The following is a 52,929-nucleotide window of genomic DNA, read 5'->3' as shown; positions in this document are numbered from 1 at the left end:
AGTCCGATGCATACAGCTACAATGTGAGAGGAAGGGCCTAAACGCGGTAGAGACGCAGTGGAGGGAACAACTATGTCTGAAGTGCAATATACATGTCCAAAGTGTGGAAAAGACGCTTCATTTGAAACGGAAGGCGCTCGTCATTATGTGCTTGACGATGACACTCCTAGGCCTCCCACCTATGCAGTGGACTGCCCGCATTGCGAAGAAATGAATATGATTACAGTTCAAAACAATGAATAAAGATCCAGCAAAAGGAACAGCCAGACCCCCAACCGAAGATGAAAGATTCTATCGGCAATGGGGGTATGAAACTATAAAGTCCAATATATCAACTGCTAACGATGTACTGAGACTTCTCATAACCTTAAATACAGCCCTGCTGGGTGGTAGCGCGGCATTCTTACATGACTCAAGCATCGGGCCTGTCGCAAGAACAATTCTACTAACTTTTTTCTTTACCGCATTAACCATTGCCCTTCTGGGCATCTACCCCAAAGAGAAAAAAATTGATATAAGAATACCAGAGGAAGTAAAAACACACAAAAAAGACACATTAAACAGGAAAATAACCTTCTTGAAACTGGCTTCCAGCTTTACTTTATTAGGCCTACTAACGGCAATAATTTCTGTGGCAGGCATACAAATATGCCCATAAAGCCATTAGTGCTATAAAAACCATTAAAAATCGAGGTGGAAATGACAAAAATTATTGGCAACCATGACGGCAAAGGCGGTCGAAACGACACTTACGATATTGGAAACAGAAAAAATGTAAGGCGCCCTGATGCTGTCAGAGAAGTTAAAAGAGGTATGCACCCTGATGCTCATGTTGTGAAAATAAATGGCCGAGAGTATGTGCGTGACAATCCCGACACCTCCAAAAAGGACAATGTAAACCGAAAAAAGTAAGCCTTGTTTTGTCAGGAAAACGCCCCCGACCCCTGAAAAGACTGGATTGTGACGCGACTTGCCGTCCATGGCGGCGACCTGGATGGGCAACAGGCCGCGTAGCGTAGGCGTCACACCCTGAGCATAGCCCGCCTTTGGCGGGCTGCTGTGCGATATACACGGTTCGGCGTGTACGAGATCGCTGTCACGCCTTCACGGATCTACAGGCTGCACACCATCCCGCTATCCTCGATGTCCTCGACGCGCGCCGGACCGAGCCCATCAACTCGGGTCAGACCATCAATGGCCTCGTACGGCCGTGCGTCGATGATGTCCTCTGCCCTGGCCGGCCCGACCTGGGGCAGCTCGTCCAGCCGGCTGACGACCGCCTCATTGATGTTGATGCACCGAGGGCCGGAGTCCGTGCTGGTCGTTTCATCCAGATCAACGATGCCGACATCGCCAACACCGATATAGACAGGGGCATGGTCCGAGACAACGTCGCGGGCCTGCTCATGCGTGAGATTTAGTAGCTCAGGGAACCGCACGATGCCGCTGCCGGTAAAGTCGAGAGCATCCTGGTCGAACCACAGGTTGTCGTAGAGATTCGCATACTCGCCGTCAGTCGAGCTGAGCGTCGTCGCACCTGACGTGATTGCCGGGGACGCACCCTCGTCGCGCAGCAACCGCCATGCTTCATGACCCGGCTCGAGGTTGAAATCGCCGGCAATGATACGAGCCGAATCAGGGTAGACCTCCCTCATCCAGTCCCAGATTTCGGCGAGCTTCCGAACCTCCGGCGTTCGATCTGCGCGACTATCCCCGTAGAGGATGTGCACCGCCGCTATTGCTACGGTATCGCCCGTCTCGACATCGCGGAACTCGGCCAGGTACGGCTCGCGAGCGAACTCGTCGCCGGGGTCCATATAGACGATGGCGCCCTGAGTGTACTCCACTTCGCTGTCGCGCCAGAGGTAGCTGTAGCTCTCCTGGTACGATGAGCGGCCCACTTCATGCGAGGTCATCGACGACCAGCTCTCTCCCGTCTGGGCCTCGAGCTCGCTCTCAAGCTGCGATACAGCAGCCTCGTCCATAACCTCTGTCAGAGCCCAGAGATCCCCGCCCTTTGCTATATGAGCGACATCATCTAGCCTCTTGCCGTTATCCCATCCAAGGTGCTCGAGGTTCCAGGTTCCGATCGTCATGTTCGCCGCGGCTGTCGCCGGCAGGCCCAGCGCGATGGCAATCGCTGTGGCAGTAATTCCCCTGTTCATTGATCCCTCATGGCCGGTTGATGGCGTAGCCATGGTAGCGAGAAGCAAGGTAGGACGCGACATGCCGTCCTGCAAGCATGGTCTCGAGGCATCCGTCGGCATCAGGATTGTTTGAGGCGGGTGCCAAGATTGCTATGGGCCTCTCCCGAGGTCTGGCCCGACCCAATATAAGCTGAGAATCTGTAAAACACCACGCACTTCACTACCAGCATCAATTCTTCCCTCTGACATCAAAGCGGCCTATACATACACTTCTTTCACATATTTTCTCAGCGATCTTGCTTCAAAAATTTGAGGTTCAATTTCAGCTTCAACCCTTGGCTCCCAAATCGCTCTAACCTCAAACTGACCAGAATAATCTGGCCCCTTCATCAGAGCTGGATCAAGACCATAGTCAACCCCATTCCATTCCTCCCTCCTGAGCCCATATTTACATGGGAAAACTCCCCTAAATCTAACAGGAACCACCGTTCCAAGAGAAGCAGTAATCCTCTTAAAAAAGTTTCTGACATTTACCACTTCATAGCACTTCTCAGCCCCATCAAATTCCGACATAACATCTTTTGAGCACCTACTACTTAAACAGAAAACAAAAAGGTCTGGAGACGACACTTTATTGACCAGACTAACATCTTCAAACGCTAGAGTTGCTCCCGCACCAACAGAAATAGCCCCCATAAGATCTCTTCCTGATGGGCCGCCTTCTATGGTGTGCTTTCCATCATAGTTTTTAAACAACTCCTTAACCCCCTCCTCCTCATCGCGTATTCCATCAAGGTGTTCCTGTCGCCGGAAGTCATAAAGAGTTCCAATCTTTATACTTCCGTAATCCATGATTTCCTGGAAATATTTTTCAGACAAATATTTATACATGGAAGAACCTTGATGAGAAAATATGTACCCAGCTTATACTAATCGCGCCCTCGCCAAAACTATCGATGTCGGGATAGTTGCTCACGGGGTCGTCTCCTCTTCGGGGTTTTCTGGTTCGGGCATCTCGAGGCGCAGGTCGAGCCAGCGGCCGTCGGGGATGTCGGTAGGGTCGCCGGGCACGATCGATGCCGTATTGATGTCGAACTGACGATTGAACGTGCGCACCGTCAGCACCCCAGCCTCGGCGTCCCACGACGTCTGCGCCATGATCAGGTGCTGGCCTGTGCCGGGGTCCTGCGGCAGTTCGATCTGCCAGCCATCGGTTGCCAGTCCGAGCGAGCCGGTCACGCGGTACACACCTGTTTCGATATGCTCGGCCGAGACACCCTGGGCCTCGGCATTCGCCATGCCAGCGCCGGCGTCCGCAAATCCAGCCCCCCGGGATGTGGATGGTAGGTTGGCGAGGCGGAATATCGGGCTAGCTTCTTTAATGAAACCATTAGAATCGATAGTTGTGTTCTTCTGGGTCCAGTATGCATCCCAGTCGTCACGCCAGCCATCCGCCGAATATGACCGGGATAACGTGAGACCGCCGACGGTCTGAACATAGACCAAATCCACATTCTCAGAGTTAAAGCGCCGCACCTCTACTGTGCCTACAGAACCAGGGCGGTTAGACACATTGACACCTGCTCGATACAGGCCAGATGCAACAGACCTCGGGTCCATCTCCATGTCTGACAGAGGGTAATCGGGCAATGCGATAGACCCCAAACCATATTCCCGCATCTCGACGAGAGCCGCGCCACCGAAATTGATGGCGTCTCTGAACGCCTGCACATCCCCCACAGGCGCACTCGACAGGGTGCTCAGTAGCGCTAAATCGCCCAGCGTTCCGGACTGTCCGACATCAATTCCTCCCGTCAGGATCTTGACGAGATCACGCGCGCGCTGCTCCAGAGTCACAAACTGCTCGAGCAGCGCCTGACGCGCTGCATCTGCCTGTTCTTCGGTAGCCATTTATCGTTCCTCGCATGAAAAAGCCGCCTCGAGGGCGGCTTGGTAGTCTGTGTAAGCGCGGTGCATGTCCGCTGGTGTGTCGGCGTGCCGGATGCGCGTCTTGGCGCGGATACGGGCGGCCTCTCGCGCTGACTCCGATTCGCACCACCCGCTCCGGGCGGCGGTCACGCTGTCGATGACGGATTGCAGCGAGCAGCCCAGGGCGTCTGCCTCGGCCGCGAGGATCGGGCCGCCCCCGGATAGGGCCTCCTGCCATTTGGCCTCGCGCCGGGCGGCGATCAATGGAGGGACGCCGGGTGCGGCTCGGTCCACGGCGTCGAGGTAGTGCGCCTCGGCGGCGTCGCGGTCGGCGTGACGACGAATAGAGAGCTTACCCAACGGTCACCTCCAGCGTTTCGTCGAGATGATGCGGATGCGACAGTGCGATGCGATATGTGCCGGGCACGTCGAACTCGACCTCGTCATCACCATCCGCGATCAGTTCCTGCCCCATCGCGCCAATGACAGCGCCTGCCGGCAGCCCGGTGAAGTGCACGACCAGGTCGTCGACGCTGTGCTGCGGGTCGAATACAGAGCGGGCCACGGCTACGCGTTGCTCAGGGTCGATGTAATGCGTGTCATCTGAAACGCTCTCATCGACTTCTACCCACGACTCGCCGTCGTCGCACTGCATATCTGCCTGATTCTCACCGCACTGGCAGGTCGAAAGAATCTCCGGCGATCCTTCTTGATAGATAGCGATAGTGATCTCGCGTATGCGATCTGTCATTTGCGCACTGCCTTGAGTCCAATATATCGATTCATAATAAAGTGACGGGTGCCACTCGTAACGCCGCCTTTAACCTCAAGGCGAAATGTCTGGTTGCCGTTTAATGGCCCAGTGAGCCACGGAAACGAGCAAATCCCAAGGCTAGCTTTATCAAGAACACCGCTCGCTATAATACTGCCGTTTCGAGTAAGTCGATATTGCAAATTAGAGAGTAGATCATAAACTTTGTCGCTGTCTGCTTGGGCATTATCTCTCGCTTCCCATAACCAGTGAAACATCACCTCGACTCGGGCGCCCTGAGGGTTGACAGTCGCGGTCTGGAGAGTGCCCCAAGTGCTCATGGGAACGAGCCCCCTTGCCGCTGTGAATCGCGATACTGGGATGATGACCGCCTGGTCAGCGATCTTTACTGTACTGACCGCCAGGTCGTTAATGCGAGCCCGACCAATTGATGCGAACGCAAGCTTTGCCCAACCGATAGACGCATTCTGAATATCGCCGTTAGTTATATTGACGTTCTGGATATTCGCCCAGTCGACATTCAGGTTATCGACATCGATATACTGAGCCTTGAGTCGGCCTTGGTTATCGACGATGAAATTGCCGCTCGAGTCAGTGAGTTTGCCGAACGTCAGCGACGCGATCAGTGCTTCGCGCAGCAGCAGTTGCCCGTTGTCATAGATAAACCCGAGATCGGCGTTGTCGGGATCATCCGGATCGGCAATGTAGAGTCGGTCGGCCATGAAGCCAAGCACGGCCTCTCGTCCATCATTGCCAAGGACCATCCCGGCGATCCGGTCATTCGCTTGCACCTTGAGCGACCACATTGCATTGATGCGGTTTGCCTGCTCGTCGATGTCGGCTTGCGCTTGTTGCTCCACCCCGGCAATATCTTCGCCGAGCTGAACCTGCACGGTATCGATGCGCTCCGCCATTGCGGCGTCAGAACGCGATGCTGTGACGTTGGTGAAAACTGGATTGCCCTGCGTCGTGTTGCGTGCAGAGACGACGATGCGGCCCGACGTGGCACCCGCCGGCACGGTCATTTGTGTCGGCTTGGTAGTCGCCCACTCACCGTCCGGGTGTGTTGATATATCGACAACCTGAACTGTGTCCCACGAAACTAGCGAGCCGTCGGCGGAATGCCACTGGACCGATAGACGCAAATCACCGTCGGGGCTCAGTCGAGACGAATAGTCCATCTTGACGGTATAAATATCGCCAGGGGCTGCGGGCCGGAAGGGCCCTGTCACATGACGATTCGTCCCCGATGTATGATTCTGGAACTGCGCGAAATAGCTCGCCGGGGCGTTAGCGAATACCGGACTCGTCCCGCTTGATGCATCAACAATGTTGGCGTGGCTGGTGTTATTCCACAGCGACCCATCACCGGTGCTGAAAGAGCCATCGGCAATCAACGATTGATTATCAAGTTCGGCCCGCATCTCAGACCGAACAGTGCTCAACCCGTCGGCTGTAGCTGCCTCGATGTTCTCGAAACGCTGAACGAGATAGTTCTCGCCCTCGCTGAAATTCAGCGACACAACATCATCAACGCGGCCATTTACTCCGCCAACGCTGCCCTCGACGGTCTCGAACCTGTCGATCAATGCAGACGACGACGAGAGATCCAGGTTAATGACATCGTCAACGCGGCCGTCGACGTTGCTCACGTTGCCCTCGACCGACTGGAATCGCTGAATCAGTGCAGAGTCTGTAGCGAGATCCAGATTCCGAATGTCCTGTATCGAGCCCTGCGCATTGCTGACGTCCCCTTCAATAGTCTCAAAGCGACTGATCAGCGCTGTGGCAGACGACAAATTGAGCTGGCGGATGTCCTTGGCGACGGCATGCGCGGCGGCGACACCCGTATCCGGGTCATTGACCGTACCCTCGAGGGTGCTAAACCGCTCGATCAGCGCGGAATCTGGCGAGATGTCGAGGTTCTGGATGTCCTGAATCGAGCCTTGGACGTTGCTGACACTGCCCTCGATAGTCTCGAATCGGCTGACCAACGCTGTAGACGACGACAGATTCATCTGCCGAATGTCACGCGCAGCCGCATGCGCCGCCGCCACGCCTGTATCAGGGTCGTTGACCGTGCCCTCGATGGTTTCGAATCGACCAATCAGCGCTGACGATGGCGAGATGTCGAGGTTTACGACGTCCTGTACGGCGCCGGACACATCGCCGACGCTGCCCTCTATGCTCTCAAACCGGTTGATGATCGCCGTATTCTGGCCGAGGTTGAGGTCGATAATGTCCTGCGCGAGGCCGCTTGCATTGCCCGCCTCGCCCTCGAGCTCGTTCAGTCGGGTGATCAGCGCAGAATCGGCCGAGATGTCGAGGTTCTCGACGTTCGTCACGCGCCCGTTTACGTCATCGACACTCCCTTCGATCTGGCCGAACCGCGTCAGCAGGGCAGAGCCGGGCGACAGCGTGAGATTAACGATGTCGTTGATCCGACCGTCGGCGTCCTCGAATTCACCCTCCAGCAATTCCTGACGCTGGAGCAGCACGCCGTCCTTGCTGATGCGATTGATCGTCTCGACTGACTGGGATGCACTGCCGACGGCATTCTGCACCGATGACACCGACGACGTGACAGCCTCGAGAATGCCGTTCAGCTCGTCGATCCGCTGCGTCTCGATGATCGACGCCTCGGCATCGTCGGTGCGTTCCTCGAGCGTAGAGACGTCCAGGGCCAGATTGTTGACAGCACCCTCATTCGATTCCGCCAGCGTCTCGACGCTGGTGATCCGGTCAACGGCATCACCGATGTTGGTTTCGATGTCGCCGACGCTGTCCTCGATCGTTCCGAGCCGCCCCTCGGCATCTGTCAGATCATCGCGAATCTGGTCAGCTCGCCCGTCGAGGCGACCGACCTCGGTTGTCAGGTCGCTGCGAATCTGATCGGCGCGGCCCTGCACATCGGCAATCGCGCCCGAGTTTGTGCTGATCTGGTCGAGCTCGGAGCGCAATTCATCATCGACCTCGGTCCGGCCAATCTCGCCGCTGATATTGCTGATGACAGCGGCCGGGTCGTTTTTCGTCGTCGCCTCGACAACCGCAAACTCGGACACCCGGGACGCGGTCCACTGCCGGACGTAGTAGTAGTACGTCGTGTCCGGCATCAGGTCGGTATCGACCAGGGTCGTGCCGATGCTCAGACGCTGCGCGCTGGTCTCGACATCACCCAGGGCGAGCGGTGCCGACGAGCGGAAAAACTCGAACTGAGCGCCGCTGTACAGCCCTTCGGGGATCAGGGCCAGCGAGAACGTCCCACGTCGCACCTCGATAGTCGCCGGCGTCTGTACGGCTTGGCCGGTCACGGTCAGCGTCGCGGTCTGCGACCACACCGATGCCATCGACCCATTCGTGGCCCGGAGCTGGATCTCGTAGTCCTCCAGCTCATCGACATCGCGGAGCGTCAGATTGCCGGATGCGGTAAACGGCCCGACGTGCTCCCAGGCATCCTCGCCGACGATGCGATAGCGCGCCTCGACGCGCAGATTCGGCAGCCCGACCTGGGTGTTGAACGCATACGCTACCCGGATCAGCGTCGTAAACGAGCCGTCGTTGTTGCGGTGCGTCGCCGTCTCGTCGCCGCGCACTGACGTGATCTGCGGGATCGGCGGACGGATACGGTCGGGCGGAATCGGGTTGGTGATGCCCGGGTCAAAAATCGGTGCCGAGCTGTAGTCGTAGATGTCCGGGGCGGCATTGACGAGTGTCAGGTCGGCGCCGAAGTCTTGATTCGGCTGGATTTTCGAGACCTTGGCATCGATAGACTCTTGGCCCATCACGCCGTAGATCACCAGGTCGCCCGGCTCAACGTCGATGCTATCGACGGTCGTAAACGTATCGGTCTCGCCGATTTCGGCGCCGGTGACCTGCGTCGCGATCAGTTTGGCACGGCCCTGGGCGTCATCGACCCCGCGCACGGACACGCCATAGGCCCGCTGCTCGGTGTACTCCAGACGCTCGTCGAGCACGATGGTCGTGCCGCTGACGGATTTCACCCGGGCGCTACCCAGGCCGACGAGAATGGCGTCGTACTGGTACAGCACGCGGTTGCCGCGAACGATCGCCAGGTTCTCCCAGTCCATGGACGCCTGGAACGTCTCGGGTCGCAGAATCGCTTGGCGCAGGTGGTAATTGCCGTGGTGCCAGGCCTCGTCAGCGGACGCCACGCCCTGGAGCTGGAAATCCTCGAAGCGCGTGGCGTTGGTCTCGTCGTACCCGTCCCGGTAGACGATGCGCTCGGCGTCGGACCAGGTGTTCGGATCCACGTATTTGACGCGGATGGCGTGCGGCAGGTCTTTGTATTGAATGCTCGAGCTGAACCCGCTGGCGTTGCGCGGCGTGATGGCCTGCACGATCGGCGTATTCGGGTCGTCGAACACGATGCCGAACCGGCCGTCACGGAACGCGAACGAGCCCTGGCCACCGGCGGCAATCGAGCGCGCGCGGTCCAGCACGGTCTCGTCGCCGTCGTGAACGTGATGGTACTCGAGCCCCTGGCTGTCGCAGAACGCCGCCCAGTTGGCGATGTCCTCGAGGTGCAGGCGCTCGTCGCTGATCGGGTTGCCCACCTGCTGCCCGGTCATTGAGTCGATGTAGGCCCAGCCGGGGTTGTTGGTGGCCTCCATCACCCAGGCCGAGCCGTTCCACACACGGAGCACGGCCTGAGTGCGGATGCGGAGCTGATCAATCACGCCGTTGAGCTGGTCCGTGGCGCGGATGCGCAGGGCCAGCAGCACATGGTTGCCAGTGTACGCCGGACCTTCTTGCACCGAGCGCAGCACGGCCCAGGTGCTGTCGGTCTGCGGGGAGTTGTCGTCACGCAGGTACGTGGCCACGCGGGTCAGCTCGACATCGTACTGCCCGGCCGGCACGTTCCAGCGGCGATTGACCCGCTTCGTCTCCTTGGTATGGTCTTTGATGACCCAGTTGTCGTCGAGCGTCGTCCACGTCGACGTCCCACTCTCGCGATAGCGGATCGAGTAGCGGACGCGGCAGCCGCGCGTATCGCCTGTGTCAGTGGTCACCCACAATCCCATCGGGAACGTGAGATCCATACTGATTTCGCGCGTGTTCGGCGCCGTGGTACGCACCACGGGCGGCACGTCGTCGGGCACCCACTGGTGCTCAATGACGTCACCGGTCTGGTTGAGCGCGACGCCGACCTGTTCCTCGGCAATGTCCGGGGACATCAGGCTGAGCTGGTCGGGTGTGCCGATCTCCCACTCGACATCTTCATACTCGTCGAGATTGGTCTCGCCGATCGTGATCGCATCACCGACGCTGGCGTTCTTGAGCACGCTATGACCAGCGCCCACGCGGTTGCCGGCGATCTCCAGCGGCCCATAGCCCAGCACCAGCAGCATGCGCATGTACTGGTCGTTGCCAGCGATCTCAGTCACCGGGTTGGCAGCCAGCTTCGGATACCAGCGCGGGTTGCCGTAGACGCGCGGCACGACGCCATATTTGTCGATCTGGTTGCGGGTGCCGGTGATCGATTTGCGCACCGTCGCACTGCCAGGGTTGTTCTGGCTCGGCATCTCCGGCGGGATCAGCGCGTTGACGGCCAAAGAGCCAGCCATGGTGACGGCGGCGGACACCGCAGCCGATGTAGCGGCGTAGGCCGTGCCGGTAGCAGCAGAGCCCTGAACAAACCCTGCCGCGCTAGCAGCCGCGCCGCCGGTATATGCCGCCACTACAGCAACGGCCACCATCGCCAGGGCGCGCCCGATACCATCATCCTCGGGGGTGGCGGTAATCAGCACCTGCGCATCGGCGGGCAGCGGATCTGACCAGCGCTCGCGCGGAATCACCACGCCGTCGATCTGCGCCCGCACGCTCTCCGGCACATCACCCAGCACAGTGGACAGACTGGTGCCGTCAGGAATTTCGGCGGTGTAGAGGTCAGAGCGAACCGGGCTCGGGCGGGCGACAATCGTGGTCATAGCGGTAAAATCCCTCGATTCGGTCTTGCGAATAAATGCCGCGGTAACGCTCGATGCAGGCGTCTTTATGTCGGGTGGCGTGCAGCATCCAGCCGTCGCCGATGACGAGCCCGATGTGGTTGGGGCGGCCGTCGACGTTGAACATCACCACGTCGTAGGGCTCGGGGTCGGCGACCTCACGCCAATCAGCCCGGCCAGCGACCATCAGGCGCGACGTGTCGTCGGTCAGCGTGTCGGCGTAGCCGGTGTGCAGCGGAAGCTCGATGCCGAGGTGGTCGGCGTAGACGCGGCGCACAATGCCCCAGCAGTCGTAGCGCGGGCCCCGGCCGCCGGGGGCGAACGGCAGGCCGATGTACTCGCTGACGTCGATCACCGGAACAGCCCCGGCGCGGTACCGGGGTTGAGGATGTCCTGCGTCGCCGGCTCGTTGAGGATGTCGAACGCGTGCGAGATCTGAAGCGACGCGGTCTCGACGTTGATGTCGGCGCTCATCAGGTACATGCCCGGGATGTGCATCTCGCGGGTGACGGTGCCGCCCTTCCAGCGCACGGCCTGGATGTCGACGCCGGCCAGGCCCTGAATCCGGCGCAAAATCTCAGCGAGACGACGGTCCACATTGCTGACCTTCACCGTGGCCACGGCTTCCCGGTCCTCCTCCTCTGGGGGTGGTGTGAACTCGAAGGGGAATCCCATGTACTCATGGCCGTCGTAGGTGATGGCCTCGGTGTTGTTCGCGATCCGCTCCGGCGTCGACAGACTGGGATGGGTGAACGTCAACAGAGCGAAAACCGCCGCATCGGTGTTCTGCGCGAACATGTCACGCAGCCCCTCGGCGCTGATCTGACGGATAGACATAGGGGCTCCAGAAACAAGAAGCCCCGCTCGAGGCGGGGCATGGATAGGTGTTCAGATCGGGGTCATCTTGTTGCAGGGAGCACAGTGATGACAGATGATCGGTTCGGACTGGGCGCTTGAAACATCCCGAAGACCACAAGGAAGACAAGCCATGAATCGAGTTTTACTGGGAGCCGGACGTTTGCGGCTTCATCGCTTGGGCTGGATTGCAGCAGGGCTGCTTATCAGCGGTTTCGCCGTGGCAGCAGATCGGCAAGTCTCCGATGAGGCCCGGGAGACTGTGGACGGACTGATTGCACAGGTAGAGGAACGTCTGTCCATTGCTCCCGATGTGGCCATGGCCAAATGGAACTCCGAGGCGCCGATCAACGTGCCAGAGCGTGAGGCACAGATTCTTAAACGAGTGGTGGTAGAGGCGCAGCGCCAGGGAGTTGACCAACAATTGGCGCGCGCCTTCTTCCAAGACCAATTCGATGCTAGCAAGGCGGTCCAGAATCAGCTGCATCAGCAGTGGCAGAAGGAATCGCAACCACCCTTCGATAGTCCGCCGAGCCTGGCCAATGACATCCGCCCTCAGCTGGATACTTTGACTCCTCAATTGATCCAGTCCCTATACGAATTCCAGGCGTTTGAAAGCGAATCAGCAGCACAGCAGTATCTCGAGGAAAGTGCAGCCAGAGCTGTGGCGAATAACGAGTATGCCGAAGCCCTGGAGATAGCGCTGTCGTCTCTGCGCGATGAGTAGCTCTCATCGAGATGGCGCCACACGCCCTACGGCTGGATTTCGAGGGTCATGGAGAGATCCCATTTCTTCCCGTTGCCTACGGGAGTGAGCTCATACGGCGGGTCGCCGACGATGAGCACCGATACCGTGGTACCGAGCCGGGGCTGGGGCCAGTCGAACGGGAGCGCCCCGGCGCCGATGTCGTTCTCGAAGAACGCCTCGAACGTATCCGCTTGCTCTCGGGTGATCAGGCCATAGGTCACCGAAATGGTGCGGGGCGCTGCGGTGGAGCGCCGTCGCGTCTTCGCCGGCCCCACCTCGGGCTGGGAACGGATGACCTGGCTCTGGGGTTGCTCGCTATAGCCCGGGGAGTCCGGGCAGTCGGGTAGCGTGGCGGGCCATGTGGGCATCTGTTGCTCCTATTTTGACTGGCGACGCGCGCCGTAATTGTTTCGCATTGTTCGATCTAGCGAGCCGTCCGCGAATCGTTGGTCCATCCTCTGGTCAACTGCGCGATTGACCCACAAGTGGAGCTCCCGGCGACCATCTCCTCCACGTCGCTCCTCGCGGCGCCCTACCTGCATCGCTTCGCCGCTTTCGTTGTGGATATGAACTGACAGATCCCCACTAGCCATCGGCATAGCCCGGCCGCCAACATAGCCGCCGTTGGCATAGCCCTTCTTGTTCAGCCGCTCGAGCATGGGACGGACACCGGGTTGTTTCACCACTTCTCGGCGAACAACGAACTCTTCGCCATGGACAACGCCCTTCGGTTGGTACTTGCCGCCAGGGCCTGTCCATCCACCTCCGGCGAAGCCCATGAAGCTGCCCGCACTGGACGATCCGTATGAGCCGGCAAAAGCATTGCCGCCACCGCCGCCGAAGTTGAATAGGCCTCCGAGGTCGATCCCATCGAGCGCGCCGGAAATCGCGTCCTCGGCAGGCTCAGTGATGGATCGACGAATGATGATGCGCTGAATGTCCTCGAAGATCCCCTGGAGGACGCCGCGAAAGTTCTCGCCTTCAATGGCGGCATCCTCGAACGCCGAGGTGAATGTCAGGCCCAAGTCACGGGCAGCACCACTGGTCTCTTCGACCTCCTTGGCCAGGCCACCGGTGTCTACTCTCTCCATGAATCCGCCGGTGATATTGCGAGACCGCTCAGTGTTCAGCCGCTGCCAAGCCTCGAGGTAGCGATCGATGCCAATCTCGCCCTTCATCAAACCTGTCTGCAACAGGAGCTGCGACTGTAGAAAGTCGCGCTGGGCTGCCGTGGCAGGGAACAGGCGATCCTCGAGGGTGGCCAGGGAGCTGGCGAATTGTTTCTCTCGCTCGGCAGCTTCCTTGGCAGCCTGAGATTGCCGGGTAACCGACTCGGTATTGCTGTCGGTCGCACTTTCTGTCTCGAACAACCAGCCGGTCAATGGCTTGTAGATCCGGCTGCCGCGCTCGGCCAGCGCAGCATCTCGTTTTTGTTCTATCTTAGCGATGTCCGCTTCAGCGTCCGCGACAGCACGGATGCCTCGAACTCTCTCACCAACCTCCCCGCCTTCGAACCCCAAGAAGCCAGATCCGGAACTTTCAGAACGGAGCGTCGCCAGCTCTTCCCGGGCTCGAGCCGCCTTCAGTGTGGCTTGGTCCAGCTCAGCATTAAGCGAGGCCAGGGATTTCCCGAGATCGTCCTGAGACATATCAGCAAGCTCGCCGCGAAAGCTCGCCAGTTGATCCTCGGTCAGGCCAATCTTGTCTTGCGTCAGACCTAGCTCATCACGGTAGGTGTATAGCGCGCCAGCCGCCAGCAAGGCTGCACCAGCTGGTCCGCCAATGAGTGCCAGGCTCGCTCGCAGCGCCCGCCCCGCTGCTGCTGTGGCAGCAATGCGGCCCTGGGTGATCACCAGTGCCTGATTGAGACGACCGCTTGCCCCGACGGCCATCGCAAAACCTGTCGCAATATTGCGGCCAGCCGCAAGCCCCAACGGGCCAATCTTGGAGAGAGGATCCCGCAAGCGCACAGCGAGATAAACGCTACCCAGCGTCGTGACGGTCTGACCGATGCCCTCGAGTACTTCGTCAGCCCCACCCACCTGATCAATGAACTCTGTCAGGCTACGCACATTGCTCGCCAATCCCGGGCCAAGGTCAGCAATTAATGTATTCGACAGCCCCTGGGCAACGCCCTGCAGTTGATCCATGGCCTCGGCGGCTTCAACAGCGCGCCGAACTTCAATGTCATCCATGGCCACGCCCAGGGCATCAGCCATGTCGGCCGCTTCGCGAAGCCCCTGAGCACCGTTGGCCAGCAAGGGCTGAAGGCGCACCATCTCGTCAGCGAGGCTTTCAAAGTAGAACGCACGCTGGCTGGGATCCTCGACCTGGTTGATAGCCTCGGCAATGCGGAGTATCTGCTGGTCCGGGCTCAGTGATTGCAGCTCGCGAATGTTGAGATTGAGATTCTCGAACAGATCGGCGGCCTCGCCACCGCCAGTGGCTGCGAAATCGCCCACCTTGTCGCTGACGTCCTTGAAGATGTCGCCGACCTTGTCGGCTTCGAGACCTACTTGCTTGCCTGCAAACTGCCACTGCTGGAGCGTCCGAGTGCTGACCTGCAGGGATTGCGCCAACGCATCCGTGTCACGCACCATCGCCGCTTGCTGGGCCAGGTTGTTGGCGGCGAACGCACCGGCCAGGGCGGCTCCAATACCAAGCGCATTCTGTTTGAGGAACTCTAGCTCACGAGCCGTCTCGCGCGTCTCGTTGCCATAGGTGCGGGCGCGTTTGGAACCTGTCTCGAAGTCCTGATTCAACCGGCGCAACTCAGACGAGGTCGCCCGCACGGCCCTGACACCACCCTTGGAATCCCCGGTGATAATCAGCCCGGTCCTGAAGTTCTTGGCCATGGCTACCCTCTATTCGGGCACAAAGAAGGCCCGCCGAAGCGAGCCTGTAAAATGAAAGTTCCGCGCAGTGACGGAATTATGTAGTGGCGACTACATGTCTATCTTGGTAGTTATCCAGCGCATGTCGTCCTTGGAATACCAGATCTTTGCGTAGTACTCGCTACGGATCATAGCGCCAAAACCATTCTCGGCATCCAAATATCCCCACACCTCATAGGAGCACTCTCCCGAGTCAGACTTAGCCACCAGAACTTTGCTGTCATTCCTGCTCGGCCAGTTTGCCGTAGATGGTGCTTTCAGCCTCCCTTCTATAGACTCCTTGATAGCTGTATAAGCCGAATCCCGGCTACCACATTCCCGGTCTTGAGGTGAAGCGACAAACTGCCTTGCGAAGATAGCCCCTACCGCAATACAAGCTGCCAAGATGATGAAACCCTTCATCCCAGCGCCTCCGCCCAGTGGCGCTCACTGACGATAGCAATCTGTCCTCCATCGTCCCGGAGCATCACGGCCTTCTCGATCTTGCGACCGTAGGTCGTGTTCGCCCAGTCAGTACTGCCCACATTGCCTATCACCAGATAGGATGTCTTTTTGGTCACGCTGGGCTTCGGCATACCTCCTCGGTCAGCGATTTCCCTCTCGCATTCCTTTCTGCTGCCGGTTGCAAAAGCCCCGGTCAAGCAAAAATGCGCACCTTCGAATTCAATCTCAGGTTCTGGCGAATTCAATGGCAGCGTGGAAGCCCGACTGGCCACCGCACCATCCGTCGACCCACCGCCGGTAAAGTCCAGCAAAAGCTCTATCAGGTCACGTTCTTCTTCCGCGTCAAGCTGACCATCCTCTAGCGCATCAGAAAGCCGCTGAAAAATGACGTTGAACGGCCAAACAGCGAGCGACTCGGGGCGCTCATCAAACCACTTGAGGAGAAACTCCGCTTCGGTTTGATTTAGAGCGCCATCAGCCAGAACACCACGCGCGATACCTGTCAGCTCGTTAGCATCGCGCGTGGTGTTACGGGCGAGGTTCATTCGCCGCGTGACGGGTTGTGCGTTTTCGTCCAGGCCCGCGTTATTCATATTGTCCCCTGCGTCGTTGTGTGACGTTAAAAACGTATCACTCAGAACGTCAGGAATGAATAGCCGGAGTTGGGAGCGTGTTCACACTAAGCCCACGCTGATTGACCTAACGCACCAGCACGACATCAATGGCAATCACCGAACTGAGGCGGGCTGGGAATAAAGCGCTTTACGAATTCAGCACTTCCAGCGCCCCGGTCTCCATCTGCTGGATCTGCTCGAGCATCTCGTCCTGGGCGCCGTAGTCCAGCCGGGCGTAGCGCGGGTGGCCGTATAGCGCTTGATAGTCCAGGCCATACATGAAGACACCACCCATGCCGGCGACGACGCGCCACTGGGTACTCAGTCCCATGAACAGCTCCAGGGCAGACCAGTGCTCGGCCCAGACCTCGCAGCGAGTCTCGTCGGGCGGGTCCTCCGGGGGCGCGATGCCGAACGCCTCAGCGTCAGCGGCCCGGGCATCTTCCACCTGACCGGCGCCCGCCCACCACCGGCCGGCGGCCTTCAGTTTTTTGTGGCCGCGGCCGCCCTGCCCTCTTGCGCCTTGTACCAGCTCAGAACCAGGGCCTTGCGGGCATAGGTCTTGCTCATTACGTCGTCCACCAGCTCCTGGCAATGCGGCAGCGGTTTGCCGTCTGCCGTCTCGGCGCCCGCCAGCTCCAGGAGATCGTCCTCCACGACTTGCTCATCGGTGAGCTCGCCGGCCTGGAGCTGCTCGACCCGCCCCTTGTAGTCGTCGAACGAGTGGAGGCGCCAGCGCGCCTGCAGGGCCTCGGGCTCTTCCAAGCCCGGAGTGGGGATCTCGACATCAACCCAGATGTCGGGAATGTCCTGGAGCACAAATGTCATAGCGTCGGGTCCTTGATCGAATCGTGCGCCTGGCACGCCGCTCGCTGGCGGCGTGGGCGGGTTACTTGTAGGTCAGGGTGAAGTCGTTGTCATCGGAGCCGGTGGGCAAGAACCGCAGACCCAGGTCGTAATGCATGATGCCCTGGCTGTCGGTGGGCGAGATTGACGATAGCTGCACCTGGTTGCCCTTGAGCTCGATGGTGCCACCAGAGGCATCCTTGTGGGTCAGATTAACCGGCACCAGGGTCACGCCGTTGTGGCTTTCCACCGCGGCGAAATAGTCCTTGGTGGCCAGGTCCGGCGCTTCGATATTGGTAGAGCCTGTGGACTCTCCACCGGTGATTTCCACGCTCTCGCAGTTGACCAGATTGCGGTACTCCACCGTGTTGCCCATGCTGAACGACAGTGAGGACATGCAGGCGTTGTGGCCATCGATACTGGCCGTGGTGTTCTGTTTGTTGATTGGCAGCTCCTTGGCCTGCACGGCTTGGACTGCCATCGATGCATCCGCTGCAGCTTCGGGCTTCCGGTATAGGCCGGTGAGGTCGAACTGGATATAGGGCAGCCCCTGGCTGTCGGCCGTTAGCGACCAGGTGCCACGAATTCCGTTGGTGTGCTGCATCTGGCCGTCTTCCATCCACCACATCTCGAGGCTCTCCTCGTCCTCACTGACGGGCTGGTAGACCACGCTGGTGTCGGCGGTAATGTCCTCGCTCAGCCGGCTGGCTCGCAGCAACGGGCTATAGGCCGGAGGCTCGCCGGGCGTCCCGGAACCGGCGTACGGCACACGGACCTGCCGCTCCACATAGGGCCCGGTGTTCACCTGCTCGAAGGCGCCGAGACCGTTGCGCATGCGCTCGCGCGCCGCGGTGTCGCCGGCATAGGGGTTGCCGCCGTCGAGCATCACCACCTCGAGGATGGTCGCATCAGTCATGTCGGCACTGGGTTCACCGTAGACCGATTCGACCTTGACCACGACGTAGCGCTTACGCCACTTCTTAGCCATCGTTCTTCTCCGTCACGTCGCTGCTGGACTTCTTCGGCGCCGGCTTGGCGTCGGGCTTGGCGTCGGCCTGGGCTGTGGCCTTGGGGCGGGGCGCGGGCTTGGTGCGTTCGACGAGCACCCGCTTACCGCCACGGATTTCGTAACGGCCGCCTTTGTTGGGCATGGGAACCTCCTGACATGAAAAAGCCCGCACGAGGCGGGCCGTTGAGTGAGTAAGGCTGTGGGCGTCAGCCACGCAGCCAAGTGTCAACGTTCCAGAATTCGCGCCACCAGATGAGCTCGCCGCGAATGTCGGTCGTCTGTCCGCCGCGATACGCCACGGGCTCGTGCTCCTCGGTCGGCTCCCACCCCATCAACGCTTGTCGCAAGGCCTGGCGCTGGGAACGGAAATCGGAACGTTTGGTGACGAGCCAGATGCCGTAGCTCAGAGTGATGCGCTGGGTGGGCCGGATGGTTTCCGGTTCGCCGGCGGCGCTGTCCTCTGCGAGGTAGATCAGCGCTGCCGGCGTCTGAGCGTCGAAATCGTCAAGCGGTGCGGCAAACCACGCCTCGTCGACGATGGCCAGTCCGGGGCACTGGTCACGCACGCGCTGGAGCATCGCATCGATGATGTCGGGATCCGTCATACTTGCCCTGCCTTTTCACTGAGGATGTGATCGAGGCGATCGCTGAACTCCTGCGGGAGATCACGTCGCACCAAGTCTTGCGCACTCTCGATGGTTGACGGGTGAGCCACCATGCCGGGCACTGAGGGGCCAAACTGAATGCGCGGCTGACTGGCGCTGTCGTCCTGATCAGCACGCCGCAGGATGTGGTCCTTGGCATACCAGCCACCGGGCACCAATTGCCGGCCCTTGTCCTTACGCACGCGCACCGTGACGCCTCGGCGGCGGGCCAGCTTCCCTTTGCGCGGCCCCGATCGAACCTTGCGGCGTGGCGATACCGACACCCACTTGCGCTTCGGCGAGAATTGCTCGAGCGGCAAACGCCGACCGGTGTACAGCAGCGCCCGGGTAGCATCGCGGCGGACTCGCTCGATCTTCAGGCGCTTCTTGATGTCCCGCGCCTTGAGCGTGTAGGTGCCGCGAATATCCCGCGAGATATGGGTCGCCGCCTTTTTGCTGGTGGCGTTTACGGCGCGCTGCAGCGCCTTTTCCACGTCCTGTGGGTCGAATCGCTTACGCAGTTTCTCCAGGTCGCGGATGTCGTAGCGGACATCGAGCATAGAGTTCCTCCGTCAGCTCACCCAAAGGCGGCGCATATGACCGTCGTCCTCCAGGATCTGCTGGGCTGTCCAGGTGCGTGATGGCGTGATGATCTTGTCGCCCTGCCGGCTGGTGGCCACATCCGAAACCCACACGCTTACCGTGGTGACGTGCATCGCAACCTGGTCATCGTCCTGAACCTCGAAATCGTGCTCGAGGATATGGGGCACTCCTTGAGCGCTGGACACCGAGCCCTGGTAGTCACACGTTCCGTCGGACAGATGAGTCATGACCGCCTCGTCGAGGCGGTCGATGTGATCCTGAAAGCTCATGGGAATTCACCACCCCTTACGGGGCGGTGTTCTCGTAGAGCTTGATGTTCACCTTCGGCCGTGTGCAGAGGTGCGCCGGGTTGGACTGCGCCTCGAGGCTGACGCCCTTGTTGTGGTCCAGCGGCTCAGAGCTGGCATAGAACGGCAGACCCAGGGTGTTGACGGTGTCCATGTAATCACCCGGCGCGAAGCGAGAGATGAACAGATCCATCACCCCCTCGGGCGAGGCGTAGGCCTCGGTGTCGGCGATCTTGATCGGGCCACCACCGCGATACCGCTCCCAGAAAATGCCGCCGAACATGAAGCCCTCGCGCGGATCCTCCCGCAGCTGGGCGCCAGCCTGGTAGCGCTCGTAGGCCTCCTTGACCTTGCTGTGAGTGATCAGCTTGCGCCAGAACGACTTGCCGCAACGCACGGTGATACCGGTGTAGGACAGCCCGCCCAGCGCCTCCTCGACCTTTTCATGGATGTCCAGGGACTTGCCCTTGACCTCGGTGCCGGCCGTGTCGAGGGCCATCGCCACAGTCTGCTGGGTCATGCCGAAGGTCTGGAACAGGTCGTAGATGACGGTGGCACCGTCGCTATCCAGCACCTTCCCCATAATCGCGCCGAGCTTGTGGTGCTCGTGCGTCATGTCGATACGGCGCGCCATCTTCGCCAGGCGCCGATTGACCACGGCCTGCACCGCCTCTTCCTGGTCCTCGCTACCGAAGGTGCGAACGTTCTGCACTTCGTCGGCATTGATGGTGGCCGTCGTCGGCAGGTGGGCAGTGTGGAAGCTCACGCCGGTGCGCTTATCGGCGCCGACAACGGTGCCAGGCGCGCCGCGTGGTTTGTTCTCCACCAGGCCCAGGGTATCGCCGTCTTTCTCGATGACCAGGCTGGTGGTGGAAATGCCCTCGGCCTCGAACAGGCCGGCCTGACCAATCTGGCTCGGCACATACTGCACCTCGTTGATCGCGGCAGTCAGCGACGCCAGGGTGAAGATGTCGGAATCGAAAATGCCCATGGTTGGCTCCTATGGGTGATGGTGATCAGTCGCCCAGCCCTGTAGGCCGTGGGCACTCGATGGTGGATAAGGGGTTGGGGAGGGATCAGCGCGGGATGATGCCCACGCCGATCAGGTCGTTGAGCGCGGTGGAGGTCTGAGGCTCGGTGATGCCATCGGGCCAGCCGAGCGCGGCCTCCTCCACCTCGCAGGCGCGGACATGCACGGTGCACGGCTGGGGGCCATCGGAGGCGTCGACCGCGCCGTAGAGCACGGCCTTGGCTACCTCGGTGCCATCGGCGGCGCCGGGCGCCAGCGGGACGTAGTCGCCGTCGCCATTCAGCGCCAGCACTGTGCCGGCCGCCAGATTGCCCGAAGCGAGGATGCCCTGTTCGCGTGAGCGCGCCCCGTTGGCTTCGGATACCACGTGCTCCCCGGTGTGACGGGATTCGGTGTGCTTAGTGGATGCCATGATTCAATCTCCTCGATGGCTGGGGTCGGGATGCCGTGGCCCGGTCAGGCCTTGGCCTTGCGGTTCTGCCGGGCATAGATCTTGTCGTAGTTGATCCCGGCACGGTGCCCACCTTCAGGCGAGTGGCTGCCGTTGATGTGCTGACCGTCTCCACTGGCCGCGGCGACGTCGTAGATGTAATCGGAGGCCTGGTCTTCGGGCATGCCGTTGCCCACGAGCTTCTCGAGCAGCTGGTGCTGGCCGGTGGTCTGGCAGGCCTTGGCGATGGCGGAGACGCGGGTGCGCTCGGTGGCGAGGATCTCGTCGGCGTTCGGGCCGGGCTCGATGCGGTCGGGCCCCATGGCCTTGATCTCCTCGAGCAGTTCGTCGGGGATGTCGTCGACCTTGGCCACCACAGGGGCCTGCTGCCGCAGCGCGATGATCTGGTCGCCCAGGTCGGCAGCCTGTGCTTCGGCCTGCTCGGGAGTGAGATCAAAGGCCAGCGCCAGCGCATCGGCGGCAGTCAAGTTGGCGTTGCCGCCCTGCCCCTTGATCTGGGCCTGTAGCTTGGCGATCTCGCCGGCCTGCTCGAGCTGCTTCATATAGAGCTTCGGGTCGGCGCAGGCCACGGCGCGCAGCTTGGCGTCAGCCTCGGTGGCGAACCCCCACTCCACCGCCTCGTCGGCGCCCATGTAGGTGTCGCCCTGATCCAGCAGGCCAGCAATCTCCTCGGCGCTCTTGCCGGTGGCGGCCATGTAGATGTCCACCATCGAGTTGTCGATGGTCTTCAAGTTGCGCGCCGTCTCCTCCATCTCATTGGCATTGAAGAAGCCGATCATCAGCGCGCTGGCCCGGTGGGTCATCATGTTGCTGCCGATAGCCATGGACCGGGTGTCGCCTGCCATCATGATCACCGTGGCGATGCTCGCGGCAGTCCCGGTCACTCGGGTGTGGATCTTGGCTCGGTGGTCGCGCAGGTAGTTGAAGATGCGCACCCCGCTGGCGACGTCGCCGCCAGGGCTGTTCAGCTCCACAGTGATCTCGTCGAGCTCGCCCAGGGCGTCCACCGCATCAATGAACTCACGGGCCGGCTTCTCGCCAGTGAAGTCAGCGATCCAGTCGGGCGCCCAATCAGAGCCAATCGGTTTATCGATGACGACATGCGCCGCTCGAGAGTTATCCTCGAGGGCCTTTGCTGTGAACCACGGCATGGGTTAATCCTCTTCTTCGGTGTCGGCCAGGGTCTTGAGGGCCTGGTGCAGAGCGCCGCTCTTGTTGACGCGGCGCGGGTCGGAGTCCAGCACCAGGCCGTTGCCGTCGGCGCTTTGGTGGCTCTTGGCGATCTCGGCGTCGAGTTGCTCCAGGGCCCAGCCGCGCTCGCCGGCGGCCTCGCTGCGCGGCTTGAAGCCGGCGCGCACCTCGAGCAGGTCGGCGGAGACTTCCTTGAGAGGGTCGACCCACTCCCACTTCGGGGCGATCCAGTCGATGGCCAGGTACCGGGCGCGGTTGCGCCAATAGTCGGGACGCACCAAGGCGCCACTGGTCACCGCCACGTCGAGCCACTTGGCGGCAATGCGCCTGCACCACTGGTGAACGATCAGCATCGCCTGCAGGGCCTCGGCCCGGCGACGGAACTCGATCACCCCGGCGCGGATGCTGGAGTAGTTGACGCCCTTGAGGTCGCCGGTCAGCTGCTCGTAGGTGATGCCGGCGCCAGCGGCCACCGCCAGAAGTTCGGAGCGCAGCCACTCGGTGTACTGGCTCTGGATGTCCGGCGGATTGGAGAAATTCACCTCCTCGTCGTCCTCGAGGTAGTGGATGCCGCCGGGGGTGAACTCGTCGAGCGGCTCGGCCTCGCCGGGCTTGCTGACCAGATCGCCGAAGAACGGGCCTTCTTCCTCGGGGTCGTGGGCCGTCTTGCGATTCACGAAGGCGCCGAACAGCTGGGCCAGTTTCTGGCGCGCCAGCGTGGCGTCCTGCATCTCGTCGATCTCGTAGAGCCGGACGATCACCGATGTCAGCTCGGGCACGCCGCGTAGCTGGCCGGGCCGGGTGCGGCGGAACATATGGATGACGTTGTCGGCCGGCACCGGCACCCGCTCGTTGAGCTGACTGGTCAGCTGCTCATGCGGGTGGAAGCGCCACAGGTGAAACACCCGACGCCGACCAATGCCGTCGAACTCGATGCCCATTTTGATCAGGCGGCCACCGAAGGCGCGGGAGAAGTTCGGATCCAGGTGCTCGGGCTCGATCAGCTGCAGCTGCATGGGCACCGAGAGGCCGTCGCTCTTGCGACGGTAGCGGAACCGCCCCAGCGCCTCGCCGGCCTCGAACTGGCTGCCGGCGGCCAGCGCCTGCAGGCCGTAAAAGTTGTCCACACCATCGGCGTCGCACTCGTCGACCCAGCGATCCCACAGCGCCTGGATCTCCGGGTCGCCCCACTGTGGCTTGATACCAGTACCCACCAGATTGGAGATGTGCTTCTCCTTGGCACTCTGGGCATAGGCGTTGTTGCGGATGGCGTTGTGGCTGCGCGACCACAGCAGCGGCAGCGACCGTGAGATCGGTCCGTTGGGTCCGGTCGCTGCATTGCCCTTGCCCGCCATACGCCGGCCCGTCGACGCTCCCTCGTAGGAGGCCTGGGCGCGTGTCGGCACGAGCTGCCCGCCGCGCATCGTCATCCGGAGGCGCGGTTTCTTGGTCATGGCAGTCATCACAGGCCCTTGCTGGTTCGAACGGATCGGGTTCGGGTGCGGTGCTTGTTAGTGGCGAGGTAGGCGACGATCTGCCGCTCTACCTCACGCAGCTTGGTGAGATCACCACTCCCCGAGTACTCGACGGTGCGCCCGTTGTAGGTGATCCGCGCCACTCGTTTTCCGGCAGCCAGGTCCAGGATGGCCCGCCGCACCTCGGCGAGATCATCTTCGGTGTAGGCCATGGGTGCTCCTGCTTTTGACGCTACATTGAAAAGGGGGACCGATAACTCACAACAACACGCGAAAGACACCAGGGAGCTACCCATGAACAGACAATCAATCGTGCTGCTGGTCGCTGGCCTCGGCAGCTTTGGTGACCTGGCTAACGCAGCCGGGCCTGACGCCACGGAAAACACCGAAAAAAAGACCGAGGTGCGGATATTGCCTAACGGCGAAATCGCATTGTTCGAAGTCACCAAGACCGATAGATATTCCGAACAGCTGCAGGCATGGCCGCCCCGGGCAGCTGAATACTCGATCCACTCTCGGGATGAGATGCCGTACTCACCCATTCCCGAAAACTCAGGCAGGCAAATGAGCCAGCAAGAGACGGAAGATCTCATGAGCGAGATAAGTGCCGAAGCCACGATCCGGGCGAAAAACACGGCACTTGCCTTCTGCGATAGCGATTTCCGGCCAGAGACGGTCGCCGCTACCGCAGGCTGGGCGGGAGGCGCTGTGCTCATGTTCAACGCTACATGGAATCTCGACACCCTGTGCCCAGGTGATGAGTCCGAAGCTGTGTCTGAAAGCCTGAACACATCCTGGGAGGTCCGCCCGAACGAACAAGCTTCTCCATCTCAATAACGCTATATGCGAGGCTTAGCGACCCGGCGACGGCGCTTCTTCGCAGGCTGCTCGCGCTCCCTGTAGGCCGGGGCAGCCGGGCGCTGGTCGGCTTCAGGGTCGAACACCAGCAGGTTGTCGTCCCAGTCAGCTGCCCAGGGTGGCGGTGAGCTCCAGTCGATGACCTCGCCCTTGAGCAGGATGAACAACGCCAGGTTGTAGACGCAGAGATCGAAGGCCTCGTTGGGGCGCTGGCCGGGGCGGTCCCACTTGCCGGTAGCCGGGTCGCGCACCTCGTAGGTCAACTCGTCGTACCACCAGCGGCCGAGCCAGGCCGGCACGTGCATGTAGCCGGCGCCGGGATCCTCGCGGTCCATCATCCCGGCGACCGTGTCCTTGAGCAGATTGGTGCCAAGGAGGTAGAGCGGAACATCGCCGCGGGCCTTGCTCTTGCGCGTCTTACGGCCGGTGTTGTCCGGCCAGGTCTTGCGTACCCGGCTGTCAGTCTTGGCGCTGCCGCCCTTCACCAGGTAGGCACGGCTTTGCAGGCCGTCCTTGCGCAGCCGACGGAACCACTCGTAGGCCTGACTGGTAACCGACTCCTCGCCCTCGGCCTCACCGCCGGTGTCTACCGCGACAGCGGCGATCGGCATGCGCCGACCGCTGCCATCGGCCAGGCGATAGGAACGCTGGACCACATCGCGGGTCAGCAGGTCCCAGTCTTCGGGCTGGGTGGCCGGGCTGATCTGCCGCGGCGGCTGGTCGTTGTCCGGGCCGCGATCCTCCTTGATGTTGAACCGGTCGATGATCCACATCTCGCGGTTCGGTCCCCAGCCTTGGATCTGCACCACGAATCGCCGGTGCTTGCCGCCCTGGACGTCGACGCCCGCGGTCAGGAAGCGTACGCCGTGCGGCACTCGGCGTCGCTCGACCTGCTCGGCCCGGTCCATCAGTTGGATGCTGGAGCGCTGCGTCTCGCTGCGGCGATGCCGATACGGCAACCCCCAGTCGGTGTTGATGACGGTCTTCAGCGTCTCCTGGCTGCCGGTCTGCTGGTAGGTCTCCTCTGCCCGCGCCAGCTTGTCGGTCAGGCTGGCCCAGGACTGGAACGCGGCGGCGGGCCCTTCCATCCAGAACGAGGCGATGCGGGTCTGGCGCGGCGTGCCGATCAGTTCGCCCTCGAGGGTCAGCTCGCAGCCCTCCGGCACCCAGCGGCCACCGAGGTTGAGCGTGCGCTTGTGCTTGGGGTCAACCTCGACGCCGCAGTGGGCGCAGCACACCCGCTTCGACTGCAGGTTGAAGTGCTCCTTGATCGGCTGGAACCAGCGGCGGCATGAAGGCTCGGGGCACTGCCAGTACAAGCGCCGGCGATCGCCCTGGTTGAACAGGTCACCGATGCCGGTGGTGGGCGGCATCATGTGCGGGCACCCTTCCGGCTGAACCCAGTCAGGATCCGTGATCTCTCGGCCGGGCGAGCTCTCGGCCAGTGTCATGCCGGTGGAGCCGAATGTCTGAGTCCGCTTGCTGGCCAGGGTGAAAGGATCGCCCTCGCCGTCCACGTCATCGTCCAGGCGGTCGAAGTCGGTGATCAGTACGAACTGATAGTCCGAGCTGGCCATGACGTTCTTGGATGGCCACTTGATGCCCAGGTAGTTGCCGGCCCGGAACGTCTTATCATGGACGTTGTTGTCGTGGCCACGCGGGCTCAGCCGGGGAATCAGGCGCGGCGAGTGCTGCAACATGCGGTCGATGCGCTTCTTGCTGAACTCGCGGGCTTTGTCCTCACTGATCTGGATGATCAGTCCATCGCCGGGGTCGCAGTCGATCTTGTAGGCCACATAGCCATCGACCAGAGCGTTGGTCTTGCCCGTCCGCGCCGGACCGACGAATATCACCGCGTCATAGCGGCGGCTCCCCATGCAATCGAGGGGCTCGACCATGTAGGGCGTAGCGTCCGGCGACCAGTCGCGTACCGTTCCATCCCCGCCCACCACTTTCATGACTTCAGAGGCGGCCTGGCTGGCCCGAATCCGGCGCGGCGGCCGAATCAACTCGGCAACATCTCGACGAATCGCGGCGGCGCTGGCGGTACTACCCACTACTCACCTCCTCATCATCGTCGTCGACGACAATCGCCTGGTACATCTGCTCGCGGAGCGCGTCGGTCGTATGCTCGACCAACTCGATGGCCTCAGGCGGCAAGCCAGCATCGCGCTCGAGCATGTCGGCCAGGCTGTCCAGGCCGCTGGCCACCGCCTTGGCCAACAGGCTCATCTCGCGGTGCGCTTCCTCGACCGGCACCAGCAATCGGAGATCCTTCTCCAACTTGATGCGCTCGTTCTCGGACTGGTACCAAGCCTTGCGGTCGGAGGGCGGCATCTCATCCGGCCCAATCCCTCCGGCCGACATCGTGTCACCAAACAACGCTGGCCCGGCATCCTTCAGGGCATAGACGTTGACGCCGTTACGCGTGCCCGCCGGCACGACGCCAGCCTCCTTTAGACGGCGGCGAACAGTCCCGCGGTCCAGACCAAACGCATCGGCCAGCCTGCTGATGTTCCAGTTGTAGGCCTCTTCCAGGCGATTGATCTGTGCCACATTCAGTAAGTCCTTATTTCACCACCGTCACCACCCTGAAATCCCGCAACCATGCGGGTTATGGCACAGTGGTGGTGGAGGCCCTATTGCGCCGAAAATTTGTCGAATTCCGCGGCTGCCCGCCCCCGTGGACGGCTCGCGACTGGCTGGAAGGACCCGCGCCAGCAGCCCCGGGGCGGATGCTCACTTCACCTTCGCCTTGACCGCAGCCATGAAACCGCTGCCACTCACGTGCCGCGTGATCTTCTCGGCGCTGCGCCCGACCACATAGCCGGTCAGGCCGTACTGCACGATGTCCAGCAGTTGACTGACTGTGCCCGTGTCCAGGTTCTCCGGAGTGAACCCGAGCCAGTGGGCGCCAACCAGGGCGGCGAACCAGAGCATGACCATCGGGCGCCAGTTGCGCTGCAACCAGCCCTCGGCATTGGCTTCGGCCTGAACCACGTCAGCACGTGCGCCGATCAAGGCCTTCTCGATGTCGGCCTCGATCTCCCGCAGCTTCATCGCGGCTTGCGGGTCGTCATTGATCGCCTTCTCCACCGCTTCCGGAGTACGCTCAACCCCCAACTTGTCAGCGATGACGCCGCCAACAGCAGCACCAAGCGGGCCAGCCAGAGCCCCGCCAGCAGCCGGCGCGACCTTGCCCACCGTTTTCGCGACACCCGACCAGTCCACATCCATCACCGACCTCCTCGGACTCGATCAGCCACCGCCATCAGCAGCATGTCGATACTGCGCGGGCCCAGCCATCCGCAGGCAACGCCGACCGCAGACGACGGCCAGCCCGTCAGTCCGAAATACACGTTGATACCGGCGGCGACCGATACCATGGCGGCCAGCGCCGGAACGTCGAGCCATAGCCGCCGCGTCACGAAACGGTTGCGATGGCCGTGCTTTACCTCATGAGCAATCTTGGCGAGCAAACCGATCATCACGGCTACTCCTGCATAGAGGGCGACCAATACGTCCTGGCGCCAATGAGCGAGCCAGTCGAGCAGTGCCGTCCAGAATCCGCCGTCCTTCCATGGCATCAGGCGCCTCCTACCTTCACTACTCGGTCATACCAGTCGCGATCACGCCCGGCGAGTTGGCCGCCGGCGTCCACATACGCTTGCACGAGATGCTCGAGCTTGTGCTCTCGCTGCCCATAGCCAGCGCCAGGCAGACTGGCCCAGATGTTCGAGCATGCCTCGATGGCTCGGCTGAACCGGCCAGACTGGATGAGAGGCAGCGCCCGCTGCTCGCGGATCTGCTGGATGGCATAGCGGTCCTGGGAGATCGGACTGAAATCGGACAGATCCAGCTGCCGCTTGTAGTGAGGCCAGTAGGTATTGAGGATCTGGTACCGTCCGGCCGCCGTAGACCAGACGCCCGGCGCGTACTCGATGGCATCGCTATCATTCGGCAGTGGATGGTCGACATACTCGGCGAACAGGTGCAGGTCACCGGGCAGCGATCCGACCAGGACGTCATAGCCGTCATCGGACATCGCCAGCATCTCCGGACCGATCTCCGCGTGCGCGATGGTGTTGAGGAACGCGCACACGTTCCGGCCGCCGGCGGCAGCTGGTGAGATGCGAGGCATGGTGACTCCGGGTATATAAGAAGCCGCTCCCCTCAAGGCGTGGGTGACAAGGGGACGAAGCACCCGAGGAGCGACTTAACTGGTAGCGGCCAGAGGATTCGAACCTCTTACTCCGGGTTATGAGCCCGGCGTCTTACCACCTGACCCGGCCGCTGAAACGGAAAAGCCCCGCCGGGTGGCCGGCAGGGCTTTGATGATGTCTGGCGCCTGGCGCGAACTGATCGCCAAGCTACACATACGGTAGATCAAACCGGTAAAAAACACAACATGTAGTAGTTGCTTATAACTTCGACAACGCAATGAGCTGTACTCGAGCGACCTTGCCAGCCTGCCGCAACGCCTCTCCATGCTTGAACACCGGCACCCTTTCTGACTGCTGCTCCTCAACCTCCCGGGGCTGTCTCGCTGCCTCCGCACGCGCCAGTTCGGCATCAACCCGATCGGCCGGCATCGGCCAGACGTGTAGGCTGTTGCAATGCTGGCGCTGGACCTCACGCACGACCGTCCGGCTCCGCGTGCCCGGTACCGCCACGAACCCCAACGCTTTGGCGTACCAGTCGATGTGCTCGGCGATATGGTCATAGCTCTTGGTCCATGGCGTGTTACTCACCGCCCGAGGATGCAGCTTGGCCGCCTGAATCAGCGCCGCGAGAATCTGGCGCGGTTTGATGCCTGCCGATTCAATCCAGCGGCGCGCGGACTCGTGCTGCTCATGCGTATAGATTCCCCGGTCATACAGGGCTGCCAGCGGCTCACGAGCAATCGCGGTACCGCCCGGAGCCAGCCCAGGGGCACAAGGGCTGTGACTGTGCCAGCCCTGGTTGTGATGTTCATGCACCGTCCGTCGCTCGACTTCGATGTCGAGTATCCGGCTCACGAAGACCCGAGCCGCGTCCGGGTCGTGGTTCTCGTGCGACTGGCGCGCCAGCTCTCGCAGCGTCCAGATGCCGATTCGTTGATAGTCCACATCACTCCCCTGCATTGCCGTTGCTGCCATTCCCATCGCCGTGCCCCCTTCTCCATTCCGTGCCATTCGTCAGCGCCAGCCGTTCACCCCGGTGGTGTGCCGTCTTCACCCAACTGGCGTACTCCCTCAGGACGGCCTTGGCTTCCTCGAGGCCCAGCGCCAGTGCCGCGCAATAGCCCCTTGCCTCTGCTTCTTCCAGCCACTCGCGCTGGCTGGGCGTCAGCTCGGCATCCCGTGGTGGCGTTGCCTTGAATTCCAGGTAGAGACCGAACCATCCGCCGCGCGCCTCCATCACCGGCAGGTCACTGACACCGGCCTTCACGCCCTGGGCTTTCATGCGCCCGGCCTCTTTGCCCAGACGATAGCCGCCATTGGGGACGTGGTAGGTCGCCGCGTAGAGGTCGCCCACCGACGTGCCGCGCATCATTTCGCCATACAGCCAGCGGATCAGGATGGCCTGCTCCTGCCCTTCCCAATCGACCGGCTTGCGGCGAGGCTTGCCGTCGGCCTTGGGCTTGCGGCTGCCCGGCGTCTTCCCGTAGTTGCGCCAGCTCATCCCGACACCTCGCGCATCTCGATCAGGGTCAGCCGACCGGTTCGGAAGGCGCCGGTGTCGATATAGTGGACATTCCCGAGCGTGGTCGGCTCTTTGACCGGGGTGTGCCCCACCACCACGGCATCAATTCCCTCTACGGGCGTCTCGTCACCTCGCTGGATTCGAGAGCGCCCCCATACCATCTGCTGGCGACCAGCCGGATGATCCTCCAGCTCGATCAACGACCAGTCTTCGGGCGGCTCAGCATGTACGATGCCGATGCGACACCCTTCCACCTCTACCTCTCTGGCATACGGCAGGTGCTCCATGGCCGCTTTCAGTATCGAGCGAACTTCCCGGGCATCATGCAGATACACCCAGCTACCACCGTTCATTTGCCATAGGGACCAGTCACGGCCACCTACGCCGTCCAGAGCAGCCCGCGCCAGCTCTTCATGGTTGCCACGCACCCCGTGGAACCAGGGCTCAAATACCAAGCTCAGGCAATCGAATGATTCGGCTCCCCGGTCGATCAGATCGCCCACGCTGAAAAGGCGATCAACGGCCTTGTCGAACTCCACTCGACGCATTTCTGAGTTCAGTAGCTCGAGCTGGCCGTGGATGTCACCGACGATGAAGTCTCGCCCTACGGTGTTCTCGTCATGCTTGGCCAGGATCATCACCGCCTCCTCGGGTCGTTGATGTAGCGAGCATCTCGGGGCTTGTCGTATTGGTCGCTCAAAGCCCGGCCCTCCTCTTCCAGTTTCCGAAGTCAGCGACGATCCGTCGAAACATCTCAGCCGCTTGCTCGTTGCGATCCAGGTCTGCCCGACTCTCCACGCCACATGCCCGGCGCACAGCGTCGGCCGCGTCCTCAGCGTTGTGGGTTCCGTCCGGGAGCTGCTCGAGCGTCAACCCCTTATCTCGGCGAGCACGTGCATCGAGATACAGGCCAAACGCCGGCAGGCTGCAGAGCATGCCGGCCTGCTGGGCGAGACTCCGGCGGTCAGTCGGCATCCCTGTCCTCCTGTATTTCCTCGCCCTGGTCGTCCAGATGCCGTGCCATCCACCAGATATTACCCACGGCCAGGCCAAGGCACGCCAAGACCCCGAGAGCGAACCAGCACAGCCACGCCGCTACACTCATTTCACTGCCCTACAGCCCGAGCCACCGCGCTGGAGCTTCGCTAGGTGGCGGCATTCGAAGCACCGGTCTCGCCCGTTCTTAGGGTCTTTGAACCTCCCAGCCCGGACCGACTCGTACCAGCCGCAGTCACAACGAACTAGCCACAGGGCGCCCCGCTTTCGGCTCTGGCCAGGCTGGCGCGGCAGGCGACCCACGACCGTCAGCCGACCTTTGCGAGCACCCGTCAAGTCCGGCTCTCTCTTCGCCCGATTGACGGCCACGGTCGGCGGCGGCGCTTCCCAGCGCTCAAGAGATGCTGGCGGCTCGGGCGGGATATAGTGCTGACCACCGGAGACCGCGCTTTGCGCTGTGCCGTTGACGGGCGTGCCCAGCAGGCGCGTGTCGATGCTCATACCGACACCTCCGCTCCCTTGGCATTGATCCGCTGGGCGCGCACCCGATCGGCCTGCTCGCGACCGGCATCGGTCAATCCATAGGCGGGATGCCAGACCTCGTTGATCTCCTGCTCAGCGACGATCCGCACCCAGCCCCGGTGCTCGAGGCGGTTCACGCTATTGGCGACCTGGCGCCAGCCCGGACCCTCGCCCTGGGCGGTAGTGATCCGACGCCGGATGGCGTGGATGGCCTGGCCAGGCGTAGAGCGCAGCGCCAGCAACACTTCGTGTTCGATGTCGATGGGTTTCACTGGTCACCTCCGCTCGTCTCCGGTACATACTCGAGCAGCTGGCGCGAGGGTTTACCGACCGTGCCGACTACCGTCACACGCCCCGCATCCAACAGCTCACGGCAGCGGCCGCAGATCGACGACAGCGCCAGCCCGGTCCGGGCCTGCAGGTCCTGCCGAGTGCTTGGCCCGCCCGTCCGCAGGGCCTCGAGCACCTGCTGGCTCTGCCGTGCCTGGCGACCTGAGCGGCGGACGTCGTCGTAGCCCTCTCGAGATACCTCACGGCCTGTCGGTTGCATCACGGCTCCCATGGTTACCCCCTCCCCAGTGCGGCCCGCAGGGACCGGAGCCCCTGGTCGGCGTTCATGGTGTGCGGCAGGCCGGCGTCATCGACCAGCCGGTCGGCGCGTTCATGCCCAGCCCGCTCGGCGAGCTCGGCCTGGCTACGGTGGCCGTCGTGCTTGAGCGAGGCCCGAGGCCGCATGGACTCACCGCGCGCCACACGCTCGACGACGCAGTCTCGATTGGTGCTGGCGTAGTAGTGCATGAACTGGCGCCGGTGCTCGCCCAGCTGGTGATAGCTCGCCGCCCGCAGGTTGTGCATGTCGACGTGCTCAGCAGCAGCGGCCACGGCATCATGGATGAACGGCTTGCCGGCGAAGGCGTGCTCCTGGACGTTGCGCCAGGCCTCCTCGGTGCTCGGCAAGCCCAGCGGCTCCGGGCGCAGGCGGCAAGCCTTGGCGAACAGCATTGCGCTATCCGGGGGCCAGGCTGTTTTGCCATGCGCCACGGCCTCAGCGGCCGCCTCATTCATCGCAGCCAGCCCGCAACGGACGTGCGCCTCACTCAGGTGCTGCAGGGCCTGCCCCCATTCCCCGGTGGCGTCGAAGCACACCCACTCGCCACCGATCTGCTCGCCCCAGCCGGCCTCGGCACAACGCCGACGCCAATGGACGCCGTACAGCTGCCCCAGGGCATCGAAGACCCAGTCGATGGTTTGGTCAGTGATCGGACGCCAGCTCCCCGTCGAAGACGTCTCCCCCTGGCGAGCCTGACGCTTGCTCTCGGCGGCGCTGTTCAGCGAGTCGACGAGCTTCAGAGGCGCTGACGTTGGCAAATCGCTGGCGCTGGCCAGCATGTCCTGTGCGTTGACCATGGGGCTGTCCTCCTGTGGCGGGGCCGGCCACCGCCTGGGCGTGGCGGGCATCGTTGCGGATCCAGTCGACAAAGCGAGCGACCCAAGCGGACTCGCCGTAGCGGCGGCCCGGAGCGTCGGCATGGTGGGCAGTGAACTTGGCCAGCTGGGCTGGCGAATACTCGGTGTCGGCAGGCAGGCCGGCACGCTGGCAGGCCATGGCGAACACCTCGGGGTCAGGTCGCCAGTCGAGCGTCATCGCGACGCGGTGATCACCTGCCGAGGGTTGGCCGTCGTCGTTCTGGCCAGCGGCCTGGCCGAAGATCGGATGGTCGGTCGGTTGTTCTGGCTCGGGCTGATCGGCGCTCGCGCCAGAGAGAGAGGTGGATATATTGGTATATTGATTCGTCGGAGATTTTTCCGACCCCCCCTCGGATATTTTTCCGACCCTGCTCGGAGATTTTTCCGGGGTCGGATTTTTTTCCGACCCTTCTTCATCAGCGCCAGCCTCAAGGGTCGGAGAATTTTCCGACCCTTCCACGCGGTTCCATGTAGCCCCTTTGGCGGTCAGCCGCATGTAGGTGCGGTTGTCGCAGCTGGTCATCTGGATCAGGCCGGCCTTGGCCAGCTGTTTCATCAGCCGGTAGGCGGTATCCGGTTTGTCGGTCAGCAACGGCAACTCGGCGACGATCTTCCCCTTGCCGATGTTGAAGTAGGTCTGCCCATCGATCTGGCGCGACTCCGCCCAGGTCGGCACCTGGTGCAGGAACGCGAACAGCATCGCCTGCTGGGCGTTGAGCCCCCACTCCAGGGCACGAGCTTGGTTGATGGCGACGAAGTACTGCATCACGTACCTCTCGCCGTATAGAGGGCCATGCCGGCGGCCGATAGACTGGAAGTTCTCACGCAACCAGAAGGAGCACCGGCATGGCCAAACCTGAGGACGACCTGCTCTACGACATCCTGCACAAAGCCGAAGAGGCATTCCCAGAGCCGATCGATGTCGACCCGCTGAACAGCGAACTGGGTGATGACACTGTGACAGGGGCCATCGACTACCTGGTCGATCATGGGTTGGTCGACGTATGGGCCAAGCGAACCCGCATGAGCGGGATTGGCAGTTACGCCGAGATCCGCATCAACGGCAAAGGAATCGATCTGCTGCGCGATGACGGCGGCATGACGGCTCGGCTTAACGTGATCACCGTGCGCCTGGAGGCCGATACATTGCGCATCCTGATCAACCAACGAATCGATAATTCGGATGAATCTACACATCGGAAGCTCCAGCTTCGGGAATGGGTATCCTCCCTGCCGGAACGGGCCCTGAATGATTTAACCAGCCAACTGATCCGTCGAGGTCTGCAAGAGGCTCCTGGTACCATCCAATGGCTGTATACACAGATGCCCCTTGGATGATGTCTAGATGGCGAAACACCAAGTAGCCGGAGCGCATGCAGAAGCACAGGTAATCGAAGGGCTGAGGCCGGCAGGCAAAGCGCAACTCCAGGTCGCCCGCTTTGCCCTCCTCAAGCCATAAGCGGCTATCCAGCATGTGCGACATGGAGGGAAAGCCCGAGACCTGATTAGCGAGGAAGGCCGCGGCGGAGTCTGGCAAGCCGCTATGCCGGGATCTCGCTCGCACGGCAATGTCGGTGTTGAACCTTTCACCCTTGGCCCCAGCAGGGTCATCCTCGTAAAAGCCCAAGTGGTCATGTTTGACCGCTGCCATCACGCTGCCCCCTCGAGCTGCTCGAGCTCATGCTGGTAGTGGTCTGCGAAAAACCGGTGCATCAGTCGGCGGCCGTTGACGATCACTCGGGCGTCGTCGTCCCAGGGATCGGTCAGCGCCAGCAGCTGCGTCATTGCCTGGTGGTACCGCAGGTCACAGTAGAGGCGATCCAGCATCGGGCCGGTCACGGCCAGCTCGACACGCTCCCGCTCCAGGCGATTCGTCTCGGCGATCAGTTGGTCGCGGTAGCGACCCATCGGTGTCGTTGTCATCGTAATGGCGTCCCCTCGCTCGCTGGCCTAGAGCCGCAGCCCAATGCGGCGGATTTCAGCTGCAGACAACTTCCCCTCGCGCTGCATGGAAGCGAGGGTCTCGCTGTAGCGGGTGCGGCCGGTCAGCTCGGACAGAGGGAGATGGCCTCTCTGCAGCCACTCGTGGACATACTGATTGCTCCGGCGCAGTCGCTTCGCTACGGCAGGAGCGCCACCACAATCGTTGATGACGTCCTTGAGGGATGTGGGTTGAGTTGTCATGGCCAGCCTTAATATCAGGTCTACTCCTGATCATGCTAGCCGCATTGGCCTGATATTGGCAAGACAATACCTGATTTTCGGTATTGAGAATGGATGTGAGGCGCCTACAATCAAGCTATTAGTTGATACGCGCGAGAGACCCAATGCCCCGCCGCAAACCCACGGACGAAGAAAAACGCAGGATGTGGGCCGCCATCTCCCAGGCGGCGATGGATTATCACAACCACCACCAGGAGCGAGGGCTGGGCGTTCTGATCGCTGATGATGCGGGCGTCAAGCCACAGTCAGTATCCGAGTGGAAGAGCCTGGTGACCGCGCCAAGCGACAAAGTGCTGATGCGACTGGCGTCCAAGTACGGTGTTTCTGCAACTAAGCTGGCTGGCGAAGAGCCGCCTGCGCATGGCGACCTTGCAACTGATGAGGCATTGCGCCTAGCCGGAGAGCTCACCAGCACAGTGACCAAGGCCGCCCTGCCCGAAGGTAGTGTCGAGCAGTTCAGCGCCGTCATGGAGAAAGCCCACGAGCTGGTCATGCAAGGCAAGGGAGAGGATGAGGCTTACGGCATTCTTTTCCGGTTTGCGCTGGGAATCCGCGACCAAGACCCGCCTTCAAAGTAACGCTCCTCCATGCGACACAAGCCCGCAATATTGCGGGCTTTTTTGTGCCTGCGACATCGAGGTAGCTGTATCGCCATTCTTCGGTTACTGTATATATAAACAGCATTACATAAGCGCGGGGGATGATTCATGGAGGAAGGGTCTAGCATCACGCCCATCACTGATGAACGAGATCAAGACGTACAAGAGCGCTCGCGAGAATCCCTCGTGAATCTTTGCAAGGCGTTCGATCTGCTGCGTGCACGCAAAAAAGTTGAAGAAAATTCCCGCCAAAAATCAAGATCATAAACCTGATCTTCCTTCCCCTTCTGCCTTAATATCAGTTTATCCCTTGATGTTTTAGATAACTAACCCTAACATCAGGCTATAACCTGATTATCAAGGCGATAAACACATGGACCTGACCAAACGACAAGCTGAGATAGTTAGCCGGCTGGCGGATGGCATGACGGCAGAAGAGGTGGCAACGAGCTTCTGTCGGTCTGTCCAGACGGTGAGAACTCAAGTGAAGCTCGCTTGCCATCGCGCCAACGCCCGCAACACCGCCCACCTGATCGCCATCGCCATATCGCGCGGATGGATCGCCCCGCTCGCGCTGGCGCTGATGCTCGCTGATCTGCACGGCCATGCACTGCGCACCCGTCAGCCGGTCCGCACGCGCCAGCACGCCTCCTCCTCTTATCGGGCCGCACGTCGCGATCTGGGGAGCGTGCTGGCATGAGCACTATCGAGATCCCCGTTCGCCATATCGCCAGCGTCTGGCGCGAATACGCCCAGCGGGACGGCGTCACCGATCCGGCTGTCGAGCTGCTGGCGCGTGAGGTCTACCCCGGGTATCCGTCCTGGGGCTATCGCCCTGCGTTCCGCGTGCCCGGTACCGATCTGGTCGTCGAGATCGTGTCGAGTCAGCCCCATCCCAGCTACGCCCAGGCACTCCAGTGGATCGAGTGGATGCTCGAGCGCCTGCACGACAACGGCAACATCCAGCTACACCGGGAGGCCTCATGACCGCTACCACCTCATACGGCGGCGAGACCGCCATCACCATCGCCGAGGTCATGCAACGTCACGACATCCATGTCGGATTCATGGCGCCGCTGATGCTGATCAACGAATTGGCCATGGCCATCAACCTGACCGGCCGTCACGACGTCGCGGTGCACTACCAGCCCCGGCACGCCGGTACCTGCCGGCACAGCTTGACGGTGATGACGCGCGACGTGATGAACCCGTGGTCGGCAACCGCGAGTGCCGGCGTATTCCGTGAGATCGAGTTGCCGAGCGAGGACAGCAACGACCGGGATCGTGACGTCTGCCTGCGCCGGCTGAGCGAGGTCACGGAGCAACTCTCCGAGATGCTGCAGCAGGGGGTGACGCCATGAACCTGATCGAACTGAAACGTCTCGTGCTGAGCTTTGGCGCCCTGCCCCTGGCCTGCGCCGGCGTACTGGTCCTGGCGAACGTCCAGCAGCTCGATCGCGAGGTCGCCGCCGAGATGCAGCGGCAGTACTGCGCCGGCGTCGCCACCTGGCAGGCCGAGGCCCGGCAAGGCGTCGCACCGGAGCGGCGTACCGGCCACCCGGACTACGACGGCATCGCCGATGAGCAGTGCCCAGGCAGTCGTCAAGAACCCCTTGACCACTCACCCGCGCGCCAGATGGCCAGTTATTGAGGAAGCCAGACCGATGCAGTTCTCCATGAATGGGTTCCGCCGGCAACTCTCCGGCGATGCGCAAAGCCTGCGGGATGTCGCCGAGTCGATCATCAACGACGAGTTCTACGACAAGGGCGACCTGGCCGAGGCAGTCAATGCCCTGATCCGCCACAGCAACGTCTTGAACTGCGTCTCTCAGAAGGGAGATCCGGAGTTCGTGGACATGTCCGACATCGATGTCGAGGAGTTGGAGGTGCCGTCATGATTCGTATCGCGCTCGCCCAAATGGCCACCGCGGTCGCGCTATCCGCCCAGGCCTTCGACGGCTTCAACGCCGCGATCCGCAGTCTGCCGAGCGAAGCGGCGCCAGCCACCAGTCGCAACGGCGGCAAGCAACGAACCGTCGCTCAGGCCCAGCGCCGGGCCGCAAAGTCACGCCGCATCCGCCGGGCCAAGCGCCTGGGGCACTACTGAGGATCCTGGCCATGCCCCTACCCCAGAAACCGAACATCGAATCTCTATCGGTCTGGCTCGACAAGCCGGCCGTCCAGCAGGCGTTCACCACCCTGGCCGTCCCAATCATCGAGGCCGCAGCCACAGCCCAGGCCTACGACGATGAGGTGGCCGGCCTACTCCATGGCGATGACGGCCGCATGTACCCCAAGGCCGGCGAGGCGGTGATCGGCCGAGCTGGCGGGCTGGTCGTCAAGCTGGTCGTCGAGCCCGACGGTCATGGCTGGATGGGCGAAAGCCTGACTCATGACGAGATCAATGCCATCGGCATCAGCGACATGGTCGTCGACGGCCAACGCCTGACACCCCGGAAGGAGGCCTGACATGTGGTTCAAGAACCTACACCTGTACCGCGTCCACGCCGTGGCCGGCATCGACGGCGGCTGTATCGCCGATCGCGTCGAGGCCAAGGAATCCCGTCCTCTTGGCGGCAGCGAAGCACGCCGCATCGGATGGTGCCCACCGGGTGGCCGAGCCAGCACTCGGCGGCAGCTCTACCACCACCTGCAGGGCCAGTACCTCCTGTCCGCCCTACGCCAGGAGCGGATCCTGCCGCCCGCCGTGGTCAGCGAGGAGGTCGAGGAACGCGCCAGCGCGCAGGAGGCAGCCGAAGGCCGCAAGCTGCGCCGGCAGGAAAAGCTCACCCTCAAGGAGCAGGTCTACGAGGAACTGCTGCCCCGGGCCTTCGTCCGCACCCAGCGCATTGACCTGTGGTGGGACCACCGGCGCCAGCTCATCGGCATCAATACCAGCAGCCGCAAGCGAGCCGAGGAAGTGCTCGACCTGCTGCGCGAGACACTGGGCAGCCTCAAGGTCACGCCGCTGGCGAGCCAGGCACTGCCGATGCGAGCCATGACCACCTGGCTCGGTGACACGAGCACTCGCCCCGCCGACCTGGTGATGGGCGACACGGTCGAGCTCAAGGCCAAGGGCGATGACGGCGTGTTCCGTGGTCGCCAAGTCGACCTCGACAACGACGACGTGCAGCAGCTCCTCGAGGGCGGACGCCAGGCCAGCAAGTTGGCCCTGGGTATCGAGGGGCGCATGACGTTCGTGCTCCACGACGACCTGGCTATCAAGTCCATCCGGTTCGACGACGCCGTGATCGACGACGCCAGCCAGGCCGACGACGGCGACGACGCCCTGGTGCGGCTCGAAACCGACTTCCTGCTGATGGCCCAGGCCCTGGGTGCCAGCATCGATCGGCTGATCGAGTGGCTGGGTGGGGAAGCACAGCAAGCCGCCGACACGACGGCCAGCAACTAAAGGAGAGCGAAATGCGACTGATCGACGACCTGATGGGGTCGCACCCGCTGCTCGAGGAGCGCCCTGTCAAACGCATCTTGGAGCCGTTCGGGTTTCAGATTCACATCGAGACTCAAGATGTGCCATGCGAAATGGACGATCCCCAGGGCCATGACAAATTCTGCGCCGATCCTCAGGGGTTCATGGACGCACTGTCGTTCAGTATCCCGGAAGGCTTCACCGAGCTGGACCGCTTTGAAACCGAGGACGGCGAGATCGTCATGCTCGCGGTGCAGCCAATCACCCCGCTCGCCCACCTACTGATGCTACCGGTAGATAGCTTTCCCTCCATTGGCGCTATCGCCGCCGAGCGCCGTCGTCAGGTTGATGCCGAGGGGTGGTCGGCAGAGCACGATGATCGGTACCGCGACGGCCAGCTCGCCGACGCGGCTGCATCCTATGCAGGGACCGCAGCCCTCACGATAAGGGCGCGGGAATCGGACAGCAGCCGGCTGCTCACGTCTCAGTGGCCATGGCCTGAGCAGTGGTGGAAGCCAACCACACCGCGCCGCGACCTTGAAAAGGCCGGCGGCCTGATCGCTGCGGAACTCGCCCGCATGGATCGCGCGGAGGGCATGCCGTCATGAGCGAACTGAAACCGTGTCCGTTCTGCGGATCTCGCGACGTCGACCCAGACGGGTGGCTGAACGGCCTTGGAGAGCGTGGCCCAGAGTGTCTGTCTTGCGGCGCCACCGGGCCAACCGTGAAGCGATGGAACTCTCGCTCCACACCGGAAGGCATGGCCCTGGTGCCTCGTGAGATCACTGCCGAGAGCGGCCACAAGGCCGGGATGATAGGCGACTTCCATGAATCGGTCAGCATGCGGTGCACAGAATGCGATCCCGACGACCCAGACCCTGATTGCGAGGTATGCGATGGGCTGGTCGAGTTCGAGGGCCAGGCACCTGTCAGCTGGACCACCATCAAGGCCGTCCACCGCCGGGTGATCGAGATTGCCGAGGAGGTGAGTCATGCGAGCTGAACGCATCATCGACCCGCGCACCGGTGAGATGACGACGGTCTACGCCCTGAGCCGGGAGCATGGCATTGCCAGCTACATCATCTGGCATCGCTACGACACTCTCGGCATCCGCTCCGAGACGCTGATCGCACCGCCCGGTACCGAGATCGACATCGAGGCCGAGCGACGGGTTGCGCGTGGCATCTGGCTGCGCTCGCGGATCGGCATCCTCTCGACGCATCGGCTCGGCGAGTTCGCCCGGGCCCTGCGCCAGCATTCGCAGGCACGGAGGGCGGCGGCATGAGCATCGACATCGACAAGCTGGAGGCGCTGGCTAAGAGAACGAGCATGTGGGGCCAAGCGTCCACCATCATCGCCCTGATCGCCCGGCTGCGTGAGGCCGAGCGAGGGCGCGACGCTTACGAGGACATGGCGCACGGCATGTCGGCTGACTTGACCACGATGGGTGAGGAGCGCGACGCGCTGGCAGCGCATGTGGAGCGGCTGACGAGCGCGTTGGTAAAAATTGATACGGACCTTGAGGGGCGAAACTTTCTCGAAGATAGCAGCCTTCGAGACACCTGCCGCGAGGCTCTTGCCGACACGCCCACCAACTCCCTCGCCCGCCTTAAGGCTCGGTGGCAGGTCGAAGTGCTGCAGCACATGTTGGGGCGAGCGCGGCGTAATGGCGACCGGGCTGTTGTGGACGCGGTGGAGGAAAGCATCGCCATCGAGCTGCGCCGGCAGGCCGGAATCGGCGAGGGGGCGCCATGACCAGGTGGAAAAAATTCAAACGCCTCGCCTGCTGGGCAGCCGTTGCAGCGTGGTACCTCGTTCGCTGGCCGTTCTGGCGCCTCTGGCGATGGATTCGGCGGGACCAGGAGGGCGACGAGTCATGACAGCACGCGGACACCTGAGTGGCCACGTCATCCTCTGGGACGAGACGGAAAACGAGTGGATCTTCGCGGACACGGGCGAGCCAATATACACCCAGGATATGGCCGGCCACGGCCAGTTTCGGCGGTGCGCTTACTGCGGACTAGGGCCGACTCCGGAGGGTCACGACGGCTGCATGGGCACGCTGCCCGAGCACATCGTCATGAATGCCTGCTGTGGCCACGGGATCGACGCCCGGGCCTACGTTCAGCACCGGGATGGCACGTGCGTGCGCGGGGCCGAGGCCCTGGAAGAGATCGAGAAACTGCGCAAGGAGGCAGTCCAGTGACCAACCTCAATCTATTTAGCCCCGAGCTTGTCGTCGACAACTTCGCCGGTGGTGGCGGTGCGAGCGAAGGCATCGAGCAGGCCCTGGGGCGTCCGGTGGACCTCGCCATCAACCACGACCCGACGGCCATCGCCGTGCACACTGCCAACCACCCGGACGCCGAGCACAGCGTCGCCGATGTGTGGGATGTCGACCCTGAACAGGCCGTCCATGGTATGCCGGTGGGGCTTGCCTGGTTCTCCCCCGACTGCCGACACCACAGCAAGGCCAAGGGCGGGCGCCCGGTCAGCAAGAGTGTGCGTGGCCTGGCCTGGGTAGCTGCCCGCTGGGCGGCGAAGGTGAAACCACGGGTGATCGCACTGGAAAACGTGGAGGAGTTCCTTGACTGGGGTCCGCTGATGAAGGACGCCAAGGGCCGCATCGTTCCGGACCCGGATCGCAAGGGGCAGACTTTCCGCGCCTTCGTGCGCGCCCTGGGCCGCCACGGCTACCAGGTGGACTGGAAGATCTTGCGCGCCTGTGACTACGGTGCTCCGACCATCCGCCGCCGGCTGTTCCTGGTCGCTCGGCGCGACGGTCTACCAATCGTCTGGCCCAAGCCGACACATGCTGACCCAGCCACGCCGGGCGTTCGTCGCGGAAAGCTCAAGCCCTGGGCCACCGCTGCCGAATGCATCGACTGGAGCATTCCCTGCCCAAGCATCTTCGACCGGGAGCGCCCACTGGCCGAGGCCACCATGCGCCGGATTGCCAAAGGCGTGATGAGGTTCGTAGTAGATGCCACCGAGCCGTTCATCGTGACCTGCAATCACGGTGGCCAGGGTTTTCGCGGGCAAGGTCTTCTGGACCCGATGAAGACGATCACAGCTGCGCATGATGCCCATGGGATCGTCATTCCGCACATCACCAAGTTCCGGTCGGGGGCAGTAGGCCACCGCTGCGACGAGCCGATGCACACCATCACGGCCAACGCTAACGTCACTCGGCCTGGCGTGAACCCGGGAGGCTGCGCACCGCTCGGCGTCGTCTCTGCATCATTGTCACCATTCGTCACCGAGTGCGCGAACGGCAGCACGCAGCGAAACATGCCAGCCGACGAGCCGCTCAGGACTCAATGCGCCCAGGTCAAAGGCGGTCATTTCGCCCTGGTCTCTGCGTTCCTGGCCAAGCACTTCACCGGCGTGGTCGGTGACGACCTGCGCCGTCCGGTGCCGACGGTCACCGCCAAGGACCACAACGCCCTGGTTGCCACCAGTCTCGTGAACCTCAAGGGCAGCGAGCGCGGCGGACGGGATCCGCGCCAGCCCATGCCCACCATCTGCGCAGGTGGCACTCACGCTGCAGCGGTGGCCGCATTCCTCGCGCCCTATTACGGCAGCGGCTCCGGCGAAACTGGTCGCGATATGCGGGACCCGGCGCCCACGGTCACCACCAAGGACCGCTTCCAGCTGGTCACCGTCACCATCGAGGGCGAGCAATACGCCATCGTCGACATCGGCATGCGCATGCTCCAGCCCCACGAGCTCGCCGCCGCCCAAGGTTTCCCCGACGGCTACCAGTTCGCCGAGGCCGGCGGAAAGAAGGTTCCCAAGTACCGTCAGGTGCAGTTGATCGGCAATAGCGTCTGCCCGCCGCTGGCTCGGGCGATCGTCGAGGCCAACTTCACTCACGAACGCCGGTTCATGCCGACGCCTGCAGGGAGGGATGCTGCATGACTAACCGCACCCATCGCCGCTTGGCCAAGAAGCGGGCCAAGAGTTATCCGATGGACCTGACCGAGGCGCCCAGATACATGTGGCCAAGCGATGCCTGGCAGGAAAATCGACTCAACGTCTGGATCAGCCGCGATTACCTGGTTCAGGTGTTCGCCGAGCACGAGGACATCATCCGCCTCTCGATCAACGACGTGGTGCCTGAATCAGGCGGCTGGTCAGACGGCATGACCTGGGATGAGCTGATGGAGATCAAGCGGCAGTGCGGCTACGCCGACCGGGTCGCCGTCGAGATCTACCCGGACGACGACAACATCGTGAACGTGGCCAACATGCGGCACCTCTGGTTGCTGCCCGAGCCGCCAGCATTTATGTGGAGGGAGAGATCTTGAGTCGATGGGCATTTGCAGTGATGAGGATGGAGCGTCGCTGGAGCGTCACTACCGGATTCGTTGAGGCCGCGTCGAAAGACGAGGCTGAAGGCGCCGCTATTCGCATAACTAGAGAACAACTTTCCAAGGATGGCGCGCCAGAAGCGGAGTGGCCGGTACACCTCTCTGCCGCATGGCGCGACACGGAAGTGGAGAAAGGCCAGTGACCCAGCCGACACACACCCACCGGCAGCACGGCGGCCGCTGGGCCGCCATCAACAGCCATCCGGGGGCAGGCCCGCTCGAGGGCCAGGAGATGGTGATCCTCCACGACCTAGACAAGGACGTCACCAGCGTCACCACCTACCAGGACTGGCACGACAACTGGAAGGAGATCGCCGCCGACGACTGCACCCTCTGCCTGGGCGCCGGTACCGACCCGATCAAGGGCAACAAGCTCCAGCCCTGCGGCGGTTGCTATGGCCTCGGCAAGGTGCGTCAGGACGGCGAGACACCGACGGATCTCTGGCAATTGGCCGAGGTCGCCATCGGCATGATTCAGCGCCAGCAGCGCATCATCGATCAGCGGGACCAGGTACTGGCATTCCCAGAGGTTCAGGAGGCGCTGCAGGTGCGAAAGAAACGCAGGCAGGAGGAGCCGCCGGACTGGGTGCAGCGAGAACAGGAATGGCGGGCAGGCGGTGGCCGTGGCCACGGCGGCCGCAGACATACGGGGGATTGATCATGGCACTGCTCACACCTGAGGACGTAGCCCAGCAACTCGCCATGAGCCTGAGCTGGGTCTACGCGAACAAGCACCGTATCGGCTATCACCAGATCGGCACCGCAATTCGGTTTGAGCCAAAGGATGTCGCGGCATACTCTGAGGGCTGCAAGCGCGGCCCTCAGACAGGGGGACGCAATACATGGGAATCACTGTCCGCTACAGGGAGAAGCGAAACCGGTGGGTTGTCACGGAAACGCACCACGGTCAGCGACATCAACAAACGTTTGCAGGGACTCGAGAAGGGGAGCGCCAGGCGTACGAGTACGCGGCCAAGCGCGAAGCTGAACTGAACGAGGCCGAGTTTCACGGCGAGGTGATGGGGCGCCAGCCGCGGCGCACCTTCATCGAGGGACTCGAGCGCTGGATCGACGAGTACGACGTAGCCAGCCAGGTGAAGGCTATCCGGCCGGTCGCGGCCTACATGGGCGACCGGGTGCTGCTCGGCCAGGAAACGCTCGACAGGGCGCGGGAGATGGCCAGGGACTTGCGCCACCAGGGGCGAGCCCAGAGCACGATCAACAACCACATTCAGGTGGTAAAGCGCGTGCTCAACCTGGCCTACCGTGAGTGGGGGTGGCTCGAGCAGCCGCTGGGGGACAAGCTGAAGAAGAAGGCGCCGAAGAATGAGCGTCACGTCTACCTCAGTACCCAGGAGCTCAGCCAGCTACTGCAGGCCATCCCTGATCGCAACATCGTCGAGAAGAAGGTCATCGCTCTGGCAGCTCTCACCGGGCTGCGTCAGGGTGAGCTGCTCAGCCTCGACAGATCGAACGTCCACGGTGGTCGCATCCTGCTGCGACCAGACCAGACAAAGAGCGGCAAGGCCCGAGTGGTGCCGGTACCGGAAGACGCACGGCCGTGGCTGGAGGGTCTGCCATTCGCCACGACCTACTCGCGCCTACGCCATGCCTGGGAGACCGCCCGCGCAGCCGTCGGCCGCCAGGATCTGCGTTTCCATGACCTGCGCCACAGCTATGCGAGCATGCTGGCCCAGGCCGGAGAGAGCATGACCACGGTGCGGGATCTGCTGGGGCACTCGAGCCTGATCGTGACCAGTCGTTACAGCCACATGTTCGACGCTGGACTCGATGATATTGGCGCGCGGCTGCCGTCGCTGAATGCGGCCATCTGCGACCAAACTGCGACCAAGCACTGAGGAGGGGTGCTGCGAGAAGAAGGGGAATGCCGCTAACCACTTGATTCTGAAGTGGTGCCGGTGGTCGGACTCGAACCGACACACCCGTGAAGGCGGCGGATTTTGAATCCGCTGCGTCTACCAATTCCGCCACACCGGCAACGGCGTTGCATTATACGGAGCCAGCGAGACAGGTCAATCTCCACCCTGACTTCGCTGTCGCGAAACGGTATCCTATGCGGCTTGCCAGCCAGGCTGGCGGTTCCGTTCATGCTTCATCCTGATCAACCGAGTCACGCCATGCAGCGCGCCGATTTCCATTACGAGCTTCCCGAGGCGCTGATCGCCCGTTACCCCTCCGAACAACGCAGCGACTGTCGCCTGCTGTGCGTCGACGGCGCCAGTGGTGCACTCGATCATCGTCGTTTTCCCGAGCTGGTCGACAAGCTCGAGCCCGGCGATCTGCTGATCTTCAACGACACGCGCGTGATCCCGGCACGGCTGCATGGCCACAAGGCCAGTGGCGGCCGCGTGGAGATGCTGCTCGAGCGCCCTCTGGATGCCCATCGTGGCCTGGCCCACCTGCGCTCGAGCAAATCGCCCGGGGTAGGCACCGAGTTGACCTTCGAGGGCGGTATCCAGGCCGTGGTAGAGGGGCGTCGTGACGCGCTGTTCGAGCTGCGTTTCCTCGGCGAGACGCCATTGATCGCGTTGCTGGAGCGTCACGGGCACATGCCGTTGCCGCCTTATATCACTCGCGACGACGAACTCTCCGACCGGGAGCGCTATCAGACCGTCTACGCCAGGCGCGATGGCGCCGTGGCCGCCCCCACCGCCGGCTTGCATTTCGATGAGCCGCTGCTGGAGCGTCTCGCCGCCAAGGGTATCGAGAGCGCCTTCGTGACCCTGCATGTGGGCGCCGGCACCTTCCAGCCGGTGCGCGTCGACGACATCCGCGAGCACGAGATGCACAGCGAATGGATCGAGGTCTCCGAAGCGGTCTGTGAGCGGGTGCGCGCCGCTCGTGCCCGGGGCAATCGCATCATCGCCGTTGGCACCACCAGCGTGCGCTGCCTGGAAAGCGCCTGCCTGAAGAGCGACGATGGCGAGATCGCGCCCTACAGTGGCGAGACCGATATCTTCATTTACCCGGGCTATGAATGGCGCGTGGTCGACGCCCTGGTCACCAATTTCCACCTGCCGGAATCGACCCTGCTGATGCTGGTATCTTCCTTCGCCGGCTACGACACGGTAATGAGCGCCTATCGAGAAGCGGTGAACGAAGCGTACGCCTTCTTCAGTTATGGTGATGCCATGTTCCTCACCCGCAAGACGACCTGAGTTCGGCCATGCTGCGTCAAACGCTGTCTCAATATTCTCATTTGCTTCAGTAAACTCCGAGTATTTCGACAGCGTTTACCTTGCCTGACCTTCCTCAGGGCGCCTTGTCACAGCGTTGAGACCTTCCATGCGAGACGAATGCTTCATGAATTTCGAGCGCCTGGCCAGCGATGGCCGAGCGCGCCGCGGTCGACTGACTTTCCCCCGAGGGACGGTCGAGACGCCCGCCTTCATGCCGGTCGGCACCTACGGGACCGTCAAGGGCATGACGCCCCAGTCGGTGAAGGAGATCGGTGCCGAGATCATTCTCGGCAATACCTTCCATCTGTGGCTGCGCCCGGGCACCGAGGTCATCGAGGCCCACGGCGACCTGCACGACTTCGCCCAGTGGGACAGGCCGATTCTCACCGACTCCGGCGGATTCCAGGTCTTTTCACTTGGCGAGATGCGCAAGATCACCGAGCAGGGCGTGCATTTCCGTTCGCCGGTAGATGGCGCCAAGGTCTTCATGGGGCCTGAAGAGTCCATGGCCGTACAGCGCTCGCTGGGCTCCGACATCGTGATGATCTTCGATGAGTGCACGCCCTACCCCGCGACCTTCGACGAGGCCAGGCGCTCGATGGAAATGTCGCTGCGCTGGGCACAGCGTTCGCGCGATGCCCATGGCGATTCGCCCTCGGCACTGTTCGGTATCATCCAGGGCGGCATGTATCCGGCGCTGCGCGAGGCCTCGCTGAAGGGGCTCGACGAGATCGGCTTCGATGGCTACGCCATCGGCGGCCTGTCGGTGGGCGAGCCCAAGGAGGAAATGCTTGAGGTGCTCGATTACCTGCCCACCTGGATGCCGGACGACAAGCCTCGCTACCTGATGGGCGTCGGCAAGCCGGAAGACCTGGTCGAAGGCGTACGCCGCGGGGTCGATATGTTCGACTGCGTGATGCCGACCCGCAATGCCCGCAACGGCCATCTCTTCACGGCCGAGGGCACCGTCAAGATCCGCAACGCCAGACACCGCCACGACACCGGGCCACTGGAAGCGGGGTGCGATTGCCATACGTGCCAGAACTTCTCGCGCGCCTACCTGCACCACCTGGATCGCTGCGGAGAAATGCTCGGCTCGATGCTCAATACCGTTCACAACCTGCGTCATTATCAGCGCCTGATGGCTGGTTTGCGCGGTGCCATCGAAGCGGGTACATTGGCCAACTTCGTGGAAGGGTTCTACGCGCAGCGCGGCCTGCCGGTACCTCCCGCACCGAATTGACGGTTGGCCGGCCCCGGAGGCCAGCCATCGGGCGCCGCCACGGCGCCACTTTGTTTACCACGACTCAGGAGATTGTCGTAAATGCTGGACTTCTTCATTTCCCCGGCCCTGGCCCAGGACGCCGGTGGCGCGCCGGGCGGTGGCATCGCCCAGATCGTGATGCTGGTCGGCTTCGTGCTGATCTTCTACTTTCTGCTGTGGCGCCCCCAGGCCAAGCGGGCAAAGCAGCACAAGAAGTTGATCGCCGGCCTTTCCAAGGGTGACGAGATCGTCATCGGCGGTGGCATGCTGGGCCGTATCACCAAGGTCAGCGAGGACAGCGAGTTCCTGTCCATGGAAGTCGCCGAGGGCACCGAGGTCAGCGTGCAGAAGAATGCCGTGGCCACCGTCCTGCCCAAGGGCACGCTCAAGTCCATCTGATCGGACACGCCCGCGCCGCCATGCTGCGCGGGCTGCCCTGCGACCACCGAGGCGGGGCCCGGCCGACCGGCTCCGCCCGGTGCTCGTGATGACGCAACGCCCGTCTCCATCATCAGCAACCTGAGGGCAGGGCCCCCATGCTCAACCGTTATCCCCTGTGGAAGTATCTGCTGATACTCCTCGTCCTCGTCGTCGGCCTGATCTACGCTCTTCCCAACCTCTTCCCCGAGGATCCGGCGGTTCAGATCAGCAGTGACAGCGGCGAATTCACGCTCGACGAACGACGACTCGATCGTCTCGAGACCTCCCTGCAGGAAGCGGACATTGCCATCCAGTCCGTCGAACGCCAGCCCAAGAGTGTCCTGATCCGTATCGAAAACGCCGACGACCAGGCCAGAGCACGCGACCTGCTCAGCGACTCGCTCGGTGAAGACTATGTAGTGGCACTGAACCTGGCCGAATCCACGCCTGGCTGGCTGGAATCGCTGTCCGCCTCGCCCATGACACTCGGCCTCGATCTGCGGGGTGGTGTCCACTTCCTGCTCGAAGTCGACATGGGTGCCGCCATCACCCAGCGCCTGGAGTCGGATGCCAGCGCCATGCGCACCACCTTGCGCGATGAGCGACTGCGCTACCGCAATACCGAGCTCGGCGAGCGCTCGATCAGCATGGACTTCATGAACGCCGAAGACCGTGACGAGGCGCGACAGTTGATCGCCCCCGAATATCCCGAATTCGAGTACAGCAACGTCGAGCGGACGCGCGGTGCCGGTCTGGAGATGACCCTGACCGATGCCTCCATCGACGAAATTCAGGACTATGCGGTCAACCAGAACCTGACTACATTGCGCAACCGGGTCAACGAACTGGGCGTTTCCGAGCCTCTGGTGCAGCGCCAGGGGCCGAATCGCATCGTCGTCGAGCTGCCGGGAGTCCAGGATACCGCCGCCGCCAAACGCATCATCGGCGCCACGGCCAATCTGGAGTTCCGCCTCGAGGCGCGGCCCGATACGCCCGATTCCGAAACCGAGGCCTTCCCGTTCCGCAATAACGAGGCACGCACCGCGACCCTGATGCAGGACGTGATCATTACCGGTGACCGGGTCTCGAACGCCAACCGCAGCTTCGATGAGAATGGCCGCCCTCAGGTCAATATCGACCTCGACGGTACCGGCGGCACCCTGATGAACCGCGCGACCCGTACCAACATCGGGCGCAACATGGCGGTACTGTTCATCGAGCACAACTCCCGCGAGCGCACGGTGATGGAGAACGGCGAGGAAACCACCGTTCGCACTCAAAGCACCGACCGCGGCATCATCAGCCTGGCCACCATCCAGAGCGCGCTGGGCAACAGCTTCCGCATCACCGGCCTGGAGTCGCCCACCGAAGCGGCCGACCTGGCGTTGCTGCTGCGCTCCGGCTCGCTGGCCGCGCCGATGTACTTCGCCCAAGAGCGCACCATCGGCCCGAGCCTCGGCGCCAAGAACATCGAGCGCGGCATCCTGTCCGTTCAGGTCGGCCTGCTGCTGGTCGTGCTGTTCATGCTGGTGCGTTACCGGGTGTTCGGGGTGTTCGCCAATATCGCCCTGGCGCTCAACCTGACCCTGCTCGTCGCCGCCATGTCACTGCTCGGCGCCACCCTGACCCTGCCGGGCATCGCCGGTATCGTGCTGACGCTCGGCATGGCGGTGGACGCCAACGTCTTGATCTTCGAGCGTATCCGCGAGGAACTGCGTAACGGACTCTCGGTGCAGCAAGCCATTCACGCCGGTTACGAGCGCGCCTTCTCGTCGATCGTCGACGCCAACATCACCACCCTGCTGGTGGCGTTGATCCTGTTCTCGATCGGCACCGGGCCGGTCAAGGGCTTCGCCGTGACGCTGTCACTGGGCATTCTGACCTCGCTGTTCACCGCACTGCTGGTGACCCGCGCCATGGTCAATCTGTGCTACGGCGGCAAACCGCTCAAGAAGCTCTGGATATAAGAGGTGGTCATGCAATCCCTCATCAATCGACAGTTCGACTTCATGGGCAAGCGTCGCTATGCCTTCATCGTATCGGCGGCGATGCTGCTGGTATCGGTGGTCGCCATGCTGCTCCAGGGACTCAACCTGGGGCTCGACTTCACCGGCGGCACCCTGGTCGAGGTGCGCTACGCCACGGCGCCGGCGCTGAACGCCGTGCGTGAAACCCTGGAAGCCGCCGGCTTCCAGGACGTTGCCGTGCAGACCTTCGGCGCCTCCACCGAGGTACTGATTCGCCTGCAGCAGGCCTTCGATGCCGGCGTCGGCGACCAGGTCGTCGAGCTGCTTCGCCAGGGCGGCAGCAATGTGGACCTGGTGCGCGCCGAGTTCGTCGGCGCCCAGGTCGGCGACCAGCTGCGCGACCAGAGCGGCATGGGCATGCTGGTGGCGCTGGGCATCGTCATGCTCTACGTGGCCTTCCGCTTCCAGTACAAGTTCGCCATCGGCGCCCTGCTGGCTCTGGTGCACGATGTCATCATCGTGGTCGGCGCCTTTGCGCTGTTCGGCTTCGAGTTCGACCTGACGGTACTGGCCGCGATATTGGCGGTGATCGGTTACTCGCTCAACGACACCATCGTGGTCTACGACCGCATCCGCGAAAATATCCGCAAGTCGCGTATCGACGACATGCCGGCGATCTTCAACGAGTCCATCAACCAGACCCTGTCGCGCACCCTCGCGACATCCGGCACCACCCTGCTGGTGCTGCTGGCCCTGGTGTTCCTGGGCGGCGACATGATCCACTTCTTCGCCGTGGCGCTGCTCATCGGCATCACGGTCGGGACTTTCTCGTCCATCTATGTCTCCGCCGCCCTGCTGCTGCCGCTCAAGCTGCAGCGCGTGGACCTGATGCCGGCGCAGAAGGAGGACGCAGAAGCCGAGGAAGAGCTGCCCTGATCGATCGCACACCGGCAACCTGACGAAAAAGAGCCACCCGGCAGCATGCCGGGTGGCTCTTTTTTCATCTCGATATATCGACGGCGTCGCCGAGGCGCCACCGTTCCTCCCTAGGCGACACCCTGAGCGTCGGCATCAGGACGAAACACTTCCCGGGCATGATGGTACAGCACACCGGCATAACCGTTGCGCTGCATCACCTTGAGGATCTTGGCGGGGTTCTCGTCGTCGAGGGCGCGACGCAGCTTGTCACGCTGCTCGTCATCGAGGGCCTCGTGCCAATGGTACGGCTCGCCATTCGCGCTGGCCGCCTCGGCACGACGCATCAAGTCCATCTCGACGCGTCCACCATAGCGGTACAGGAGGTCATAGCCTTCCTGGAGGTGCAAAGCAGGCACATCACAGGGCTTTTCCAGGCTTTCCAGCACGTTGTAGTAGTAATAGCTGAGCGGTTGCATCGTCACTCCTCTCGCGGGTGGTGTTCATGGTCCGGCAGGGCCGGCGGCATGAAACCGATGACCGGAACGGCCACCGGATACCTTCAACGTACACCGACTCATCGATCTCGAACAGTCTCGAGAACGTTACGAGATGTTGTCACGACGCCCAAGTCCGACAGGGGCCGATCAGAAGTGAGGCTTGAGCTGTTTCACCAGCGTCTTGTACAGGCGCGGGCCGGCGGCCATCAGCGGTTGACTGACCGACACCGACGGTTGTCCATCCGGCGTCCCCATCAAGGCGCCGGCCTCCTTGAGCAGCAGCGAGCCAACCTGCAGGTCCTGTTCATCGAGCCCGAGAACGAAGGCTGCATCGGCACGCCCCGACGCCAGCTCGGCCATGTCCAGCAGGCCGCTGCCGGATGCCCGCATCAGCTCGACGCGGGGGGCCAGCTGCTGTGTCAGGGTCAGGTGGGCGGGCAGCAGCCGGGAGCGCAGTTCGCTCTCGGGCAGCCCCATGGCAATGCGTGCGCCGTCGATCGTGTAATGCTTGGAGACACGAATACGCTTGCCATTGAGCTGGGCACCACGCCCACGGCTCATCAGGTATTCGTCATCGCTGAACGGGCAGATCACCACCGCATGC

Annotated in this window: 71 protein-coding genes and 2 tRNA genes (1 of these 73 running past the window's edge); 29 read left to right on the top strand and 44 right to left on the bottom strand. The window is 62.3% G+C overall.

From position 1 onward, the window contains the following. Positions 1-235 precede the first annotated feature (235 nt). Positions 236-658, top strand: a complete 423-nt coding sequence (locus RSO41_RS12605) for a hypothetical protein (RefSeq protein WP_315619481.1) — start codon at positions 236-238, stop codon at positions 656-658. 41 nt (positions 659-699) lie between these two features. Next, positions 700-912 carry a DUF3892 domain-containing protein gene (locus RSO41_RS12600; protein WP_315619480.1) on the top strand — a complete coding sequence of 71 codons (213 nt, stop codon included), beginning with the start codon at positions 700-702 and terminating at the stop codon, positions 910-912. A 200-nt stretch (positions 913-1,112) separates the two neighbouring features. Here RSO41_RS12600 and RSO41_RS12595 read toward each other — a convergent pair whose 3' ends face one another. From RSO41_RS12595 to RSO41_RS12560, 8 genes are all read right to left on the bottom strand, one after another. Further along, on the bottom strand, positions 1,113-2,165 hold the full coding sequence (locus RSO41_RS12595; protein ID WP_315619479.1) for a helix-hairpin-helix domain-containing protein: 1,053 nt from the start codon (positions 2,163-2,165) through the stop codon (positions 1,113-1,115). Positions 2,166-2,405: 240 nt separating this feature from the next. Further along, entirely contained in the window at positions 2,406-3,038 is a 633-nt protein-coding gene (locus RSO41_RS12590; protein ID WP_315619478.1) for a hypothetical protein, read from the bottom strand. An 81-nt stretch (positions 3,039-3,119) separates the two neighbouring features. Then, complete coding sequence (locus RSO41_RS12585; protein ID WP_315619477.1) at positions 3,120-4,058, bottom strand: hypothetical protein; 939 nt, start codon at positions 4,056-4,058, stop codon at positions 3,120-3,122. Continuing rightward, positions 4,059-4,436 (bottom strand): hypothetical protein, encoded by a 378-nt coding sequence (locus RSO41_RS12580; protein WP_315619476.1) that lies wholly within the window; start codon positions 4,434-4,436, stop codon positions 4,059-4,061. Further along, positions 4,429-4,827 carry a hypothetical protein gene (locus RSO41_RS12575; RefSeq protein ID WP_315619475.1) on the bottom strand — a complete coding sequence of 133 codons (399 nt, stop codon included), beginning with the start codon at positions 4,825-4,827 and terminating at the stop codon, positions 4,429-4,431. The genes RSO41_RS12580 and RSO41_RS12575 overlap by 8 nt, the downstream gene beginning before the upstream one ends. After that, positions 4,824-10,796: a host specificity factor TipJ family phage tail protein gene (locus RSO41_RS12570; RefSeq protein WP_315619474.1), complete on the bottom strand. Its 5,973-nt coding sequence runs from the start codon at positions 10,794-10,796 to the stop codon at positions 4,824-4,826. The genes RSO41_RS12575 and RSO41_RS12570 overlap by 4 nt, the downstream gene beginning before the upstream one ends. Then, positions 10,756-11,169 carry a C40 family peptidase gene (locus tag RSO41_RS12565; RefSeq protein WP_315619473.1) on the bottom strand — a complete coding sequence of 138 codons (414 nt, stop codon included), beginning with the start codon at positions 11,167-11,169 and terminating at the stop codon, positions 10,756-10,758. Before RSO41_RS12565 ends, RSO41_RS12570 begins: the two co-directional genes overlap by 41 nt. After that, complete coding sequence (locus RSO41_RS12560; RefSeq protein ID WP_315619472.1) at positions 11,166-11,651, bottom strand: DUF1833 family protein; 486 nt, start codon at positions 11,649-11,651, stop codon at positions 11,166-11,168. The genes RSO41_RS12565 and RSO41_RS12560 overlap by 4 nt, the downstream gene beginning before the upstream one ends. 151 nt (positions 11,652-11,802) lie before the next feature. On the opposite strand from RSO41_RS12560, the gene aroQ reads away from it, so the two are divergent. After that, a complete protein-coding gene (gene aroQ, locus RSO41_RS12555) occupies positions 11,803-12,396 on the top strand; it encodes a gamma subclass chorismate mutase AroQ (protein WP_315619471.1) in 594 nt (197 codons plus the stop codon). Between the two features lie 26 nt (positions 12,397-12,422). Here aroQ and RSO41_RS12550 read toward each other — a convergent pair whose 3' ends face one another. The 16 genes from RSO41_RS12550 to gpW all read right to left on the bottom strand — a co-directional run bounded on the left by RSO41_RS12550 (position 12,423) and on the right by gpW (position 24,117). Next, a complete protein-coding gene (locus tag RSO41_RS12550; protein WP_315619470.1) occupies positions 12,423-12,785 on the bottom strand; it encodes a hypothetical protein in 363 nt (120 codons plus the stop codon). A 9-nt stretch (positions 12,786-12,794) separates the two neighbouring features. Further along, on the bottom strand, positions 12,795-15,272 hold the full coding sequence (locus RSO41_RS12545; protein ID WP_315619469.1) for a hypothetical protein: 2,478 nt from the start codon (positions 15,270-15,272) through the stop codon (positions 12,795-12,797). Between the two features lie 90 nt (positions 15,273-15,362). Continuing rightward, entirely contained in the window at positions 15,363-15,713 is a 351-nt protein-coding gene (locus tag RSO41_RS12540; RefSeq protein ID WP_315619468.1) for a hypothetical protein, read from the bottom strand. Further along, on the bottom strand, positions 15,710-16,348 hold the full coding sequence (locus tag RSO41_RS12535) for a BRCT domain-containing protein (RefSeq protein ID WP_315619467.1): 639 nt from the start codon (positions 16,346-16,348) through the stop codon (positions 15,710-15,712). The genes RSO41_RS12540 and RSO41_RS12535 overlap by 4 nt, the downstream gene beginning before the upstream one ends. Positions 16,349-16,517: 169 nt before the next feature. Next, entirely contained in the window at positions 16,518-16,817 is a 300-nt protein-coding gene (locus tag RSO41_RS12530; protein WP_315619466.1) for a DUF1799 domain-containing protein, read from the bottom strand. A 35-nt stretch (positions 16,818-16,852) separates the two neighbouring features. Further along, complete coding sequence (locus tag RSO41_RS12525; RefSeq protein ID WP_315619465.1) at positions 16,853-17,197, bottom strand: hypothetical protein; 345 nt, start codon at positions 17,195-17,197, stop codon at positions 16,853-16,855. 61 nt (positions 17,198-17,258) lie between these two features. Then, positions 17,259-18,203 carry a phage tail tube protein gene (locus RSO41_RS12520; protein WP_315619464.1) on the bottom strand — a complete coding sequence of 315 codons (945 nt, stop codon included), beginning with the start codon at positions 18,201-18,203 and terminating at the stop codon, positions 17,259-17,261. After that, positions 18,196-18,366, bottom strand: a complete 171-nt coding sequence (locus tag RSO41_RS12515) for a hypothetical protein (RefSeq protein ID WP_290272389.1) — start codon at positions 18,364-18,366, stop codon at positions 18,196-18,198. Before RSO41_RS12515 ends, RSO41_RS12520 begins: the two co-directional genes overlap by 8 nt. A 64-nt stretch (positions 18,367-18,430) precedes the next feature. After that, on the bottom strand, positions 18,431-18,829 hold the full coding sequence (locus RSO41_RS12510; RefSeq protein ID WP_315619463.1) for a hypothetical protein: 399 nt from the start codon (positions 18,827-18,829) through the stop codon (positions 18,431-18,433). Continuing rightward, positions 18,826-19,428 carry a phage tail protein gene (locus tag RSO41_RS12505; RefSeq protein ID WP_315619462.1) on the bottom strand — a complete coding sequence of 201 codons (603 nt, stop codon included), beginning with the start codon at positions 19,426-19,428 and terminating at the stop codon, positions 18,826-18,828. Before RSO41_RS12505 ends, RSO41_RS12510 begins: the two co-directional genes overlap by 4 nt. A 12-nt stretch (positions 19,429-19,440) precedes the next feature. Continuing rightward, positions 19,441-19,740: a hypothetical protein gene (locus RSO41_RS12500; RefSeq protein ID WP_315619461.1), complete on the bottom strand. Its 300-nt coding sequence runs from the start codon at positions 19,738-19,740 to the stop codon at positions 19,441-19,443. 16 nt (positions 19,741-19,756) lie between these two features. Next, entirely contained in the window at positions 19,757-20,749 is a 993-nt protein-coding gene (locus RSO41_RS12495; RefSeq protein ID WP_315619460.1) for a major capsid protein, read from the bottom strand. A gap of 85 nt (positions 20,750-20,834) precedes the next feature. Beyond that, the gene (locus RSO41_RS12490) at positions 20,835-21,200 is read right to left on the bottom strand and encodes a head decoration protein (RefSeq protein WP_315619459.1); all 366 of its coding nucleotides are present in this window, start codon (positions 21,198-21,200) and stop codon (positions 20,835-20,837) included. A gap of 44 nt (positions 21,201-21,244) precedes the next feature. Beyond that, positions 21,245-22,390, bottom strand: coding sequence for a head maturation protease, ClpP-related (locus tag RSO41_RS12485; protein WP_315619458.1), 1,146 nt, complete (start codon positions 22,388-22,390; stop codon positions 21,245-21,247). 3 nt (positions 22,391-22,393) lie between these two features. Next, complete coding sequence (locus RSO41_RS12480; protein WP_315619457.1) at positions 22,394-23,884, bottom strand: phage portal protein; 1,491 nt, start codon at positions 23,882-23,884, stop codon at positions 22,394-22,396. Between the two features lie 8 nt (positions 23,885-23,892). Then, positions 23,893-24,117: a gpW family head-tail joining protein gene (gene gpW / locus RSO41_RS12475; RefSeq protein WP_315619456.1), complete on the bottom strand. Its 225-nt coding sequence runs from the start codon at positions 24,115-24,117 to the stop codon at positions 23,893-23,895. 82 nt (positions 24,118-24,199) lie between these two features. Here gpW and RSO41_RS12470 point away from each other — a divergent pair, with 82 nt between their 5' ends. Then, the gene (locus RSO41_RS12470; protein WP_315619455.1) at positions 24,200-24,742 is read left to right on the top strand and encodes a hypothetical protein; all 543 of its coding nucleotides are present in this window, start codon (positions 24,200-24,202) and stop codon (positions 24,740-24,742) included. A 2-nt stretch (positions 24,743-24,744) separates the two neighbouring features. On the opposite strand, the gene RSO41_RS12465 is transcribed toward RSO41_RS12470, so the two are convergent. The 15 genes from RSO41_RS12465 to RSO41_RS12395 form a co-directional block, all read right to left on the bottom strand. Beyond that, on the bottom strand, positions 24,745-26,820 hold the full coding sequence (locus RSO41_RS12465; RefSeq protein WP_315619453.1) for a phage terminase large subunit family protein: 2,076 nt from the start codon (positions 26,818-26,820) through the stop codon (positions 24,745-24,747). After that, entirely contained in the window at positions 26,813-27,319 is a 507-nt protein-coding gene (locus RSO41_RS12460) for a DUF1441 family protein (protein ID WP_315619452.1), read from the bottom strand. Before RSO41_RS12460 ends, RSO41_RS12465 begins: the two co-directional genes overlap by 8 nt. A gap of 183 nt (positions 27,320-27,502) precedes the next feature. Continuing rightward, the gene (locus RSO41_RS12455) at positions 27,503-28,000 is read right to left on the bottom strand and encodes a 3TM-type holin (RefSeq protein WP_315619451.1); all 498 of its coding nucleotides are present in this window, start codon (positions 27,998-28,000) and stop codon (positions 27,503-27,505) included. Then, positions 28,000-28,350 carry a hypothetical protein gene (locus RSO41_RS12450; protein WP_315619450.1) on the bottom strand — a complete coding sequence of 117 codons (351 nt, stop codon included), beginning with the start codon at positions 28,348-28,350 and terminating at the stop codon, positions 28,000-28,002. Before RSO41_RS12450 ends, RSO41_RS12455 begins: the two co-directional genes overlap by 1 nt. Continuing rightward, complete coding sequence (locus tag RSO41_RS12445; RefSeq protein WP_315619449.1) at positions 28,350-28,904, bottom strand: glycoside hydrolase family 104 protein; 555 nt, start codon at positions 28,902-28,904, stop codon at positions 28,350-28,352. Before RSO41_RS12445 ends, RSO41_RS12450 begins: the two co-directional genes overlap by 1 nt. 80 nt (positions 28,905-28,984) lie before the next feature. Next, positions 28,985-29,058: transfer RNA gene (locus tag RSO41_RS12440), tRNA-Met, on the bottom strand. Positions 29,059-29,184: 126 nt separating this feature from the next. Then, positions 29,185-29,871: a hypothetical protein gene (locus RSO41_RS12435; RefSeq protein ID WP_315619448.1), complete on the bottom strand. Its 687-nt coding sequence runs from the start codon at positions 29,869-29,871 to the stop codon at positions 29,185-29,187. A gap of 1 nt (position 29,872) precedes the next feature. After that, on the bottom strand, positions 29,873-30,427 hold the full coding sequence (locus tag RSO41_RS12430; RefSeq protein WP_315619447.1) for a VRR-NUC domain-containing protein: 555 nt from the start codon (positions 30,425-30,427) through the stop codon (positions 29,873-29,875). Next, entirely contained in the window at positions 30,424-31,086 is a 663-nt protein-coding gene (locus RSO41_RS12425; protein WP_315619446.1) for a metallophosphoesterase, read from the bottom strand. The genes RSO41_RS12430 and RSO41_RS12425 overlap by 4 nt, the downstream gene beginning before the upstream one ends. A 58-nt stretch (positions 31,087-31,144) precedes the next feature. Further along, positions 31,145-31,423 (bottom strand): hypothetical protein, encoded by a 279-nt coding sequence (locus RSO41_RS12420; RefSeq protein WP_315619445.1) that lies wholly within the window; start codon positions 31,421-31,423, stop codon positions 31,145-31,147. Next, complete coding sequence (locus tag RSO41_RS12415) at positions 31,413-31,553, bottom strand: hypothetical protein (protein ID WP_315619444.1); 141 nt, start codon at positions 31,551-31,553, stop codon at positions 31,413-31,415. The genes RSO41_RS12420 and RSO41_RS12415 overlap by 11 nt, the downstream gene beginning before the upstream one ends. Before the next feature lie 388 nt (positions 31,554-31,941). Further along, the gene (locus RSO41_RS12410; RefSeq protein WP_315619443.1) at positions 31,942-32,238 is read right to left on the bottom strand and encodes a hypothetical protein; all 297 of its coding nucleotides are present in this window, start codon (positions 32,236-32,238) and stop codon (positions 31,942-31,944) included. Further along, a complete protein-coding gene (locus RSO41_RS12405; RefSeq protein ID WP_315619442.1) occupies positions 32,235-32,516 on the bottom strand; it encodes a hypothetical protein in 282 nt (93 codons plus the stop codon). The genes RSO41_RS12410 and RSO41_RS12405 overlap by 4 nt, the downstream gene beginning before the upstream one ends. Before the next feature lie 14 nt (positions 32,517-32,530). Next, positions 32,531-33,334: a hypothetical protein gene (locus RSO41_RS12400; RefSeq protein WP_315619490.1), complete on the bottom strand. Its 804-nt coding sequence runs from the start codon at positions 33,332-33,334 to the stop codon at positions 32,531-32,533. Then, complete coding sequence (locus tag RSO41_RS12395) at positions 33,219-34,199, bottom strand: DnaT-like ssDNA-binding domain-containing protein (RefSeq protein ID WP_315619441.1); 981 nt, start codon at positions 34,197-34,199, stop codon at positions 33,219-33,221. The genes RSO41_RS12400 and RSO41_RS12395 overlap by 116 nt, the downstream gene beginning before the upstream one ends. A gap of 80 nt (positions 34,200-34,279) precedes the next feature. On the opposite strand from RSO41_RS12395, the gene RSO41_RS12390 reads away from it, so the two are divergent. Then, positions 34,280-34,771, top strand: coding sequence for a hypothetical protein (locus RSO41_RS12390; RefSeq protein WP_315619440.1), 492 nt, complete (start codon positions 34,280-34,282; stop codon positions 34,769-34,771). 312 nt (positions 34,772-35,083) lie between these two features. Here RSO41_RS12390 and RSO41_RS12385 read toward each other — a convergent pair whose 3' ends face one another. Further along, positions 35,084-35,356, bottom strand: a complete 273-nt coding sequence (locus tag RSO41_RS12385; RefSeq protein ID WP_315619439.1) for a hypothetical protein — start codon at positions 35,354-35,356, stop codon at positions 35,084-35,086. Between the two features lie 27 nt (positions 35,357-35,383). Continuing rightward, a complete protein-coding gene (locus RSO41_RS12380) occupies positions 35,384-35,617 on the bottom strand; it encodes a hypothetical protein (RefSeq protein ID WP_315619438.1) in 234 nt (77 codons plus the stop codon). A gap of 143 nt (positions 35,618-35,760) precedes the next feature. Between RSO41_RS12380 and RSO41_RS12375 the strand changes: the two genes are divergently transcribed. The 19 genes from RSO41_RS12375 to RSO41_RS12285 all read left to right on the top strand — a co-directional run bounded on the left by RSO41_RS12375 (position 35,761) and on the right by RSO41_RS12285 (position 45,918). Further along, on the top strand, positions 35,761-36,234 hold the full coding sequence (locus RSO41_RS12375) for a transcriptional regulator (protein WP_315619437.1): 474 nt from the start codon (positions 35,761-35,763) through the stop codon (positions 36,232-36,234). Between the two features lie 394 nt (positions 36,235-36,628). Continuing rightward, complete coding sequence (locus tag RSO41_RS12370) at positions 36,629-36,955, top strand: LuxR C-terminal-related transcriptional regulator (protein WP_315619436.1); 327 nt, start codon at positions 36,629-36,631, stop codon at positions 36,953-36,955. Next, on the top strand, positions 36,952-37,242 hold the full coding sequence (locus RSO41_RS12365; RefSeq protein ID WP_315619435.1) for a hypothetical protein: 291 nt from the start codon (positions 36,952-36,954) through the stop codon (positions 37,240-37,242). The genes RSO41_RS12370 and RSO41_RS12365 overlap by 4 nt, the downstream gene beginning before the upstream one ends. Beyond that, positions 37,239-37,616, top strand: a complete 378-nt coding sequence (locus RSO41_RS12360; RefSeq protein ID WP_315619434.1) for a hypothetical protein — start codon at positions 37,239-37,241, stop codon at positions 37,614-37,616. The genes RSO41_RS12365 and RSO41_RS12360 overlap by 4 nt, the downstream gene beginning before the upstream one ends. Next, positions 37,613-37,906 carry a hypothetical protein gene (locus RSO41_RS12355; protein WP_315619433.1) on the top strand — a complete coding sequence of 98 codons (294 nt, stop codon included), beginning with the start codon at positions 37,613-37,615 and terminating at the stop codon, positions 37,904-37,906. The genes RSO41_RS12360 and RSO41_RS12355 overlap by 4 nt, the downstream gene beginning before the upstream one ends. A 13-nt stretch (positions 37,907-37,919) precedes the next feature. Continuing rightward, positions 37,920-38,153, top strand: coding sequence for a hypothetical protein (locus RSO41_RS12350; RefSeq protein ID WP_315619432.1), 234 nt, complete (start codon positions 37,920-37,922; stop codon positions 38,151-38,153). After that, positions 38,150-38,362 (top strand): hypothetical protein, encoded by a 213-nt coding sequence (locus RSO41_RS12345; protein ID WP_315619431.1) that lies wholly within the window; start codon positions 38,150-38,152, stop codon positions 38,360-38,362. The genes RSO41_RS12350 and RSO41_RS12345 overlap by 4 nt, the downstream gene beginning before the upstream one ends. An 11-nt stretch (positions 38,363-38,373) precedes the next feature. Then, a complete protein-coding gene (locus RSO41_RS12340) occupies positions 38,374-38,724 on the top strand; it encodes a hypothetical protein (RefSeq protein ID WP_315619429.1) in 351 nt (116 codons plus the stop codon). A 1-nt stretch (position 38,725) separates the two neighbouring features. After that, a complete protein-coding gene (locus tag RSO41_RS12335; RefSeq protein WP_315619427.1) occupies positions 38,726-39,667 on the top strand; it encodes a recombination-associated protein RdgC in 942 nt (313 codons plus the stop codon). Between the two features lie 11 nt (positions 39,668-39,678). Then, positions 39,679-40,293: a hypothetical protein gene (locus RSO41_RS12330; protein ID WP_315619426.1), complete on the top strand. Its 615-nt coding sequence runs from the start codon at positions 39,679-39,681 to the stop codon at positions 40,291-40,293. Further along, positions 40,290-40,688, top strand: a complete 399-nt coding sequence (locus RSO41_RS12325; protein ID WP_315619425.1) for a hypothetical protein — start codon at positions 40,290-40,292, stop codon at positions 40,686-40,688. Before RSO41_RS12330 ends, RSO41_RS12325 begins: the two co-directional genes overlap by 4 nt. After that, positions 40,678-40,971 (top strand): hypothetical protein, encoded by a 294-nt coding sequence (locus tag RSO41_RS12320; RefSeq protein ID WP_315619424.1) that lies wholly within the window; start codon positions 40,678-40,680, stop codon positions 40,969-40,971. The genes RSO41_RS12325 and RSO41_RS12320 overlap by 11 nt, the downstream gene beginning before the upstream one ends. Beyond that, positions 40,968-41,441 (top strand): hypothetical protein, encoded by a 474-nt coding sequence (locus RSO41_RS12315; RefSeq protein WP_315619423.1) that lies wholly within the window; start codon positions 40,968-40,970, stop codon positions 41,439-41,441. The genes RSO41_RS12320 and RSO41_RS12315 overlap by 4 nt, the downstream gene beginning before the upstream one ends. Before the next feature lie 121 nt (positions 41,442-41,562). Further along, a complete protein-coding gene (locus RSO41_RS12310; RefSeq protein WP_315619421.1) occupies positions 41,563-41,892 on the top strand; it encodes a hypothetical protein in 330 nt (109 codons plus the stop codon). Next, complete coding sequence (locus RSO41_RS12305; RefSeq protein WP_315619420.1) at positions 41,889-43,607, top strand: DNA cytosine methyltransferase; 1,719 nt, start codon at positions 41,889-41,891, stop codon at positions 43,605-43,607. The genes RSO41_RS12310 and RSO41_RS12305 overlap by 4 nt, the downstream gene beginning before the upstream one ends. Beyond that, positions 43,604-43,996, top strand: a complete 393-nt coding sequence (locus RSO41_RS12300; protein ID WP_315619418.1) for a hypothetical protein — start codon at positions 43,604-43,606, stop codon at positions 43,994-43,996. Before RSO41_RS12305 ends, RSO41_RS12300 begins: the two co-directional genes overlap by 4 nt. 202 nt (positions 43,997-44,198) lie before the next feature. Next, positions 44,199-44,717 (top strand): hypothetical protein, encoded by a 519-nt coding sequence (locus RSO41_RS12295; RefSeq protein WP_315619417.1) that lies wholly within the window; start codon positions 44,199-44,201, stop codon positions 44,715-44,717. Between the two features lie 2 nt (positions 44,718-44,719). Continuing rightward, the gene (locus RSO41_RS12290) at positions 44,720-45,052 is read left to right on the top strand and encodes a helix-turn-helix domain-containing protein (RefSeq protein ID WP_315619416.1); all 333 of its coding nucleotides are present in this window, start codon (positions 44,720-44,722) and stop codon (positions 45,050-45,052) included. A 26-nt stretch (positions 45,053-45,078) separates the two neighbouring features. Beyond that, a complete protein-coding gene (locus tag RSO41_RS12285; RefSeq protein ID WP_315619415.1) occupies positions 45,079-45,918 on the top strand; it encodes a site-specific integrase in 840 nt (279 codons plus the stop codon). A 52-nt stretch (positions 45,919-45,970) separates the two neighbouring features. Here RSO41_RS12285 and RSO41_RS12280 read toward each other — a convergent pair. After that, a tRNA-Leu gene (locus tag RSO41_RS12280) sits at positions 45,971-46,057 on the bottom strand. 140 nt (positions 46,058-46,197) lie between these two features. Between RSO41_RS12280 and queA the strand changes: the two genes are divergently transcribed. The 5 genes from queA (at position 46,198) to secF (ending at position 51,846) form a co-directional block, all read left to right on the top strand. Next, positions 46,198-47,238 (top strand): tRNA preQ1(34) S-adenosylmethionine ribosyltransferase-isomerase QueA, encoded by a 1,041-nt coding sequence (queA, locus tag RSO41_RS12275; protein WP_315619413.1) that lies wholly within the window; start codon positions 46,198-46,200, stop codon positions 47,236-47,238. Between the two features lie 127 nt (positions 47,239-47,365). After that, positions 47,366-48,502, top strand: coding sequence for a tRNA guanosine(34) transglycosylase Tgt (gene tgt, locus RSO41_RS12270; protein ID WP_410000334.1), 1,137 nt, complete (start codon positions 47,366-47,368; stop codon positions 48,500-48,502). A gap of 81 nt (positions 48,503-48,583) precedes the next feature. Next, positions 48,584-48,922 (top strand): preprotein translocase subunit YajC, encoded by a 339-nt coding sequence (gene yajC, locus RSO41_RS12265; protein WP_315619412.1) that lies wholly within the window; start codon positions 48,584-48,586, stop codon positions 48,920-48,922. Between the two features lie 137 nt (positions 48,923-49,059). Next, the gene (secD, locus tag RSO41_RS12260; protein WP_315619411.1) at positions 49,060-50,910 is read left to right on the top strand and encodes a protein translocase subunit SecD; all 1,851 of its coding nucleotides are present in this window, start codon (positions 49,060-49,062) and stop codon (positions 50,908-50,910) included. Between the two features lie 9 nt (positions 50,911-50,919). Continuing rightward, complete coding sequence (gene secF, locus RSO41_RS12255) at positions 50,920-51,846, top strand: protein translocase subunit SecF (protein WP_315619409.1); 927 nt, start codon at positions 50,920-50,922, stop codon at positions 51,844-51,846. 110 nt (positions 51,847-51,956) lie between these two features. Here the strand turns inward: secF and RSO41_RS12250 are convergent, their stop codons facing one another. Further along, positions 51,957-52,304 carry a hypothetical protein gene (locus tag RSO41_RS12250; protein WP_315619408.1) on the bottom strand — a complete coding sequence of 116 codons (348 nt, stop codon included), beginning with the start codon at positions 52,302-52,304 and terminating at the stop codon, positions 51,957-51,959. 168 nt (positions 52,305-52,472) lie between these two features. Beyond that, positions 52,473-52,929, bottom strand: partial view of an inositol monophosphatase family protein gene (locus tag RSO41_RS12245; protein ID WP_315619406.1) — the 3' portion only. 338 nt of this gene lie beyond the right edge of the window; 457 of the gene's 795 nt are visible here — the last part of the coding sequence; its start codon lies beyond the right edge, outside the window; the stop codon is at positions 52,473-52,475.

Source organism: Halomonas sp. I1, from assembly GCF_032334135.1.
GTDB lineage: Bacteria > Pseudomonadota > Gammaproteobacteria > Pseudomonadales > Halomonadaceae > Halomonas.
Note: the sequence above shows the minus strand (reverse complement) of the source record. Positions and strands in the feature narration are given on the sequence as shown.

Excerpts from the sequence above, each read along its gene's own strand:
- RSO41_RS12290 (WP_315619416.1), top strand. The coding sequence starts at position 44,720 with ATGGCACTGCTCACACCTGAGGACGTAGCCCAGCAACTCGCCATGAGC.
- RSO41_RS12540 (WP_315619468.1), bottom strand. The coding sequence starts at position 15,713 with ATGAAGGGTTTCATCATCTTGGCAGCTTGTATTGCGGTAGGGGCTATC.
- RSO41_RS12505 (WP_315619462.1), bottom strand. The coding sequence starts at position 19,428 with ATGCTCGATGTCCGCTACGACATCCGCGACCTGGAGAAACTGCGTAAG.
- RSO41_RS12405 (WP_315619442.1), bottom strand. The coding sequence starts at position 32,516 with ATGCAACCGACAGGCCGTGAGGTATCTCGAGAGGGCTACGACGACGTC.
- RSO41_RS12375 (WP_315619437.1), top strand. The coding sequence starts at position 35,761 with ATGCCCCGCCGCAAACCCACGGACGAAGAAAAACGCAGGATGTGGGCC.
- RSO41_RS12370 (WP_315619436.1), top strand. The coding sequence starts at position 36,629 with ATGGACCTGACCAAACGACAAGCTGAGATAGTTAGCCGGCTGGCGGAT.
- gpW (WP_315619456.1), bottom strand. The coding sequence starts at position 24,117 with ATGGCCTACACCGAAGATGATCTCGCCGAGGTGCGGCGGGCCATCCTG.
- RSO41_RS12470 (WP_315619455.1), top strand. The coding sequence starts at position 24,200 with ATGAACAGACAATCAATCGTGCTGCTGGTCGCTGGCCTCGGCAGCTTT.
- RSO41_RS12595 (WP_315619479.1), bottom strand. The coding sequence starts at position 2,165 with ATGAACAGGGGAATTACTGCCACAGCGATTGCCATCGCGCTGGGCCTG.
- RSO41_RS12590 (WP_315619478.1), bottom strand. The coding sequence starts at position 3,038 with ATGTATAAATATTTGTCTGAAAAATATTTCCAGGAAATCATGGATTAC.
- aroQ (WP_315619471.1), top strand. The coding sequence starts at position 11,803 with ATGAATCGAGTTTTACTGGGAGCCGGACGTTTGCGGCTTCATCGCTTG.
- RSO41_RS12420 (WP_315619445.1), bottom strand. The coding sequence starts at position 31,423 with ATGCCGACTGACCGCCGGAGTCTCGCCCAGCAGGCCGGCATGCTCTGC.
- RSO41_RS12485 (WP_315619458.1), bottom strand. The coding sequence starts at position 22,390 with ATGCCGTGGTTCACAGCAAAGGCCCTCGAGGATAACTCTCGAGCGGCG.
- RSO41_RS12300 (WP_315619418.1), top strand. The coding sequence starts at position 43,604 with ATGACTAACCGCACCCATCGCCGCTTGGCCAAGAAGCGGGCCAAGAGT.
- RSO41_RS12535 (WP_315619467.1), bottom strand. The coding sequence starts at position 16,348 with ATGAATAACGCGGGCCTGGACGAAAACGCACAACCCGTCACGCGGCGA.
- RSO41_RS12510 (WP_315619463.1), bottom strand. The coding sequence starts at position 18,829 with ATGACGGATCCCGACATCATCGATGCGATGCTCCAGCGCGTGCGTGAC.
- RSO41_RS12550 (WP_315619470.1), bottom strand. The coding sequence starts at position 12,785 with ATGCCCACATGGCCCGCCACGCTACCCGACTGCCCGGACTCCCCGGGC.
- RSO41_RS12325 (WP_315619425.1), top strand. The coding sequence starts at position 40,290 with ATGAGCGAACTGAAACCGTGTCCGTTCTGCGGATCTCGCGACGTCGAC.
- RSO41_RS12450 (WP_315619450.1), bottom strand. The coding sequence starts at position 28,350 with ATGCCATGGAAGGACGGCGGATTCTGGACGGCACTGCTCGACTGGCTC.
- RSO41_RS12490 (WP_315619459.1), bottom strand. The coding sequence starts at position 21,200 with ATGGCATCCACTAAGCACACCGAATCCCGTCACACCGGGGAGCACGTG.
- RSO41_RS12355 (WP_315619433.1), top strand. The coding sequence starts at position 37,613 with ATGAACCTGATCGAACTGAAACGTCTCGTGCTGAGCTTTGGCGCCCTG.
- RSO41_RS12340 (WP_315619429.1), top strand. The coding sequence starts at position 38,374 with ATGCCCCTACCCCAGAAACCGAACATCGAATCTCTATCGGTCTGGCTC.
- RSO41_RS12395 (WP_315619441.1), bottom strand. The coding sequence starts at position 34,199 with ATGCAGTACTTCGTCGCCATCAACCAAGCTCGTGCCCTGGAGTGGGGG.
- tgt (WP_410000334.1), top strand. The coding sequence starts at position 47,366 with ATGCGAGACGAATGCTTCATGAATTTCGAGCGCCTGGCCAGCGATGGC.
- RSO41_RS12480 (WP_315619457.1), bottom strand. The coding sequence starts at position 23,884 with ATGACCAAGAAACCGCGCCTCCGGATGACGATGCGCGGCGGGCAGCTC.
- RSO41_RS12415 (WP_315619444.1), bottom strand. The coding sequence starts at position 31,553 with ATGAGTGTAGCGGCGTGGCTGTGCTGGTTCGCTCTCGGGGTCTTGGCG.
- RSO41_RS12570 (WP_315619474.1), bottom strand. The coding sequence starts at position 10,796 with ATGACCACGATTGTCGCCCGCCCGAGCCCGGTTCGCTCTGACCTCTAC.
- RSO41_RS12495 (WP_315619460.1), bottom strand. The coding sequence starts at position 20,749 with ATGGGCATTTTCGATTCCGACATCTTCACCCTGGCGTCGCTGACTGCC.
- RSO41_RS12515 (WP_290272389.1), bottom strand. The coding sequence starts at position 18,366 with ATGCCCAACAAAGGCGGCCGTTACGAAATCCGTGGCGGTAAGCGGGTG.
- RSO41_RS12575 (WP_315619475.1), bottom strand. The coding sequence starts at position 4,827 with ATGACAGATCGCATACGCGAGATCACTATCGCTATCTATCAAGAAGGA.
- RSO41_RS12385 (WP_315619439.1), bottom strand. The coding sequence starts at position 35,356 with ATGACAACGACACCGATGGGTCGCTACCGCGACCAACTGATCGCCGAG.
- RSO41_RS12390 (WP_315619440.1), top strand. The coding sequence starts at position 34,280 with ATGGCCAAACCTGAGGACGACCTGCTCTACGACATCCTGCACAAAGCC.
- secD (WP_315619411.1), top strand. The coding sequence starts at position 49,060 with ATGCTCAACCGTTATCCCCTGTGGAAGTATCTGCTGATACTCCTCGTC.
- RSO41_RS12600 (WP_315619480.1), top strand. The coding sequence starts at position 700 with ATGACAAAAATTATTGGCAACCATGACGGCAAAGGCGGTCGAAACGAC.
- yajC (WP_315619412.1), top strand. The coding sequence starts at position 48,584 with ATGCTGGACTTCTTCATTTCCCCGGCCCTGGCCCAGGACGCCGGTGGC.
- RSO41_RS12445 (WP_315619449.1), bottom strand. The coding sequence starts at position 28,904 with ATGCCTCGCATCTCACCAGCTGCCGCCGGCGGCCGGAACGTGTGCGCG.
- RSO41_RS12500 (WP_315619461.1), bottom strand. The coding sequence starts at position 19,740 with ATGAGCTTTCAGGATCACATCGACCGCCTCGACGAGGCGGTCATGACT.
- RSO41_RS12430 (WP_315619447.1), bottom strand. The coding sequence starts at position 30,427 with ATGAGCTGGCGCAACTACGGGAAGACGCCGGGCAGCCGCAAGCCCAAG.
- RSO41_RS12330 (WP_315619426.1), top strand. The coding sequence starts at position 39,679 with ATGCGACTGATCGACGACCTGATGGGGTCGCACCCGCTGCTCGAGGAG.
- RSO41_RS12320 (WP_315619424.1), top strand. The coding sequence starts at position 40,678 with ATGCGAGCTGAACGCATCATCGACCCGCGCACCGGTGAGATGACGACG.
- RSO41_RS12585 (WP_315619477.1), bottom strand. The coding sequence starts at position 4,058 with ATGGCTACCGAAGAACAGGCAGATGCAGCGCGTCAGGCGCTGCTCGAG.
- RSO41_RS12605 (WP_315619481.1), top strand. The coding sequence starts at position 236 with ATGAATAAAGATCCAGCAAAAGGAACAGCCAGACCCCCAACCGAAGAT.
- RSO41_RS12335 (WP_315619427.1), top strand. The coding sequence starts at position 38,726 with ATGTGGTTCAAGAACCTACACCTGTACCGCGTCCACGCCGTGGCCGGC.
- RSO41_RS12425 (WP_315619446.1), bottom strand. The coding sequence starts at position 31,086 with ATGATCCTGGCCAAGCATGACGAGAACACCGTAGGGCGAGACTTCATC.
- RSO41_RS12250 (WP_315619408.1), bottom strand. The coding sequence starts at position 52,304 with ATGCAACCGCTCAGCTATTACTACTACAACGTGCTGGAAAGCCTGGAA.
- RSO41_RS12365 (WP_315619435.1), top strand. The coding sequence starts at position 36,952 with ATGAGCACTATCGAGATCCCCGTTCGCCATATCGCCAGCGTCTGGCGC.
- RSO41_RS12455 (WP_315619451.1), bottom strand. The coding sequence starts at position 28,000 with ATGGATGTGGACTGGTCGGGTGTCGCGAAAACGGTGGGCAAGGTCGCG.
- RSO41_RS12360 (WP_315619434.1), top strand. The coding sequence starts at position 37,239 with ATGACCGCTACCACCTCATACGGCGGCGAGACCGCCATCACCATCGCC.
- RSO41_RS12310 (WP_315619421.1), top strand. The coding sequence starts at position 41,563 with ATGACAGCACGCGGACACCTGAGTGGCCACGTCATCCTCTGGGACGAG.
- RSO41_RS12285 (WP_315619415.1), top strand. The coding sequence starts at position 45,079 with ATGGGGCGCCAGCCGCGGCGCACCTTCATCGAGGGACTCGAGCGCTGG.
- RSO41_RS12545 (WP_315619469.1), bottom strand. The coding sequence starts at position 15,272 with ATGGCCAAGAACTTCAGGACCGGGCTGATTATCACCGGGGATTCCAAG.
- queA (WP_315619413.1), top strand. The coding sequence starts at position 46,198 with ATGCAGCGCGCCGATTTCCATTACGAGCTTCCCGAGGCGCTGATCGCC.
- RSO41_RS12560 (WP_315619472.1), bottom strand. The coding sequence starts at position 11,651 with ATGTCTATCCGTCAGATCAGCGCCGAGGGGCTGCGTGACATGTTCGCG.
- RSO41_RS12520 (WP_315619464.1), bottom strand. The coding sequence starts at position 18,203 with ATGGCTAAGAAGTGGCGTAAGCGCTACGTCGTGGTCAAGGTCGAATCG.
- secF (WP_315619409.1), top strand. The coding sequence starts at position 50,920 with ATGCAATCCCTCATCAATCGACAGTTCGACTTCATGGGCAAGCGTCGC.
- RSO41_RS12315 (WP_315619423.1), top strand. The coding sequence starts at position 40,968 with ATGAGCATCGACATCGACAAGCTGGAGGCGCTGGCTAAGAGAACGAGC.
- RSO41_RS12345 (WP_315619431.1), top strand. The coding sequence starts at position 38,150 with ATGATTCGTATCGCGCTCGCCCAAATGGCCACCGCGGTCGCGCTATCC.
- RSO41_RS12525 (WP_315619465.1), bottom strand. The coding sequence starts at position 17,197 with ATGACATTTGTGCTCCAGGACATTCCCGACATCTGGGTTGATGTCGAG.
- RSO41_RS12350 (WP_315619432.1), top strand. The coding sequence starts at position 37,920 with ATGCAGTTCTCCATGAATGGGTTCCGCCGGCAACTCTCCGGCGATGCG.
- RSO41_RS12380 (WP_315619438.1), bottom strand. The coding sequence starts at position 35,617 with ATGACAACTCAACCCACATCCCTCAAGGACGTCATCAACGATTGTGGT.